Source organism: Metabacillus rhizolycopersici, from assembly GCF_020075705.1.
Map to the genome: position 1 here is coordinate 1 of NZ_JAIQUM010000035.1, position 54,667 is coordinate 54,667.

Consider the following 54,667-nt stretch of genomic DNA (forward strand, 5'->3'; position numbering starts at 1 on the left):
GGCGAACTGTTTAATGGACGGGATCGAGTCCCAAGGGCGCGAACGTTCTACCCCGGCTACCGTTATCATATATCGATATAAAAAATGGTCAACCAGAAATATTTTCTGGCTGACCTTATAATACGAAAGAGCGCGATTGTAGAGCAACGCAGGTAGAAAATGATCAACCTTTTTTATAAAACCCAAACTTAAATCTACTGGATAAGAATTCATTTTGATCAATCATTTTTCCAAAATGGATTCTTTTTATCTATCGTAAAATATGGGTTTTCGAGGTATTTTTGATTAAACTTTTTTTCAAAGCAACACCTGTTAATCCGCGAAAGTTTTTCTACCAGTTATAACTCAAACTCCCATTCTTCTTTTAGGAATAAATAAAGAGTTAAGAGTGCATTTTCTAATTCAGAAGCCTCTTTCCCTTCGATTTCAATTCCAATTTTCGGTAACAAAATTTCCGCCATTTTATTAGTTAATTGCACCCTCTCATCTTTAGGAAGCTGAAGTAGTCGATGGCTATACGTTTTGACTAAGTTCCATTCTTTTGCACCTAACGATCTAAATGCCCATTCTTCAATTTCTACATCATCTTTAGAAAGCCCTCTCCGTTCAATTTCCTTCTCAATAGCAGATAGCCTACTTTTTTTCTTTGTTTTTCTTTCATGAACGACAATTGTCCCTGCCACTAGATCTCCGATTCTTTTATTTTTAGGATGGAAAAAGATCATTAACATCCCTACTAAATAATTTGCTGGTAAAGAATCGATAATCCTTACTAAATTTCGAATAAAACTGGATAAAATCGTCAAACTGTGTCCATTTTCCTGAATAACTCTTATCCCAACCACGCGCTTCCCAATCGTTTTCCCACCAGAGAAATATTCAAGTACAAAAAAATAGCCCCAATTTAATAAAAACAGAACAATTAATGTGATTGCAATTGGGTATGACATGAATTCATCAGCTAGATAAAATAGGTCGTCAAAACCATATAAGACCAAACCTAAGCCAATGATGATGATTACATTCACTGTCATTAAAATGAGTTGATCAATGATAAAGGCGGCGGTCCTACTTCCTAGTCCTGCTGACTGAAACTGAAGAGAAACAAATTCAGGTGTTTTAATATCGACTTGTTCTTGATTCATCTAGGTCACTCATTTCATGGTTAATTTTTCCTGTAGGTATTTCTATTTTTCTTTGAAATTACTATAATAAAGAGTGAAAGTAATTACTTCAAAATTTAGTAGATATATCATCGATAAGCAGGTGTCATAATGAATGTAAAGCAATTTGTAAAGCAGCATCGTGAAGAGTGGAAACAGCTTGAACAATTGATAACCTCCTTACATAAAAAAAGACATTCTATGTCGGGGGGAGATATTGATCAATTTGACCGCCTCTATCAAAAAACGGCTCAACATCTTTCTTACAGCCAAACGTATTTTCCAAAAGAGGATGTCACCTCATACTTAAATGGGCTTGTTTCAAAAGCACATAATCTTTTGTATAAAGATCAAGTTTCAAGCCTAAAACAACTTCAGCACTTTTTCAGCAGCACATTTATCGGCTTATTTTTAGAGCAATGGAAGTTTGTACTAATCGCTTTGATCCTTTTTACTGTTGGTGCATTAGGTAGCTATTTTGCGATAATCAATGATTCTCTTCATCTCTATTCGATTCTACCTGCTGATATTGCCGGGGGAATTAATCCAGAGCAACTCGGAACAGGCGATGGTGCAGTTGATTCGCCGCTGATGTCAGCAACAATTATGACAAATAATATTCAAGTTGCAATTTTAGCATTTGCTGGTGGCGTTACATTTGGACTGGTAACCGTTTATTTATTAATTTATAATGGCATCATTATTGGTGCACTAGCCGCTTTATTTTGGCAACATGATATGGCCTATGAATTTTGGGCATATATCGTTCCTCATGGAATGATTGAGCTTACAGCCATTTTCATTGCAGGTGGCGCCGGGTTGTTAATGGGCTATAAGCTCTTTGTTCCAGGTCCGTATTCAAGAGGATTTCAATTAAAGCAACAAGCAAAGCGATCTGTCCAATTATTCCTTGGTACTGTCCCATTATTTGTGATCGCAGGTATTATTGAAGGCTTTATTACACCTGCCTCCATTTCACTTGAAGCTAAATATATTGTTGCATTCTTAACCGTTATTGGCTTACTTCTTTACATCGTTATTGGAAAGCTGTTATTGAAGGAACAAAAGCGCAAGCGCCTTGATCAGCCTCAGGCATAGCATAAGACGATCAGGAATAGAAGGTGTTTTTCACCTTCTATTCCTGATTGGCTTATGACCCAAGAGGGGCTAGGCGCTTACGCTTGCTGTCGTGCGCTTATCCACAGTTCAAGAATTTTATCATTTCCTAAACGACGAAGAGAGACTACAGGAGCCCTCGATTCATAACATCGATATAATGAGAAACAACTGTAATAGCAAGTTTCTCTTCACGGGCTTCTATCATCTGGAGGCCCTGGCTTTCCCATTTTGTTTTTTCTCGTTTTTTTATTAACATTTGTTGCTGGGCTATGCTTTTCATCATTGTGTTTTGTATATCAACAGGCTTCTCTTTTATTTTTCTTCGTAGCAGCTCATCTTCAATTCCAATCATTAAAAATAAATGGCGCTGTCTGAGTCGCTTTAAATACGTTAGCGCACTCTCTTCATGAAGAAATGTTCGGACATCGCTAAATAATAAGATAAGGCTTCGTTTCTTTTGCACCGTTTGTAAATAGGTGAAAACAGCAGCATAATTTGATTCGGCTGGATCGACCTTCAAGTTGTAAATCGCTTGGAGTATTGTTTGCAGATGAGCCATTTCCTTAGCCGGTGGTACATACGCTTTTACATCCCTTGAAAAAGCTAAAACAGATACATAATCGCCTTTTGGTAGAGCAGCTGCCGCAACCGTTAACGCCGCCTCTAATACATGCTCCAACCTATTCCCTTTAGTCAGCTCCGCTCCCATCATTCTTCCACAGTCAATTAAAATTGTTATATATTTCCCATGCTCTGGTTCATATTCATTCGTCATGACCTGTTGGAGCTTAGCTGTTTGACGCCAGTTAATCTTACGAGGATCATCCCCGACAACAAAACTTCTAATCTTCGTAAACTCTCCGCCACCACTTTGATGCTTTCTAATTTTTAATCCATCATATAATAAAAATTTCTGTGCATTTTCTAAATAATTCCTCGTCACTGTTAGATCTGGAATCACTTTTACCTCATCATGCAGCACAGCCGTTACTTGCTTTTCCCATAAACCTAAAACACTTTTATAGCGAAAATAAAGGTTATGAATCTCATACCTCCCTCTTATTTCGGCAGTGGTTTCGTATGTAGCGACGATCGTTTCTTCCTTTTGCATTTCACCATGAAAAGGAAAGTGGTTATGGAATGATTGGGAAATTCCGTCAATAAAACGAAAACTTAGCGAATGCCGTGATGAGTTTCTTATTTCAATCTGAACAGGGTACGAAAGTCCTCTTTCCATTTCACTTTGAATTTTCCGTTTAAAACTCAGCTGATGCTTATTTGGGGATTTCCGTAAATCTAGTAAACTCACTAACAAGACAACACTGTTTACAATGATGATAAAGGTCCAGGAAATATCCCAGACAGTCCTGATTAAAAGAACGATTGACACGAAAACAAAAATCCAAAGTAAGCGTTTTGTTGGTAAAACCCCTCTATCTTGGAACAGGAATCGCCCCCACAAGCTCTTCAATGATCTGGTCAACGGTTGCTCCCTCCAATTCTATATGTGGGGATAATTGAATACGATGCCTTAATCCAGGTTTCGCGACCATTTTTATATCATCAGGTGTCACATAATCCCGGCCAGATAAATACGCCCAAGCTTTCCCTGCTTTCCCGATCGATATCCCTGCACGAGTACTCGCACCAACACGAATAGCATCTGTTTCCCTCGTCTTTCGAACAAGTTTCATCATATAGTCTAGGACATTATCTCCTATAGTAACTTGCTCAATCTCTTTTTTGACAGCTATAAAGGTTTCAAGATCTAACACTGGTGTCACAGTTCGTTCATCATAACTGTTTTCAAGAACTTGTTTCAACACATCTTTCTCTTCTTCAAAAGAAGGGAAATCAATTGTTAGCTTAAATAAAAAACGATCCTGCTGGGCTTCTGGTAATGGATATGTGCCCTCGAATTCAATTGGGTTTTGGGTAGCTACCACAAAAAAGATATCAGATAATTGATAGGTTTCTCCTTGAATCGTGACTTGCTGTTCTTCCATTGCCTCTAAAAGTGCTGCTTGAGTCTTTGCTGGTGTACGGTTTATTTCATCTGCCAGTAAAATATTTGTAAAAATCGGCCCTTTTAGCGTTTGAAATGTACCATCCTTCATGTTGAAAATTGTACTTCCCGTAATATCACTTGGTAACAAATCAGGCGTAAACTGGATCCTCGTAAAGGTTCCTCCTACTAGATTAGCAAGAGATTTTACCATCTGAGTTTTCCCTGTCCCCGGGACTCCTTCTAACAAAACATGTCCTCCTGCTAAAATTGAAGATAATAGCAGTTTAAGATTTATCGTTTGTCCGATTATTCGTTGTTCATATTTCTCTAGTAGGGATGCCAATTGTGCGTTCATTATCCTCCACCTCTTTCCTAAGTTGATCTAATTTTTTTGACCAGGTTAAATATTCTTGCTTGGTTAGTCTCTCTTCTTTCAGTATCTTGGATAGACCTTCGAGGAAAGAACGAATCTCAGCCTCAGGCATGCCCTTCAACTTTTCTAAAAGGTACCTCTCAATATCTATCCATTCCTTACTATATGAAATTCCCCACCGCTCCTGTAAAAGTAGTTTGACATAATCAGCTTGAATATGAAGGGAATCTTGAAAACGACGGCTTCTTATATACCAAGCAGCTAATGCCTTAATTCTTTCATCACTAAAACGTACGGTATCTTCTCTTGGAATAACGATCATTCCGAATCTTTTTCCTTGATACCAAAGGAACAAACATGTGAGTATTGCACCTTGAATCAATACGAGGGAAAACCACTTTGGATATACATTTACCATCGAAGTTGCATCCTGCTGTCCATGAACATACTCATTAAAGAAAACAGTTTCTGGATTTACTTCTTTAATAAGAGTCAAGAGGATCGGGAGATGATCAGCCTCTAGAATATTTCCATTTGTCATCCATCCTGGTGTGTTTGCAACAATTAATTGTCCCTTCCCATAAGCTCGTTTTAATGCAACAGGATGCCCATTTTCGCTATGTAATAAGATTTCATCCTGAACATCTGTTTCAAAAAACACAACAGATTCTAGTTCAGAATTGTATTGCCTTCCATTTTTGTCAGCTAGTGTAAGTGGTACTGAAAACTCATCATTAAACATAATACGTAAATCAAACAAACCTCTAGGATTTTCTTTTAGTAAAAGGATCGTATTACCCGCTTCCATAAAAGTGATATACTCCGCTATTTCATCGGAATTTGGAGTGACGGATGGCTCTACCATGACTACTAATTGATTTTTGTCACTAGCTGGCAATAGATTTGGTGGTTGTGTCCATTTGTTAACGGAATCCATTTCTTTCTCTAAATACGAATAAAATGCTTTTACACCTGTAGGGAAAGGAGAATACGATACATAATCAGGGTACTTCTTTGGCTGCCCAACTTCTGCGAAATAACTGCTTACCATAATGATGAGCATAACGATGAGAAGCCACGTCCATTTCCCTTTAAAAAATGTTAATTTCTGCACAACGTATTTATTCCTCCTTTCCCTTTACTTTTTTGCGTGCTTCGAGATTCTGTTCGTAGCTTAACCATTTCATTGCATCGTTTTTGAACTGAATGTATTCCTCTTGTTGGACTATTCGTTCACCATATGTCACTTCATCAAAAATAAGCGCTAGACCATAAAATTGATTTGCCCATTGTTGATTTACTTTTTTGAGCTCGTCATAATACTCCCAGTTCGTCTTCCAAATCCGTGCGGTCAACCATTCCTTTTCATGAAAATAAAGGAGTAACGCTAAAAACATATGGCGTGTTGCTAGTGTGTACTCCTTCATCGTTTCACGATTCGTTGCTTCAGTCAGATGCATGTCGTACGTCCAATGCATTTCGTTCATTGTTTGAAGTGGTTTATTGTGATGTAACGGTTTCTTTCGTTTGTAATTACGAATAAGAAAAAAAGTGAGCAGGAGCAATAGGATCAACGTAACGGCAATGATGATGAATAAGACTGTCCCTGAGAAATCCCTTGAAATTTCAATGGTAGGAAACAACTGATCTAGCAAGTTAGCAAACCATTCTTCTAGCTGCTCCCACCATGTCTGAATCAAACCTTTTGATTCTTCTTGGTAAGCCTTGTATTCTCTACCATTTAGTATTTCCTCGAGCTCTCCTCTTGCCCGGTCCTCATTTAACATACAACTCCTCCTCATTCGCACTTGTCACCCAGTGAAGAGTCAGAGGTCAACATAGTTTTCATGTGCGAAGTCAATTCATCTTTTTTTTCTATGATCGATTGAAGCATCTGATACATTGCTAGATTTATAGAGTATAGTCTTCAATCATATCTTTTAAATCATCTGCATCATGTCTTATTTTCAAGTCAAAATACATCACCGCATAACCTACAGAGAAAATCATCGTTGTTAATAAAGTAACAAGATTCACAATCATTGTTACTAACACACTAGATCCTAAAAACATTGTAAACGATAGTTCAATCGCACCACTTATACTACTAATAATGAGTGTAAAAATAATATAAAGTCCAATTATGACCCATGTCCGTTTACGTGTTAGCCTCCAGCTTCTTAAGAAACCTGGTGTCCCTTCTTTAAGAGTAACAGAGCCAAAATAGAAGCTCCAACGGGTCATTAAATAGACGAAGCCAACTGCAAATCCCAGAAATAATATTACGCCCAACAAAATACTCAGAATCGGATTGCTTTCAAATCCAATAATCCCGACTAGGAACCCAATGATTGCTGGTATGAGTATGATCCCAAATACGATTAGACAAAACAAGATGGTACTACCAAACAACGGCCAAAATCTTGTAAATGCTTTTTTGATAACAGAACCAATTGTATATTCTTCGTTATTTCTAATATGGTTGACTGCAAGTAAAATTGCCGCTTGAGCTACGGGCAGTAATACAAGACTAGCAAATATAATAATTATGTAACCAATATCAATACCTATGTTACTCGAACCTGTATAAGCTGTCGTTTCAAGACGAGAGATTATTTCCTCATACCATACCCCTCCCGTTCCTGTTTCTCTAAAAAAACTCGTTCCTGATATAAGTAAGATAATAGCTTCTAAGAGATAAAGCGGTCCGATTAAAAATAAAAAAATCAAAAAAAAGTCTGAAAAGCGGTTTTTACTTAACCGAAAAGTATAATCAAGAATTTCTCCAAATCCCTTTGGTTTATTAAACTGTACATTCACTTCCATATTCCTCCCCTAAAATAATTTATAATTGTCAACATGAACTATTTTATCATTATTTTGGTATGTTCCAAACGAAAAATTGTAAATATTTACAATGCGTATTCATACAAATGACTTGCTCAGAAAGGTGTACGCCTGTGCTTAAATTAGATGAATATGTCACTCAGCGATTGTTTTCGCCATGGTAAGGATCTTTTTAGCGAGAGGCGTTAAGCTAAATCCTCCAACGATTGCTAAACGACAAAAAAGGAGGTTAGCCATTGAGCTAACCCCTCCCTCTAACTTTATGAACTTAGTAATATCTAATGCCTGTCCAATACTTTTTTTCAAATTCGGTGCTTTCTTAATAGATGGTAGATAGCAGTTTTCCCTGTTCTCCACTTTTTTTAGAGGAACCATTTTCTACAAATTGTTTATGCCATAGCATAAAGGTAATGATTGTCCATAGTTTACGACTATAATCATGTTTACCTAATGCGTGTTCATCTAAGAGGTGCTTCGCATAGGCTTTATTCAGTAAATTTTCTGTATGACTATTTTCTATTAATGAGACTGTCCAATCATAGAGTTCATGTTTTAACCAAATCCGAATTGGAACTGGGAAGCCCAATTTTTTTCGATTCACGACATGGGATGGAATAATATCTTTAAAAGCTTTCCTAAGCAGTGCCTTTGTAACTCCATTTTGAATTTTACTTGAAGCAGGAAGAGAAGCTGCTACCTTAAACACTTCTTTATCAAGGAATGGCACTCGTAACTCAAGTGAATGAGCCATCGTCATTCGATCTGCCTTCGTCAAAATATCTCCCTTTAGCCACGTATTCATGTCAATCGTCTGCATTTTTGAGACATCATCTAAATGATTGACTTGTTGGTAAATCTGATCTGTAATCGTTTTAAAGCTAGTGTCATAAGGATATGCTAAAACCTTTGATAGTTCTGGATCTTTAAATATATGCGCATTACCAATATAACGATTTTCTAACTTTGTACATCCTCGATAGATGAAGCTTTTACCTTTCATACCCTCTGGTAGTTTCCTAGATGAAGAGAGAAGTATTTTCTTCATCGCATGAGGAATATATTTCCACACCGCCAAATCATCTGGCTCTTTGTAAATATTATATCCAGCAAAAAGTTCATCTGATCCCTCACCTGATAGGACAACTGTTACTTGCTTCCTAGCTTCACGTGCAACAAAATATAACGGCACAGCAGCAGGGTCTGCAACAGGATCGTCTAAATGCCAAATAATTTTTGGGAGTTCATTTATAAACTCTTCTGGTTTAATCAAATAGCTATGATGGTTCGTACCAAGCATAGAAGCTGTTTTCTCCGCAACATCCACTTCACTGTAATTTTCATCCTCAAATCCAACTGAAAATGTTTTAAGTGTTGGAGATAATTGACTCGCAAGCGATACGATAATCGTAGAATCAATTCCTCCTGATAAAAAGGCACCGACTGGAACATCACTTCTCATATGCTTTTCGACCGACTCCGATAATGCTTCGCGGATATTCTTCATCTCCTGCTCTTCATTAGTCGAGCTACTCGGGCGAAATTCTGATTTCCAATAAGGAATGAATGTACATGTTTCCTCTTCTGCCTTTTTTATGAAATAACTACCTGGCGGAACTTTTCGAACGATTGTATCCATCGTTTTTGGTTCAGGTACATATTGAAATGCTAAATAGTGCTGTAGGGAATCTTTGTCAATTTGTATGTGATGAATAAACGGCAGAAGGGATTTTTTTTCTGATGCAAAAAAGATTCCATCTTGCCGATCTGCATAATAAAAAGGCTTTATTCCAAAATGATCACGAGCACCAAATAATGTTTTTTCGATTGTATCCCATATTAGAAAAGAAAACATTCCTCTAATTTTATAAACAACATCCTTGCCAATCGCAGCATATAAAGCAACTAATACTTCTGTATCACTACTTGTCTCACATGTAATCCCGAATGATTTTAGTGTTTCACGCAATTCTATATGATTATATATTTCTCCATTAAAAGTAATCATATAGCGACCATTCGCATAGCTATATGGTTGATGTCCGTTTTCTTTATCAATAATACTCAATCTTCGAAACGCCATCGACATATGTTGATCATGAAAATATCCTTCATCATCTGGCCCCCGATGAACAATTTCACCGTTTGCTTTCTTAAATAATTCCATTCTTTCGGGAGTTACTACTGTTTCCTCATGAAATAGACCTGCTATAAAACCACACATAATTACATCTCCACCCTTTAATAAATAACCTGTTCAAAGTAGTATTTTTCTATATAAGTATTTGTTTTTAAAAACACTTAAACAATCTATTGCTTATGAGACGTTGCTCACGTCGAAATTGTTGCAAACTATTTGGTTTATCGTATCCTATAACAAAAAAGAAGAGCCCAGGCCCCTTATTGAACGTCAATCGAAGTTTCAATATGGTCATGAACCTCTTCTCTTTCAACGTGAACAACTATTTTATACATACCCTCTTCTTCAAACTGATAATCAGATATGTATGTTCCTTTTGCGGTAGATTCCGCTGCATCTATGTAATGATGATGCTCTTCTCCATCCTTCCAAATTTCAAAGCGGACCATTGCTTGTGAGAATGGTTGATTGTTTTCTTGGACAGTTGCTGTTAGCTGTACTTTCGTTTTCGCTTGAATTCCTGTTAATTCGCCTAATGTAATGTTTACACTAGATGAATGATGATCTCCTTCTGCATGGTTTGCATGCCCGTGTTCACCGTCATGCTCTTCTCTAACCGTTGCTCCCGAATCAGCTTCTCCTACCAGAATCTCCATTTTCGGCATCGTATGATAGCTTTTTACATCTGTATGAGCGATTACCTGATACGTCCCATCTTCCTTAAAAGAATAATCAATTTTATATGTCCCTGTATCAACTAGCTTTGCTTCAACTTCTTCTGACTCTTCTCCTAATTTAATCTCGAACGTGACTTCTGCATCATCTACTAATTCTTCACCATAATAAACGTGTGCAGCTATTTGTACATCCTCATTTTTATTCACATGATCCTCTGCCATAATTTCCACTCGTGGTGCTTTAACCTCTTCTTCAGTCGTTTGAGGGCCTATCTGATTATTTGATTCTTGACAACCACTTAATATGAACATAAAAATCAAAAACGAATACGCTACCATCTTATTTTTCATTACATTCGGCCTCCAATTATTCACCCACTATAAGATATAACATAAAATAAGGATTTTCTGTAGTATTTATCCCATTTTTACCTTATTTTTCATTATTAGTTCACCTTTCTAAGAAATCAAAGAGAATATTAAAAGGCCTGATGCTTTAATTGAGGCATCAGACCTTTTTCTACTATTATTATTTATTTAACGCTTCTTTGCTTAACACGTCAGCTTTGTCAGTTCTTTCCCAAGAAAGATCAAGATCACTACGGCCAAAGTGTCCGTATGCAGCTGTTTGTTTGTAAATTGGGCGTCTTAAATCAAGCATTTTTATAATTCCTGCTGGACGAAGATCAAAATTGTTACGTACAACTTCAACTAATACATCTTCAGATACTTTACCTGTTCCAAATGTATCAACTGAAATCGATACAGGCTGTGCAACTCCGATTGCATATGCTAATTGAACTTCACATTTGTCAGCTAATCCAGAAGCTACGATGTTTTTCGCAACATAGCGTGCAGCATATGCAGCAGAACGGTCAACCTTTGTTGCATCCTTACCAGAGAATGCTCCACCACCGTGGCGTGCGTAACCGCCGTACGTATCAACGATAATTTTACGTCCTGTTAAACCTGCATCACCTTGAGGTCCTCCAATAACGAAACGGCCTGTTGGGTTAATGAAATATTTTGTATTTTCATCGATTAAGTCCGCAGGTACAACTGGGTTAATAACATGCTCTTTTAAATTACGTTGGATTTGTTCTAACGTAATTTCTGGGTGATGTTGAGTCGAAATAACGATTGTATCAATACGAACTGGTTTGTTGTTTTCATCATACTCAACTGTTACTTGTGTTTTACCGTCAGGGCGTAAGTAAGGAAGAATTTCTTCTTTACGAACTTCTGTTAAACGGCGTGAGAGTTTATGTGCTAGTGAAATTGGAAGTGGCATTAATTCCTTCGTTTCATTACAAGCAAATCCGAACATCAATCCTTGGTCACCTGCACCAATTGCTTCGATTTCTTCGTCTGACATTTGACCTTCTCGAGCTTCTAGCGCTTGGTCAACACCCATTGCAATGTCAGCTGATTGCTCATCAATCGCAGTTAGAACCGCACAAGTTTCCGCATCAAAACCATATTTAGCACGTGTATAACCGATTCCTTTTATTGTTTCACGAACGATTTTTGGAATATCAACATACGTGCTTGTTGTAATTTCTCCTGCAACAAGTACTAACCCTGTCGTAACAGACGTTTCACACGCCACACGTGCATTTGGATCTTTTGCGATAATCGCATCAAGGATTGAATCTGAAATTTGGTCACAAATCTTATCTGGATGGCCTTCTGTTACAGACTCAGAAGTAAAAAGACGTTTTTTAGTCATGGTATAAATCTTCCTCCTCATATTTATGTTCATTCTTTGATCCGGAACTCTTCCCTAAGTATGTTTACCTATAAGATAAAGCTGGCTTACCGCCTAAGTCCTTACGACGAAAGTTTAAAGATTTTTATACAATCATCCATGAATTAGGAAGTCTGATCGTACAAATAATCACGTTGGCATGTTTTGTAAACAGAAGTTTTTATGTACCTTTACCACATGCTTGTCCTGGTAAAACTCCAATGAGAAGATACTCTTTTCTGTTATCAAAAAAAACCTTTCCTAAATGAGGAAAGGTTTTGTAATTGTTCATCGCCTTTCGCTCTTATCGATCAAGGGCTTTCGCCTTGCATCAGGTTAGCACCTTTGCATCGGAAAATGTCACTTTAGATTACGCGCATCTTACATAGAGACTATCAATAGGTAGTTTTTACTTAGGTAAAAAACCGCTATATCATAGTATCTCAATCATTCATACGTAGTCGCCATTTTCCTTTGATAGCAGGTTGCTGGGTTTCATAGGGCCTGTCCCTCCACCAGCTCAGGATAAGAGAATCCGTTCAAGGAAATATCATAGCGTACTCGTAAATTGGTGTCAAGATAAAATAACGATAGCCATCTATCAGTTAGGTTTTTTTTTATCTGACGGCTAGTGCAAATCACCTACATATATACGGCAGTTATCCTCCACCTTCACTTCTTCGATTCATTAAAAGGATTAGAGATGGGAATATTACTGCTTAGATAATGCGGGATAAACATCCCGATTAAAGAACCTTTCTCTTTCTTCTTAAATAAACTTATATTATCGAACCTACACATTATTGTTCCCCATTTTTGAATTAAATTATAAATATTACTTCTATGATCCATACAAAGTATGTAACTTTTTTTATTTTTTTAACAATTAGTATGCTTTATTTTTATTAATGTGTTATACTATTAAAAACAAAGTCAGAATATTTAATTATTTAATTAAAACCTTTTGTTTATCATATCGAAAAGGATGGTATTGGGGATGAATATGACTGCGATGACAACTGAACTGACACAATTAATTAATGGGGAAAATGTAAGACATAACCTTTCTGTTGCTCAGCTTGTGGAAGAGGTGCTTGAGCGCAAAGAAGGGATTCTAACTTCAACTGGGGCCATTCGAGCAACTACAGGTGCTTATACTGGTAGATCACCGCAAGACAAATTTATTGTAAGAGAACGATCTGTTGAAAATAAAATTGATTGGGGAAGTGTTAACCAACCAATTTCAGAAGAAGCATTCAATAAACTTTATCTTAAGGTTATCTCTTACCTGAAGGAACGAGATGACATTTATATTTTCGATGGATTTGCCGGAGCAGATCCACGCTATCAATTACCTCTACAAGTAATCAATGAGTATGCGTGGCATAATTTATTTGCGGGGCAGCTTTTCATTAACGGAAGTGAAGACTCCATTTCAAATGAACAACCGTTTACCATTCTTAGTGCACCAAATTTTAAAGCAAACCCAGAGATTGATGGCACAAATTCCGAAACATTCATTATTATTTCGTTCGAGAAAAGAACAATATTAATTGGTGGTACTGAATATGCTGGTGAAATGAAAAAATCAATTTTTTCAGTTATGAACTTTTTGTTACCAGAAAACAATATTCTTCCTATGCATTGCTCTGCAAATGTTGGATTTGAAGGCGATGTTGCCTTATTTTTTGGATTATCAGGGACAGGAAAAACAACGTTATCAGCAGATCCAAATAGACGGCTAATTGGTGATGACGAGCATGGGTGGTCTACTTCTGGTGTCTTTAACATAGAAGGTGGTTGCTACGCAAAATGCATTAATTTATCTAAAGAAAAAGAGCCACAAATCTTCAGCGCAATTCGCTATGGTGCTGTTTTAGAGAATGTAGTTGTAGATGACGAAACACGTGAAGCTGATTATGATGATGCATTTTATACTGAAAATACACGTGCAGCCTATTCATTAGATGCAATCGATAAAGTGATCACACCGAGTATCGCAGGGCATCCGCAAACGATTGTATTTTTAACTGCAGATGCATTTGGAGTGCTCCCTCCAATCAGTAAATTATCAAAAGAACAAGCAATGTATCACTTTTTGAGCGGGTACACTAGTAAGCTCGCAGGAACTGAACGTGGAATAACAGCACCTGAAGCAACCTTTTCAACATGCTTCGGTTCACCATTTTTACCTTTAGAAGCAACACGATATGCGAATATGCTTGGTCAAAAGATTGATGAACATGGAGTCCAAGTATTTTTAGTCAATACCGGCTGGACCGGTGGTGAGTATGGTGTTGGAAATCGAATGAAATTGAAATATACAAGAGCAATGGTCCAAGCGGCAATTGAAGGAGATTTAGATTATATTGAAACATTGAAGGACGAAATTTTCGGACTAAACATTCCAATTCACGTTCCTGGTGTCCCTGATGATATTTTAAAACCGCATCTTACTTGGAACTCAAAAGAAGCTTATAATGTGAAAGCAAACGAACTGGCATCCAAGTTCAAGAACAACTTCAAAAAGTTCACACATGTTTCTCCTGAAATTGAGAAATTTGGAGGACCAATCAGTAAATAAGGAAATTATTTAAGGCTGTATGCATATGCATACAGCCTTTATTGTTTAGCGTACTATAACTGTGGATAAGCGCACTGCATCCAGCGTAAGCGTTCGGTCCCTCTTGGGTCTAAGCCACTTTTGAATTGAAGGCAAAAACACCTTCTATTCAAAAGCGTCTTATTTGCCCGAGGCTGATCAAGGCGCTTACTTTTGTTCTTTTACTTAGTTTTCTTTTAATTTGTCGAATTGAGCGCAAGTAAGCGATACGTGACAACTGTCTTATTTTCTGCGAGCTGGAGCTTTTCTACTATCGCTTTACCAACAATTTCTCCTTCGATTGTTTTTCTAACCTCTATAGGAATGTCAATTGGATAAATTCTGTACCCTTCCTTCGTTAACTGGAACATATTTTCTTCGATTCGTTGTTCATTTCCTTTTGTCACAATCATCGTATTAAATTCAACCGGCATGCCCATTAGAATCCCTCCTATTTTTTATAAGATAAATTTCCATTAGTATGGATTTTCTCAAGCCGCATTTGTCAGACTTCATTTCCTCTAGACGGTGAGACAGCCTATCTAGTTCATCATATCACCTTCGTACTAATTTAAAAGTCTGCTTATTGATTTTTCATCCACAAACAAAGTCTATGTAACGTCTCACGATTAACTTTAGGCGAAAAGTAATGAGTAAATTCCTTGAAGTACCAGCTTTCAACCCGTTTATTTAATTCCTTTAATCGTTTTTCTAGCCTGTACGCATGCTCAATCGAGACATTTTTATCCTTCACACCGTGTATAATTAATACAGGAGCATGCATTTTCTCTAATTCGTACAGTGGTGTTCGCCACTCATATCGTTCAGGGTATTTTGTCGGAGCACCTCCAATCACTCTTTTCAGCATTCTACGGAGATCCTCTCTTTCGATATAGGTTAAAAACATATCAGATACTCCACCCCAAGTGACAATCGAGCATACATCTTTAGATAGGATACCAGCCAATAACGCCATAACACCGCCTCTTGAAAACCCAAAAAGATGGACTCGATTAGGTTCAACTTTCGGATGCTGCTTTAATAATTCAATACTGGAAATGGCATCGTAACGATCATCGCCTGCAAAGTCTTCATTCCCTTCGCCACCCTGATTCCCGCGATAAAACGGTGCCATAACAACAAAGCCTTCTGAGGCGAATTGAACAATTCTTCCTACTCTAACCATCCCAACGTTCTTGATTCCACCGCGTAAATAGAGGAAACCATCATAGCTTCCAGCTGCAATCGGCTCTGCTAAGAGGCCTTTTACTTTTAAGCCATTTGACATATAGGTCACAACCCAAAGCTGAATAGTTGGATTTGGTGATGGATATTTTACTTTACTAAGTATTTTGCCGTTCATCGTACATTCCTCACTCTTTCAGTCTTAATTACATCTTTTATTAACATACCCTAAATTTTAATGTTACTAAATGAATCATAGGCATTCACACATTTTTTGAAGTTTCATAACCTATCATAAGTTCCCACTGTATCTCCAATCATCCTTAAACAAATCATACGTTTTCTTATCTATTTTATTAGAACAGCTTGATGTATCGCTAGTCCAAATAGCAAAGACGTTGTTTTTTATCTCCTATCGACCACTAGCAGAAACATCATGGAACGGAAAAAATTTAAGATACTTATCATCTAGGAGGTTTGCAACATGAAAAAATGGCTATTATTGTTTTGCCTTTCACTATTGCTTGTTTTACCACTTGCAGCATGCAACCAAAATCAACCTGAAAAAATTAAAGTTACCGAAGTTACCCACTCGATTTTTTACGCACCTTTCTATGTCGCACTAGAAGAGGGATTTTTTGAAGATGAGGGACTTACGGTTGAATTGACGACTGCATGGGGTGGAGATAAGGCGATGACTACCCTTCTTTCTGACGGAGCCGACATTGCGTTAGTAGGCTCTGAAACATCTATTTACGTCCAGTCACAAGGTTCTAGAGACCCTGTCATCAACTTTGCCCAACTCACACAAACGGATGGTACATTCCTTGTTAGTCGCGAAAAAATTGATAATTTTACATGGGACCAATTAAAGGGCAGTACGTTTTTAGGGCAACGTGTAGGTGGAATGCCACAAATGGTTGGTGAATTTGTCTTAAAACAACATGATATTGATCCACATGCCGATCTTAAGTTACTGCAAAATATTGATTTCGCCAATATTCCAAGTGCATTTGCTTCAGGTACTGGTGATTTTGTTCAATTATTTGAACCAACAGCAAGCATCTTTGAACAGGAAGGTACAGGTCATATTGTTGCATCTTTTGGATCTGAATCTGGTAAAGTTCCTTACACAACATTTATGAGCAAAGAAAGCTTTTTTAATGAGAACGAAAGCACAGCAAGAAAATTTACTGCAGCAATTTATAAGGCACAGCAATGGGTTGATGAAAAAAGTGCGCGTGAGATTGCTGAATCAATTGCTCCTCAATTTAACGATACAGACTTAAAACTGATCGAAACAGTTGTAGAACGCTACAAGGAACAAGGCTCTTTCGCAACTGATCCAATTTTAGATGTTGAGGAATGGGAAAATCTTCAAAATATTATGGATGAAGCTGGTGAGCTTCCACAACGGATTGATCATGAAACTCTTGTAAATACCACTTTTGCGGAGGATGTGGCAGGGAAGTAAGGAGGAACCATCATGTCATTATTAACTGTCGAGAATATTCACCATATCTATTTCACAAAAGACACAGCCACCATCGCCCTACAGAATGTTCACCTTTCGATCGAGGAAGGGGAATTTGTCTCCTTTCTCGGTCCAAGTGGCTGTGGAAAAACAACCCTATTGTCAATTATAGCTGGGCTCATTAAGCCTGTCGAAGGAACTGTAACTCTTAGTAATAAAATAATCACAAAGCCTGATTCAATAATCGGTTATATGCTACAACAGGATTATCTTTTCCCTTGGAAAACAATTGAAGATAACATTACATTAGGTCAAAAAATTATAGGCAAACAAACAAAAGAAATGAAACAAAACACGTTAGATCTTTTGCAAGAAATGGGTCTCGAAAATGTCGAAAAACAATATCCAAGTCAGTTATCAGGCGGGATGAGGCAAAGAGCAGCATTAGTTCGTACATTGGCTACAAATCCGAAAATCCTTTTACTTGATGAGCCTTTTTCAGCGTTAGACTATCAAACAAAGCTGAGGCTCGAAGACTTGGTTGTGCACACATTAAAGGAATACAAAAAAACGGCTTTACTTGTCACTCACGATATTGGTGAAGCAATTGCCATGAGTGATCGAATCTTTGTATTTTCTTCAAAACCAGGAAGGATCATCCGGACATATCGAGTACCTAAGGAATTAAGAGAATTAACACCGTTCAATGCTAGACAGCACCCATCGTATTCAACACTATTTCAAATCATATGGAAGGAGTTGGATCAGCTTGAAACAGAATGAAACGATTGACCTCCTTCATAAAAACTATAAGCGTGGACTTGAAATAGAAAAGAAATGGGTACGATTTTATCAAATTCTCATTTTTATTAGCTTTTTTGGATTATGGGAAATAGCAGAGCGGAGAGGATGGATTGATCCGTTATTATTTAGCTCACCATCAAAGATATGGAATCTATTTATTGTAAAACTACATGACGGCACCCTTTTATCACATATTGGGGTTACGCTTTTTGAGACAATTCTAGGGTTTATTTTGGGTACATTACTTGGGGTATTACTTGCTGCTATACTATGGTGGTCCGCACGATTTTCAAAAATAATCGATCCTTATCTTGTCGTTTTAAACGCAATGCCTAAAGTAGCACTAGGTCCAATTCTGATCGTTGCGTTAGGACCGGGTTTTGTATCAATTATTGCAATGGGGACGATCATTTCTGTGATCATTACAACAATAGTCGTGTACACTTCGTTTAAAGAGGTAGATTCTAATTATATTAAAGTTCTAAACACATTTGACGCCTCTAAATTGCAAATATTTAATGAAGCAGTACTACCAGCGTCATTTCCGACGATTGTTTCAACCTTGAAAGTGAATGTTGGATTGTCATGGGTAGGAGTGATTGTAGGAGAGTTTCTTGTTTCAGCCAGAGGTTTAGGCTATATGATTATTTATGGCTTTCAAGTATTTAATTTTACTTTGGTGCTATTAAGCCTTTTCATTATTGCCTTTTTTGCAACTATTATGTACCAGGGTGTGGGACTTTTAGAAAAACGCTTTATTAATAGCGGGAAAAGAGGGTGACAAAGACAATCCCTCGAAACTTGAGGGCTAATCTGTTGTCACCTCTTACTTTACATAGCCCATTTCTTTTTTATTTCTATAAGACTTCTTTGTAAGACATCATCTTTCATGATAAAGCTATATTGTTTATTTCTTTTCACACTGATTGGAATGTCTTCCATTAAGATTGGACCAAATGTTTCAAAATAAGTTTCCTGCTTAATTAGCTCACTAATTGTTGCGTAATAAATATTTTTAACAATCGTCTTCTCTTTACCCGTTACCTTGTATTGACCAATATATTCAATTGTCTTAATCCTACCGCCTGTTTCTTCCTTCACTTCTCTAATTGCTGCTTCTTTTGCTGTTTCATTTTCTTCGACTTTTCCTCCGGGAAACTCGTATCCACGATCTGAATGCTGTGTTAACAGCCATTTATCATGATAACGACAAACTACCCAAACATGCTTTGGATCCTTTGAAAAAGGATGATCTTCAAACGATAATTGTACTTCATTGTGATAATAATCAATAAACTGATACATAAACTAATCCCTCAATTTTTTACTTTCTATTCAAATCTTATCACAATGTTAATTTTCTGTATAAGGTTTATTCTTGTTCATCTATTTTTGTCATTAATCTTTGTGTACGAATATGTTCTCTTGTTTGCTCATCCCCAAGGTCATACAGCATTTCATAAATACGTTTGTTCGCATTGTCAACCTCATCGTTTTCACTGTCATAATGATATTCAATAAATGGCAATTGTGCACGATAAAAACCTTTCCAATCTGAGGAATAAACCTGATCAAAATAGTGACGAAGCTGAATTATTTCTTCATCTGTTGCTTCAATTTTAAAATTCCACGGAGAAACAGTACTTAATTCCGTAATCAGCCCATCACCAACTGAAATATAGTAAGTTTTCTTCGAATTCCCCATGATAACAACCCCTTCTTTCATTCTTTATTTATCTTTTACTCGGGCCATTGTATTTATTCAATTTGTAAAGCAGAGGAATGATTTTATAACTTAATGCCGAAAATAAAAAAAACTTCTTTTTTAGTCGCAATTGGAGGTCAAATGAGGATGAATCACGAATTTTTCACCAACCCGAAAATAAGTAAATTCCGAGCAGATGAAGAAGATGTTAATGCCTATGTACAATCGATGATACGTAACACAAATAAGCAAGAAATCCTTACATGGATCAATCACATGTCTGAACACGATTTACATTTGCTTATCTCCCCCTATATTACAGAAAAAATGACTGAGGAACTCGCTGAAAAGGAAAGTTGAGATACAAAAACAGGTGGAAATCATGATGATTTCCACCTGTTCGAATTTCTATTTGATTATTCATTTTCCTAAGAATGATTTTAACATCCAATTATGTTTCTCGAGGCCTTGATGAATAGCTAAAAGCATATCACCAGTTGTTTCATCGCCTACCTCCGCAGCAAGCTCCATACCTTCTTTTGATTCATTTACTAGCAAAGCGAAATCATCGTAGACACTTTGGACCATTTGCTCAGCTGTCAAAGACCCCTCTGCTTCTTGAATCGATGAAAGCTCAAGGCATTCTTTCATTGTCGCAACTGGTGCACCATCTAAAGCTAAGAGACGTTCTGCTAATTCATCAATATGGACCGCAGCTTCATTATAAAACTCTTCAAACTTTTCGTGTAATGTGAAAAAATTCCCGCCCTTAACAAACCAGTGATAATTATGTAATTTTACGTAGAGGACCGTCCAGTTGGCAACCTGTTTATTCACCGTGCTAATTAATTTTTCTGACATTGAAATTCCTCCTACTTTTTAAAATTTAATCTACACTTTTAGCTTGTACTAAAACTTCCAATATAATCTACATTTTTGCATGATAAAATGAGAGCTCTCTCAATGTAGTTTTGCTCCCCATTAAGAATGAGATAGTAGGAGAGGATACGGGAACATTCTATAAGATTTTTTCATTGAAGTTATTAACAGACTTAAGTATACTCTCAATATCGAGTAAGTGAGAGGGGATCATCATGACAAGAAAGATTGTATTACCACCGAAGAAGGAACGTCACAAGCTTTTCGGTTCCATCGAACCAGGATTAAAGCTGAAACCTACTGAAAAAGCCCAAATGCCAGATTTACAAAACACAAAAAGGGACTTCCTTTTTTCAATAGACGCAGTGGGTATTAGCAACGTAAAGTACCCAATTATTATTGAATCTGATTTGAATCCAAAACAACAAACAACCATTGCTAGTTTTAAAATGACGAGTAAAATCTCTCATGATTCTAAAGGAACAAATATGAGTAGATTTACGGAACAACTTGAAATATATCGTCAAAACGGTGGATTTATCCTTACAATTAAAAACCTATTTGACTTTACAAAAGAATTAGCCGAGCGCCTAAAGCAGCAAGATGCGAGCATTGAAGTAACCTTCCCATGGTTTTACGAACGGAAGGGTCCAAGCTCAGAATTGATTGGCCTAAATCACGCCGACGCTAAGATTTCAGTTTCATATGTGGACGGTGTCGGGTTTACAAGCTCCGCTTCCTTAACGTGCGGTGTGACAACCCTTTGCCCATGTTCAAAAGAAATAAGCGAATATAGTGCACATAATCAGCGTGGTTTTGTCACAATGAATGTTGAATTTACAGAGGATTATCATGAAAATAAAGATTGGAAAGTTGCTTTATTAGAAGCAGCAGAAACAAACGCTAGTGCAATGATTCATCCGGTTCTAAAACGCCCTGATGAAAAAATGGTTACTGAGACAGCATATGAAAATCCACGATTTGTTGAAGACATGGTAAGATTAGTAGCAGCCGATTTATATGAACTAGATTTTATTCAGGCATTTACAGTTGAATGCCGAAACGAAGAATCTATTCATTTACATGACGCGATTGCTAGTTTAAGCTTCCGGAAATAAGCAAAGTGAAAACGCCAATTTCAGCCTCTGGCAATAAGACCCACATGAAAAATGACAGTGCTCATTATGTGGTTTGCAAACTTGAGCGAGAAAACGGTCTTAAAATCCTATACATCTTGTAAGTAAACCAAAAAGTCGGCATTCCCTCATTTAGGGACACCGACTTTTTTATTATCCAAAAACTTTCGCTAATTCTGCTTTATCTTGTTCAAGCCAATAGCGCATTAAGCGTTTGGCCCCTTCTAAGTCATGAAGCTTTGCTTGACCGCATTGTTTTTCATTAGCAGCTGGAATCTCAGTTACTTCAACAGCAGCTTTTAATGTATCCTCTAATAGATCAATGATTTCGACTACCTCAGGCTTCCCACTCACGACTAGGTAATAGCCTGTTTGACAACCCATTGGCGAAATATCAATAATATCAAAATGATCATATTTTTCTGCATGTTCACGGATATTAAACGCTAATAAATGCTCAAGTGTATGAATTGTATCTGGTTTCATTGCTTGTTTATTTGGCTGGCAAAAACGAATATCAAACTTATTTACCTCACCATCGCTTCCAACCTTATGAACGCCACAATGACGCACATACGGAGCTTTTACAGCATTATGGTCTAAATCAAAGCTTTCAACTGAAGGCATTTTTCTCACTCCCAAAAGTAAAATTCTCATCATAATTGTAACATAATTATTGAAAATTCGTATTATTTTTAACTTTTAAAGTTGTACTAGGATTTAGACTATAAGGAATAGTGTGCGCATCACACTTCAAGGCACAAAAGCTTGGCAATGACTAAAAATCGAGTATACTAAAGGGAAATGATGGTTAGGAGACGTTACTTTTATGAAGCATTTGTTTATCTCGCTTATACGATTTTATCAAAAATTTATTTCTCCGCTTACTCCACCAACATGCAGATTTTATCCTACATGCTCACATTATGGATTAGAAGCATTTCAACGTTTTGGAGTAATAAAAGGGGGCTATTTAACAGGGAAGCGGCTTTTAAAGTGTCATCCCTTTCATCCTGGTGGATTTGATCCAGTACCAGAAAAAAGGGAAAATAAAAAAGGGATTTGAGTTGTCCCATATCCCTTTTTCCTTCAAATGTTATCCTTCATACCCGTTTACAATCACGTCTAGCTTACCAGTTGCAGGGTCAATGACAAAGCCATGTACAGGAATACCCTCAGCTAAAAGTGGATGGTTCTTGATTTGATTTACACTATCACGAACACTATCCTCTACTTTATCAAAGCCTTTAAGCCATTGATCTAAATCAATACCTGAGTATCTGACCGTCTCTAATGTTTCCTCAGTAATTCCTCTTTCCACTGCTTTTGAAAGAAATGAATCAGCATCTAATTTACTCATCCCACAATCATGGTGGCCTACAACACAAATTTCATCTGCTCCTAGCTCATAAACAGCAACCAAAAGACTTCTCATAATACTACCAAATGGATGTGCAACAATAGCACCAGCGCTTTTTACAATTTTCACATCACCATTACGAATATTCATTGCCTTTGGTAATAGTTCAACTAATCTCGTATCCATACATGATAAGATGACGAGCTTCTTATCAGGTAACTTCGATGTCTCAAACTGCTCAAATTCCTTATCAGCTACAAATTTTTCATTATATTTTAATATTTCAGTAACAATTCCCATATTCTATCTCCCATCGTAATTTTAATTTCTCTAATAATATCATAACTCTTGTTTTTTCACTATTTTTAAGTTAAAATTTCTGTTGATCAAATCGCAATGATTACTATTTTTTGTAGGAGGTATGCAATTTTAAGAATCTTTTGTTACATACTATGTTTGTTCAAGTATGTAACAAACCATTAGGCTAAGACACCTACGTTCCTAATCTATCTAGAAATACTTAGTCTATCGCCAAACCCCTGAAGCGAAAATACTTGTTTTCTTATATCACCATTTTAGATGGTTATTTCAGGTAGTAACATAAAACAGGTTCTCAAATCGGAATGATTAAGATATAATAAAATCAATTAATCGGAATCATACTGATTTACAAAAGGAGAAGAAAAATGAAGAAACGCGCATTACTTATAAGTATTTTTTTATTAATTGCAATTACATTAATTGCTTGCGGTGGAGAAAACACCTCCGAACAACCAACAAACGAGCAGGAAACTGCTGACAACAAATTAAAAGTATATACAACAATCTTTCCACTAGAGGATTTCACAAAGAAAATCGGCGGAGATTTGGTTGATGTTGAAAGCATCTTCCCACCCGGAGCAGACGCGCATACATATGAACCAACGACAAAAACAATGGTTGATATCGCTAAATCCAATGGTTTTATTTATTCCGGTGTTGGAATTGAAAGCTCTGTACAACAAATTGAGGAAGCATTAGTAAAAGAAAAGGTAGTATTTATTGACGCAGGAAAAGGTGTTGAACTTCTAACGAATAATCATGATGATGAGGCACCTGCTGATGAACATGCAGATCACGAGGACGATGCTCATACTGATGAACATGCAAATCATGAAGACGATACTCATACTGATGAACATGCAAATCATGAAGATGATGCTCATGCTGATGAACATGCAGGTCACGACCATGGTGACAACGATCCTCACGTATGGCTTGATCCAATCTTATCGATTACATTAGCCGAAAATATTAAAAATGCACTCGTTGAATTAAATCCTGACGGTAAAGAAACGTTCGAAGCAAACTTTCAACAGTTAAAAACACAATTGGAAGACTTAGATCAGTCATTCACAGACATCATTAGTAAATCAGATAAAAAGGAAATTCTCGTATCACATGCTGCATACGGTTATTGGGAAAAGAGATACGGTATTGAACAAATAAGTGTACTAGGCCTTTCCCCAACTGAAGAGCCATCACAAAAGGAATTACAAAATATTATTGAGACAGCAAAAGAACATAATTTACATTATATTATTTTCGAAGCAAATGTAAGCAGCAATGTTACTGATATTGTTCAAACGGAAATTGGTGCTGAGGCGCTGACATTGAGCAATCTAGAAACAGTAACCGATGAAGATTTGAAAAATAATGAAGATTATTTTAGTATTATGAAGAAAAACCTTGAAACATTGGAAACAGCTCTTTCAAACAAATAATTGAGATCTGTATTTTTCCACTTTTCCAATTTGGCAGTAATTCACCACCAACATAAGCAGCTACATTGCACCACATTGGACGTCACATATTATTGTGGCGTTTTTTTCTTGTAAAAAGGTATGAAACACGTATTAAATGGCAGACTAATGATGTATTTCATTTTTTCAAAGGAGGGCATAAAAATGGCACAAGACGTACTTTGTGAAGTAAACAACTGTTCCTATTGGGGGCAAGGTAATAAGTGCAAGGCTGAAGCAATTTATGTAATCAGTAACACTGGTAAAAAAGCTGGTAGCAGTGAAGAAACTGATTGCAAAACATTCGAACCAACCGACTTATAAGCCTTTCCCATTAGAACAACCACTGGAACGAGTAGCTGCAACTACTCGTTCCTTTTCTTTCTATTATTGATAATGATTTTCAATCTTATTCAATTATTTTACATATTTTTTATAATTTTTCACAAACTAGTCATAGGAAACCTAAAGGGGGAACTTATGATGAAGGAAAGCTTACTGAATTCCTTTCGTAATGATGTGAAAAATTCAGGTGCTGATTCATTTCCAATGTTTGTAGATTCCTTTACAAATATATGGGATTATGAATTTGGATCATTAGATGATCTGCCACATGATGTAGATGAACTTGTAGCTGACCGTGCAATTGAATATGGACTGATGGAGTAAGAACAAAAGCGGAAGCGCCTTGTAACGGTAAAAGTTGGTACCCCAACACAAAACTAAGTTTTTCAGTTAAAAAGGCTGACACTTTTTTGTGTCAGCCTTCCATAAAAATGATTACTTTCCTATCGCTCAACTTAGGCATTTGCTACTTTTGAAAGCTTTCGTTGTGCTCTTTTCTTTGCAAGTAACCCATGCTTAGGCGAGAATAAAAACGCAATTGCAAACAGGACACCTGTTACTGTCGCCATTGCACCTGCAATCGAAACATTTAAGAATGTAGCCACATAATAACCACTGATTGCAGAAAATACACCAATACCAGCACTAATAAATAACATCGATATCAGTTTATCTGTTAGCAAATAGGCCGTTGATGCAGGGACAATTAGCATGGCAACAACTAGTATCGCTCCAACACTATCAAATGAAGCAACAGTTGTTATCGAGAGCATTCCCATTTGTAAATAATGAATAAACAAAACTGGTATCCCAATTGCTACAGCCATCTCAGGATCAAATGAGCTAATCTTAAATTCTTTATAAAAGAAAATAATGATTAACAAATTAATGATAAATACGAAGGATAAAAGCCACACCGCTTTTGGCCCTAAATCCATTCCGTTCCATTCCATTGTATCCCAAGGTATAAAGGTGATTTCCCCCATTAATGCATGATCCACATCTAAGTGAATGTTTCCTGCAAAAACCGATAATAGAATAACACCAATTGCAAACAGGGATGTAAAGACAACACCGATAGCGGCATCTGCTTGAACACCTTTCCCACTCAGTACTTGGACAAGTAGTGCTGTTAAGAGTCCAACTACAACCGCGCCAATTAACATTGAAGGTCCTTCTAAACTGCGACTAACTAAGTAGCCACCTACAATCCCTAGCAGTACAGTATGAGAAATCGCATCTGCTAACATTGCCATCTTACGCAAGACTAAAAAACAACCGATCATTGCACATGTTATGCCAACCAACGATCCTGTTAGTATGATCCACGCATCATAAGTCATTGATCATCATCCCCTTTTCACCAAGATTAGATGATTTCGGCATTAACAACGGTTCGCGATCGTGATCATGTAATAAAGTTAAAAGCCGATCCTTCGTTTCATTCGATATCGAACCAAGATTGAGATCATCTTTTGTTCGAAGGTTTAAATTAGCAAAATCCATCTCGTGCATTAAGTACATTTCATACAATCGTTGTTGTAATACAAGCTCGTAACCAGCGTGAATTCCGTTTTCTGTTAAGATCCAAGTTCTATCACTTACTTTTTGAATGAATGCATTTTTTTGTAAAACATCATAAGCATAATGAAGTAGATTGATAGATACCTTTCTCTTTTGTAGAAGCTGAACTTCCGTTATTTCCCTGAGGTTTTCATCCACTGCAACATCATAAAAGCTTAACAAAATTTGTTCGACGGCAGTTTTCTTTCGTAACGACAGCTGTTTCAATGCCTTCGCTAGCATTCCTTTTTTAGGGGCAAAAATAAGGGAGACAAGGAACATAAAAGTTGCAGCTACGATGATAAGTGGACCTGTTGCCATCCCTTTGGTAATCGTACTGAGTAAGGTACCTAAAACACCTGAAACACCACCAATGAATCCTGATAAGATAATCATGTAACTTAGTTTATCTGTCCAATACCTTGCACTAATGGCAGGAGTGATGAGCATAGCCGCCATTAAGACAACCCCTACTGTTTGCAGTCCGATTACAACAGAGCAAACAATCAGTAACAATAACAAACCGTTTAAAAATTTTGCAGGAAGCCCAATCCCTTTTGCAAATTGAGGATCAAACGTTAATAATTTGAACTCCTTATAAAAAATAACGGTGATTACTAGTAAAATAAGGGCAATGATTGAAATTAACCTTACATCTGCAGCCACCATTGAAGCTGCCTGCCCAAAAATGAAATCATCTAATCCACTTTGGTTTCCCGCTCCATTGTGCTGAATATAGGTTAAGAGCACGATTCCAAAACCAAAAAACACTGAAATAATAATACCTAGCGCTGAATCTTCTTTGATACGAGAGTGATTGATAATCATTTGGATGAAAAAAGAAGAAACTAAGCCAGCGATTGCCGCTCCAATTAAAAACCAAATTAATGATTTTGATCCATATAGAAGGAAGGCGATACATACGCCCGGTAAGGCTGAATGTGCCATCGCATCACCAATTAAGCTTTGTTTTCGTAGCAATGTAAAACTACCAACCACCCCACTTACGATTCCAAGGAGCATTGTACCTAATAACACCCACTGTGTATTCGGATTTTGAAGTTGTAAAAAGATTGCTTCAAGCATGTCACTTCACTCCTACTTAATATCTTCTATTAAAACTGATTGATCCTGTAAAAACGTAAGCTTTCCGCCATACGTTTTTTGTAGGTTTTCAATTGTAAACATTTCTTTTGTCGGTCCAAATGCAATCTTCCGCATGTTTAAAAGGAGCACCCAGTCAAAATATTCCTCAACTGTTTGTAAATCATGGTGAACAACAAGCACCGTTTTTCCATTCGCTTTTAGTTCATTAAGTAAGGCGATGATTGCTTTCTCAGTTGCAGCATCGACACCCACAAACGGTTCATCCATAAAATACACATCTGCATCCTGAGCAAGTGCCCTTGCTAAGAAAACTCGCTGCTGTTGACCACCTGATAATTCGCTAATTTGGCGATTTCCATACTCAAGCATCCCTACTTTACCTAAACATTCCTTGGCAAATTCAATATCCTTTTTGCTAGGTCGTTTAAACCATCCAACATGGCCATACCTCCCCATTAACACAACGTCTAATGCATTCGTTGGAAAATCCCAATCAACAGAGCCACGTTGAGGAACATAACCTACTCGTTTACGCTGCTTATTATATGGCTCACCATATATCATTACTTCCCCAGAAGCTGCCGGAATTAATCCTAATATTCCTTTAATTAATGTTGATTTCCCGGCGCCATTTGGACCAATAATCCCAATCAAATTTCCTTCTGGGACTCGAAAGCTAACCTCCTGTAAGACAGGCTTATGGTGATACGCAATTGTTAAATTTTCTACTTGAACAGGAATCATTTATGAACACCAACCTTTTATGATGTTGTTACTATTTATAGAATTTTTTGAAAACACTATTGCTAATTATGCTCAATCTATCAATCTCTGAATTTTGTTCACCCTTAACCTCTTAAATCGTCTAAGAAACTCTATTTTAAAGATGAAACAATTGTATCGACGTTATGCTTAAACATTCCGATATAAGTGCCCTCGTCTGTTCCTTCCTCACCCATTGCATCTGAGTAGAGGTTCCCACCAATAACAACATTGTGATTTTGTTTCTTGGCGCCTTCTACAACTGCCTGAATCGATTTTCCAGATATACTGCTCTCAACAAATACTGCTTTAATATTACGCTTAACGATTGTATCAACCAGCGCTTGAACATCTTTTAATCCATATTCTGAATCTGTACTTAATCCTTGTAACCCCATTACTTCAAGTCCATATGCATTGCCGAAATAATTAAAAGCATCATGGGCAGTTACAAGTACTCGACTTTCTTCCGGAATCGTTGCTATTTGTTCTTTCGCGTACTGATCCATTTCTTCAAGCTCTTTTTTGTAATGTGACGCATTTTGTTTAAATTGTTCTTCATTCTCTGGTGAAAGCTTTGTCAATTCTTGTTCAACTGTATCTACCACATGGATCCAAGCTGGAATATCAAACCAAACATGTGGATCATGTGAGTTTGAACCCTCTACGGTTAACAATTGATCGGCAGGAATGGAATCAGCAACAGCAACAGTAGGCTTACCCTTTGACATTTTTTCAAAAATATCTTCCATCTTACCCTCTAAATGAACTCCGTTATAGAAAATGATTTCTGCATCATTCAATTTTTTTATATCGCCTTGTGAGGCACGATAAAGATGTGGGTCGATACCAGGTCCCATTAAAGAGATCACGTCAACTTTGTCTCCACCAACGTTTTTTACGACATCTGCAACCTGACCAGTTGTTGTTGTCACGACTATTTTTCCACTTTCATTATTAGTTGCTTGGTTACTGCCGCATGCTGCTAATAAGCACAGTCCTACTATTACAACCACACTTAAAATCCACTTTTTCATCATTTTCTCCTCCGTCTCACTCTAATTAAGTTTCCTTAACGCAACTTTTATTTGAAATTTTTTTAGACTCTCCCAACAAGATCGCCTACGTCTATTCTAGGGTATGCGCTACTATTTTAACCTGTTACATTTTTTATTAGCGACCCTAAAAAAGTTTCCCTAATACAAAACTAATGCATTATCCCACGTTTGTCAACTTTCTTTTCTCGACAAAAAAACCAGCCTAATCGGCTGGAAGTAAGGGATGAGCAGAAAGAGAAACTATTCATTACTTTTGTTTGTCTTTCATTTATCAGTATAATGGGAATCCAGGTTGCAAAACAAATTTGAAAATATACATTTCGCCCCCAAATTTACCATCATATTCAAAAATTCCTCCTACAAAAATGACTTTTCTTTAAAGCGAGATTCACTATTTCTACTTGGATTATGTTAATTTAAATAATCGTTACAGAATCACAATATTTTTCAATTACATCTCTTCGGACTTCAAAGCCAATGCCATTTCCAGAAGGTACTGTGATTTTTCCGTTCACCGTCTTTATTTCTGGAAATACGAGATCTTCGTCCCAATACCTAGACGATGAAGAAATATCACCTGGAATTGTAAAATTTGAAAGTGAGGCAAGTGCAATATTGTGTGCCCTTGAAATACCCGTTTCAAGCATTCCTCCACACCAAACGGGAATATGATGATTTTTACAAAGGTCATGGATTTTTTTAGATTCAGTTAAACCACCCACTCGTCCTGGTTTTATATTCATCACTCTACAGCTACCAAGTTCGATTGCCTTCCTTGCATCCTCACTTGTTACAATACTCTCATCTAAACATATCGGTGTAGCTAACTTCTGTTGAAGCTTTGCATGATCAACGATGTCATCTGCTGCTAGCGGCTGCTCGATCATCATTAATTCAAATTGATCTAAAGCTTTTAATCGATCGATATCCTTAAGTGAATAAGAAGAATTCGCATCAGCCATTAACGGTAAGTTTGGGAACTTTCTGCGAATTCCTTCGATTAGCTCGATATCCTGATGAGGAGAAATTTTCACTTTAAAACGTTTATATCCTTCTTCTACATACTGACTTATTTGCTCTGTCATTTTAGGTATCGAGGATATACCAACAACTACGCCACTTTCAATTTCTGTTTTGTCACCACCTAAAGCATGTGCTAAAGATTTATTCTGTTTTTTCGCAAATAAATCCCAGACCGCGCCTTCAAGTGAAGCTTTTGCCATAAAGTTTCGTTTCACATGCTTAAAAATTGATTGGAGTTGATCTGGATGGATAATTGACTCAGTTTTAACTAAAGGAATTAGGATATCCTTTAGTAAATGAAAAGACGTAGCTATCGTTTCTTCGGTATACCAAGGTGTAGAGAAAGCAACAACTTCCCCCCATCCACTAACCCCATCAACATCCGTCATTTCTACAAGAATACTATCTCGATCAGTTACGTGACCGATGCTTGATATAAAGGGGGACTTTAGCGTTTGAGTGATATGATACAACGTTACAGATTTAGTCTTTATCATTGCAACCTTCCTTTATTTACTCGTTCTTTTAATGCTCTCCGCAGTAGTTTATTTGCAGCATTTCGTGGAAGCTCATCTAAAAAAGTAATATCTTTAGGAACTTTATAAGTTGCCAACTGATTTTGACAGAATTCAATAATATCTGTTTTCATGAGTTGCTCATGTAACACAACAAATGCGTATGGGGACTGTCCCCATCTTTTGTCCTCTACACCGACTACCCCCGCATCTTTTATTTTTGGATGGGATAGTAATATTGATTCAATTTCGGCAGGATAGACATTTTCTCCACCAGAGATAATTAAATCTGAACGACGATCTAGAACATATAAAAAGCCTTGATCATCTATATAACCTTGATCACCAGTATGTAACCAACCGTCTTGGAGAGCTTTTTTCGTTTCATCGTCTCTCTTCCAATAGCCCTTTGTTATATTAGGCCCCTTAACTAAAATTTCTCCCTCTTCATTCGCAATACACTCTTTTCCATCTTTTACGATTTTAACCTGACAAGAAAACAATGGTTTTCCAGCCGATCCTAGCTTCGTCATGCTATGCTCTGGAGTTAATGTCACAATTTGTGAAGCAGTTTCCGTCATCCCAAAGGTTTGATAAACTGGGATCTTTCGATTTTGACATTCCTCAAGCACACTTTTCGGCACTGGTCCTCCTCCCGCTAGCATACATCGAAACGAATCAGGATATCGCTGCTTGTCTAGTTGATCTAACATCTGTTGAAGCATCGTCGTAACAACAGAGACAATCGTAACTTTATCATTCATAATCGCTTGATTCATTTTAGTTGCATTAAAGCGCTCATGTAAAACAATTCCCATTCCATAAATAACACTTCGCATGACGATTGATAAGCCACTTATATGAAAAAGTGGGACAGCTAGGAGCCAGCGATCTGTAGGTAGTAATCCTAAATTCAAAGCTGAACCGACCGCACTTGACCAGTGATTTCCAAATGTATGCATGACCCCTTTTGGATGACCCGTTGTACCAGATGTATACATAATTGTCGCCACTTGATTCGCCTGGAAATCTAGCTCATAAAGCTCGACATTCGCATTTTCTTGCGGCAACTCCTCATTTATAATGATATGTAGCGAATTCTTACCATTACTAATTTTCTCCTTAAGTTCCCCGTTGCAAATGACATGCACTACTTCCCCATCAAGAATTTGCCACATCAATTCTTGACGTGTCAGACGTAGGTTTAACATAATCGCAACTGCTCCGATTGACATCACAGCATGAATCGTTTCAATCATATCAATACTATTTTTCATTAAAATCGCAACATGCTCACCTTTGGTCACACCAGATAATGATAACTGTTGCGCACGAAATTGAACTCTTCTGTGAAGTTGATGAAAGGTCACCTGTTCAGACGTTGTTTTTACCGCAAGGCGATCTGGTGTTAGTTCTGCACGTTGCTTTAACCAGTTAGGCATTTGTTGATTCATTTTTACACCTCCAAATAAGAAAAGCGCAAGCACCTTGTCCAGCCTAAGGCAGACATCAGACGCACATGAATAGAAGGCGTTCTTTGCCTTCACAATTCATGTGTGACTTATGACCCCGAGGGGCTAGGCCGCTTGCGCTAGACACGAAAACTACGATCAAAAAACTTATACTCTTATCCTTAAATGAATAAAAACAGCTTGATGTGTACTAAACCATCAAGCTGTTTCACAAAATATTATCTCGCTTATTAAGGGAAACGAGGGAATTGTTTAAAGTCCGGATTACGCTTTTCTTTAAATGAGTCACGGCCCTCTTTTGCTTCATCTGTCGTGTAGTAAAGTAAAGTCGCATCTCCAGCAAATTGTTGGATTCCAGCAAGACCGTCTGTGTCAGCATTAAAGGCTGCTTTTAAGAAACGAATAGCCGTTGGGCTCTTCTCTAAAATTTCTTCACACCATTTCACTGTTTCTTCCTCTAATTGCTCAAGAGGAACAACTGTATTTACTAAGCCCATATCCAATGCTTCCTCAGCGCTGTATTGTCTACATAAGAACCAAATTTCACGCGCTTTTTTATGACCAACAATTCTAGCAAGGTAGCCAGAACCATAGCCAGCATCAAAGCTACCAACCTTAGGTCCAGTTTGTCCAAATACTGCATTGTCTGCGGCAATTGTTAAATCACAAACGATATGTAACACATGACCTCCACCAATTGCATAGCCAGCAACCATCGCAATAACAGGCTTTGGAATAACTCTAATTAAACGTTGTAAATCAAGAACATTTAAACGTGGAATTTGGTCTTCTCCAACATAACCACCATGTCCTCTAACCTTCTGATCTCCACCTGAACAAAATGCTTTGCCACCTTCACCAGTTAAGATGATGACACCAACGTTCTGATCATCACGTGCATAAGCAAATGCATCTATTAATTCCATTACTGTCTTTGGCGTAAATGCATTATGTACGTGTGGACGATTAATTGAAATTTTTGCAATTCCATTATATGTTGAATAAATAATCTCTTCGTACTTACGCTCTATAACCCATTCAATTGTCATACTAAAAAACCTCCTTATTTAAAATCTGATTTTAAGAACTCATTTACTATTTTACCAAAAATTCGAGGTTGTTCCACATGTATTGCATGGCCTGTACCATTTATTTCGTTTACGACAGATTTTGACAACAGCTGGTCCATACTTTTAGCTATATCACAAAATTTCTGATCTAATTCTCCACATAATAGAAGAACAGGCACGTTTAAATTAGGAAGTACATCCCACCATGCAGGTTGTGCCCCTGTCCCCATCCCAATTAAGCTATTCGCTAAACCAAGTGATGAGTTTTGTAATCTTAACTGTCTAATTACATTTCGTTGTTGAAACGGTAATCGAGCTTGCGTTGCAAATAGTGGAATACTCTCCCATTTATCAACAAAACGCTCCATGCCTCCGCTGATTATTTCATCGGCAAGCTTTTCATCTGCCTGTCTACGTTTTTCCCGTTCATCAGCTCGTTGTAATCCTGGGGAACTACTTTCTACTATTAATTTATTTATTCGATCCGGATAGATGCAAGCAAATGATAAAGCTAATCTTCCACCCATTGAGTAGCCGAGAACATTTGCCTTTTCGATCTTTAATTCATCGAAAATACAGACCAGGTCCTCTACTACTTCCTCCATTTTATACCTAGAAGGGTCTTCTGGACAATCGGTACCTCCATGACCAATAAGATCAATAAGTACGAGCTGATAGTTCGAAAACTCCTTTAAAAGATGTTTCCAGTTTAAAGAAGAGCCCGTAAAGCCATGAAGCAAAATAAGTGGTTCACCTTCTGAATAAATATCAACGTGATAATGGATACCTCTAATGATCATTGTTTCAACACTTTTCTTATTTCCTGGGAAACACAATCTAACATTTCTCGATGAATATTGACACGATTCTTTCGATCCGTCGGTACTTCGATGACATTTAAACCTTTACGTGATTCAATCGAACGAAACAATGTACGCATTTCTTCCCAGCTTTCGACTTTTTCATAGAATCCATTATACATGTCAACTACTTTTGAAAAGTCCAAACCAATTGGCGTTCCATACAATGTTTCAAAATGCTTTTCTTCTTTAGACTGTGGCAAAAATGAGAAAATACCGCCACCATCATTATTAATTAAAATAATTGTTAAATCGAGATTGTTCATTTTTGCTGCTAAAAGACCGTTTAAATCATGATAAAAAGATAAATCCCCAATTAATAGGAATGTCCGTTTTGGGGCATCGACACTAGCGCCAAGTGCAGTAGATACTACGCCATCTATTCCACTTGCTCCCCTATTTGCGAGGATGGTAATACCTTTGGTCGTTTGACTAAAAAATGTATCAACATCACGAATTGGCATACTATTCCCAACGATTAATGTACTTTGATCAGGCAAAAGTTTTTGAAGCTCTCGAACAATTTTCCCTTCAAACATCTCTGTCATTTGTTCCATCAAGCTGTCAACCATTCCTCGATACAATTCATTGCACTGAACCCATTTGTCGTAATAAGGAGAGGCTTCCCTTTTGCTAACTTTTCCTAACAACCGCTTGCAAAAAATTGTTTCATCACACGTGATCATATAAGCAGCGTTTAAAGTTGGGTCTCGGAAGCCGCCACCTTGATCAACGACAATTTGCATAATGTCAGGATTGTTTTTCAACAATAATGTCAATGGTTTTGAAACTGGCATCGCACCAAATCGAATGACAACATCTGGCTTTAGAGCTTCTACCAACACTGAGTCGGCTAAAATAGTATTATAGCTTTCAATGATGCCTTGTTTATTATGATCGCCAGCGCGCAATTGTGATAGCGGATCTGCTAAGACTGGGAACTTCAAATGCTCAGAAAGTCTTTGAACATGTTCTAAGAACCCAGGTACATGATGTTCTCCGCAAACGATTAATCCAGCTGATGCACCTTCAGCAAGTTGCACGATTGTATCCAGTTGATTGTCTGATAACACCGGACTTGTTGCTGCTATATGTACATATGTATCTCGGTTATCTTGTTTACTCCACAGGTTAGCTAAGTTTAAGTTAGGTACTAATGGTTCTCTCAATGGAAAATTCAAATGGACAACCCCAGCTGGACTTGTTAATGCTGTTCCAACTGCCCTTGCAGCAACTGTTCGAGCATACCGTAGCATCGTTGGTTGTTCTTCAGGTATCGCAAGGTCAACAAACCATTTTGCATAATGACCATACATATGAATCTGATCTATTGCTTGAGGTGCACCAACATCCCTCAATTCATGAGGCCGATCTGCTGTTAAAACTAGTAAAGGTACTCTAGCATAATGGGCCTCAACAACGGCAGGATAATAATTCGCCACAGCTGTCCCAGAGGTACATAGCAAGGCAACAGGCTTTTGCCCTGCCTTGGCAATCCCAAGTGCAAAAAAGCCTGCTGATCTTTCATCTACATTAATATAACAAGTAAGCTTAGGATGCTCTGCCATTAATATAGCTAATGGTGTAGAGCGCGATCCGGGACTTATGACCACTTTTTCAACACCAGAACGAACGAGCTCGTCGACAAAGCTTGCTACATACCGTGTAAATGAATCAGTTCTGTTCATTATTTAATCCTCCCAAAGCTGACAACATTGGTTTTAATTTAATCTTCGTTTCGAGGTATTCCGATTCTGGTTCAGACTCTGCTACAATACCACAGCCTGCGAATAAGGCAGCTTTATTTCCTTCAATTAATCCCGATCGAATCGCAACGACGAATTCTCCATTATCTTCATGATCTAACCAACCTATTGGTCCCCCGTACCAGCCTCGATGCATTGGCTCAAGCTCCCTTATTTTCTCAATCGCCTTCTCCTTTGGAAAACCACCTAATGCTGGAGTAGGGTGAAGTCTTTCAACCATTGAAAAGAGGGTATGACCTTCTCGCGCAAGCCCTTTTACAGGTGTGTAAAGATGTTGAATATTTTTTGTTTTTAATAAAGTTGGATCCATAGGCGACACTACTTCATCGCAAAATTGATCAAATGCTTCTTTAATCATTTTTACAACAATAGAATGCTCAATTAAATTTTTATCATCTTGTAAAAGTTGATCGCCTAGCTGTTGATCTTCATCATTGTCCTTCCCACTTTTTATTGATCCCGCGAGACAGGTTGAAAGAACATGATTTTCTTCTTTCTTTACTAATCTTTCTGGGGTTGCACCAATAAAGTACTGTCGACCATTTTCGAAACCAAAAATAAAGCTTGTTGGTTGTTCTCTTTGAAGGCGACCTACCACCTGATAAGGATTAATCGTGTTTGAAAATTCCAATCGAACTTCACGCGCTAATACGACCTTATCAATTTCTTTTGCACGAATATCAGACGTTGCTTTTTCCACAGCCTCTATCCACTCAGATGTTTTTAATTCAATTGAAGCGAATTCGTTACCTTTTTCACAATCCAATTGATAATTAGGTTTCATTTCAACAAATTGCTCAAAATGTTGAAGACACGTATCTAATTGGTCAAAAGGTGTGATTAATTTATTAATTGTCATATATGATTTCCCATTAATAATCGTTAACATGAGCGTTGGCATCACAAACTTTGCTTCAGAAAAACCCGCCCAAAGTTCAGAGTTTTCCTTCATTGGATCAAAGGAAAAACCACCAAATAAAATGGGGCCCGTGCCAACCTGTTTGAAAGTAGAAATCAGTTTTTTATTGAAGCGTTTCCATTCGTTTTCAATTTGCTGGAAACGTTCAGAAGTGTGTTGATTATTTTCTAGTATGAGTTCTTTTCCTATTCCAACCATCGTAAAATCAGCTTTTGGAGTAGACCAAAAAAAGCGTTCTCCTAAAGATAATTCTTCACCAGAAGCAAAGAAATGGAGGGGGTCAAGTGCATCCACTTCTTTAATGCGGCTAACGATCACTGATTGATTCGTTTGCTTTGCCTCTTCCAATGCATGCTCTATATTTTCTCTAATTGTTTCATCCAAAGTTGTAATCAAGTTTATCCCCCCGAAACCGAATATTGCTTTATTAAGATACACCTACCGTTTGTGGTGTATAAATAGTATGGATTTAATCACTAATATCTTATTATACACCTATTATATCTCTTATAGTACAAGATTAAAATGAAAACATCCTTAAACGATGTAGCATTTTAAAGGCATAATTGGCAATAAGAAGAAAAATTGGTGAAAAAATTTGAAACCCCGTCCTTTTCCACTTAATAAAAAAATTGAATGCATCATCGAAATCATGTTTTCTGTGTAATATTTTACAATCATGATTTCATTAAATCTGCTCATAATAGGTAGTGAATATTATTGTGACACTTCCATCAGAAGATTTCTACCGATGGATGCCCCACGTTATGATTTTTAGTGGGTTTTGAAGCGAGATATTACAGTAAGGAGCGTGGATGGTATGCTAGATTCACATCAAAAAGAGACCTTCCGTTCACAGCTAACAAAAATGAAGGAAGATATTGAACAACGGTTTGAAATGAATGGACATTTCGGTTTAGAGATTGGACATCCCCATGAATCAGTTGGTGAGCTATCTAGTTATGACAATCATCCAGGCGATGAAGCGACTGAATTATATGAGCGTGAAAAAGATGTCGCCCTAAATGAACATACAAGAGAAGAACTAACAGATATTGATCATGCTCTCCAAGCAATTGATAATGGAACCTATGGTAAATGTGAGGTGTGCGGGGTTGATATTCCACTTGATCGACTTGATGCACTCCCTACGGCTACTACGTGTAAAGAGCATTCACCTGAACAGCATGTCTCTCATAATCGACCTGTTGAAGAAGAGGTACTGATGCCACCTTTCGGAAAATTCGATTATGATGATGACCGGGCTGAAAATGTCGGTTTTGATGCAGAAGATGCTTATCAAATTGTTAACAATTTCGGTTCATCTGAAACACCATCAGATTTTGCTAATCCTCAAGAAAATTACAATGATGTTTTTATGGATTCAAGCGATCCCATTGGCTATGTTGAGGATTATGAAAACTTTATAGGTACTGACATTGAAGGGAAAGAAATCAAGGTGTACCCATCAAATCAGCATCAGAAATATGAAGACATGCTCGACGAAGAAGGATTGATGACAATCTTTGGTGATTTACCTGGATATGAAAAGGATCCTTATACAGAAGATAATGATTGATTTTTTTAAGGACTCCCTGATTATGAGGGAGTTTTTGATTTGTATGCTGATTCGTTTAGAAAGTACTATCGGAATTGCTGGACCTGAAGAAATAATTCATTACCGTCTCACCTCACAAATAAACTTCTATATGCTGTCATTACGCTGTATTATAGAAGTAGTACATTAAAAAGTTTTTTATATCACTACTTTAATCTACATAATTTGGAGGGGTCCTGTTGAACGCACATGAAATTGATTATGTCTTGCATGGAGACGATATGCAGTTTGTTGAAATTGAATTAGATCCAAATGAAAGTGTTGTTGCCGAAGCTGGTGGCATGATGATGATGGAAGATGGCATTGATATGGAAACAATCTTCGGTGATGGAGACAACAATCAAAAGGGCTTTTTAGGAAAGCTAGTTGGTGCCGGTAAACGAGTACTTACAGGTGAAAGCTTATTTATGACTGTTTTCACAAATAAAGGAGTTGGTAAAAAGCAAGTTTCCTTTGCTGCTCCATATCCTGGTAAAATTATACCTGTTGATTTAAGTGAACAAGGGGGTAAGGTCATTTGTCAAAAAGATGCCTTTTTATGTGCAGCAAAAGGTGTTTCGGTCGGCATTGACTTCCAAAGAAAACTCGGTACTGGATTTTTTGGTGGCGAAGGATTTATCATGCAAAAACTAGAGGGCGACGGCTTAGCTTTCTTACATGCAGGTGGAACAATTATTAGAAAAGACCTTCAGCCAGGTGAAAAACTGCGCATTGATACTGGATGTCTTGTCGCTTTAAGTAAAGAAGTAGATTATGATATCGAATTTGTTGGAAAAGTTAAAACAGCATTTTTCGGTGGCGAGGGCTTATTCTTTGCAACAGTTCGTGGACCTGGTTCAGTTTGGATTCAATCGCTGCCATTTAGCCGTTTAGCAGATCGTGTCATCGCAAGTGCTCCCTCTGCTGGTGGAGAAGGGCGTGGAGAAGGTAGCATACTTGGTGGATTAGGTAGATTATTAGACGGTGATCGTTAAAGAACAAAAGCGTAAGCGCCTTAATCAGCCTCGGGCAAATAAGCCGCTCTTGAATAGAAGGTGTTTTTTACCTTCAATTCAAGAGCGGCTAGGACGCTTGCGCTGGATGTCATGCGCTTATCCACAGTACAAGAATTTTATAGTTTCTTAAACGAAAAAATGGTGCTGACTCCAAAATTGGGTCAGCACCATTTTATTAACTTTATTGGGTATCCCTTATATACAGAATAGCGTTTAGTTTAATTAAGTCACGCCTTATATTCTTATCCCAACTGGTCCAATCTTCCATATTTCATCGGCATACTGCTGAATCGTTCTGTCGCTTGAAAAGTAACCGGAATGTGAAATGTTGATTAATGCTTGCTCAAGCCATTTATCGCGATTTTGATAGGCATTTCCAACCCTTTCCTGCACATCAATATATGATGCAAAATCGCGGAGAAGGAAGTACTGATCATTTTGAACGAGAAGTGAATCTGCAATCGATTCAAATTCACCTTCATCTTCTGAGAAGAAGCCGTTCGTTAATTGATCCACAACCTGACGTATTCTTAAATCGTGATGATAATATTCCATCGAACGATAACGACCGTTTTCCTCGTATCTTTGAACCTCCCCAGCTGTTAGTCCAAATGTAAAGATATTCTCCCTACCTACCTCTTCCATAATTTCTATATTTGCACCATCTAAAGTTCCGACGGTTAAAGCACCATTCATCATAAATTTCATGTTCCCTGTTCCTGACGCCTCTTTACTTGCAGTCGAGATTTGTTCGCTTACATCTGCTGCTGGAAAAATATCTTCTGCAAGGGAAACACGGTAATTCCCCATAAAAATAACCTTAATAACTTGAGAAACCCTTGGATCATTATTTACTTTATCTGCTAAAGAATGAATTAGTTTAATGACCTTTTTCGCATAATAATAAGTTGGTGATGCTTTTGCCCCGAAAATAAACGTACGGGGTTGGATCGAATAATTAGCGTCCTCTTTAATTCGATTGTATAAATACATAATGTGTAAAACATTTAATAATTGCCGTTTGTATGCATGTAACCTTTTTACTTGAACATCAAAAATTGAATCAATATCGACGATGATTCCATTTTTATCAGCAATTTCCTTCGCAAGAATCTCTTTTCTTTTTCTTTTGACTGCAGCGAAGCGCTCTTTTAATTCAGGGTGATAAATATGTCTCTTCAAATCAAGCAATTTCTCTGGCTGTCTTTTCCATTCATCACCAATTACCTCTGTGATTAATGAGGTTAACTCTGGATTTGCTTTTAATAACCAACGACGGTGGGTTATACCATTCGTCTTATTATTAAACTTCCATGGATAAATGTCATAAAAAGATTTCATTTCGCGATTTTTTAAGATGTCGGAATGAATTTTTGCCACGCCATTAATACTATTGCTCCCAACAATCGCAAGGTGAGCCATCTTGACTAATCCATGTGCAATAATAGCCATATGTTCAATGCGTTCCCACTCTCCAGGATAATGGTCCCACAACTCTGCACAAAAGCGCTCGTTAATCTCTTCAATAATCATATAGATTCTTGGTAAAAGTGGTTGAAATAAATAAATAGGCCATTTTTCCAATGCTTCGGATAAGATTGTATGATTTGTATAAGACAACGTATTTGTTGTAACTTCCCATGCTTCGTCCCATGTCAAACCTTCAATATCCATTAGTATTCTCATCAACTCTGGTACCGCCATAGCTGGATGTGTATCGTTAATATGAATCGCAACCGAATGATGAAGCTCTCTTAGGTTTTGATTTTCCTTTTTAAACGAAGCAATAATACTTTGTATGCTTGATGATACAAGAAAATACTGTTGCTTTAACCGCAATATTTTTCCTTCATCATGTGTATCGTCCGGATATAGATAGTCTGTAATTGCTTCTATTTCACGTTTATAGGATAAGGTATCCTGGTTCGGTCCGAGAGAAGATGGTTCTGCATTCCAAAGTCTTAGTGTATTAACCGTATCTACTTGATATCCTATTACAGGCATATCATAAGGAACAGCCAACACTTTCTGTGCCCCTACATGCTTAAAGGAGAGTGCATTGTTATCATAGCTCGTTTCCACTCTTCCCCAAAAAAATACTTTTATAGCTTCCTCCGGCTTTCGAACCTCCCAAACATTCCCATGTCTAAGCCATTGCTCAGGAAGTTCTACTTGATACCCATCAACAATCTTTTGATCAAACAGCCCATGTTTATAGCGAATTCCATATCCATGTCCTGGTAAGTTTAACGTTGCAAGTGAATCTATAAAGCAAGCAGCAAGACGGCCAAGTCCGCCATTACCTAATGCTGGGTCTGATTCACATTCTTCGATTTCACTTAATGAAATACCAAGATCATGTAACCCTTCCTCAACTACCTCTTTTATTTCTAAATTGAGCAAATTCTGACCAAGCAAGCGGCCTAGCAAAAATTCAATTGATAAATAATATACTTGCTTTTTGTTTTCTGACCTGTAAAGTTCATTCGTTTCAATCCATTTCGTGCTAATATATTCCCTTACCATATTCCCTAACGTATGGTATTGGTCACGAATTGTCGATTCCTCAATTCCTTTTCCACACAAACTTTCTAGTTTTTTAAGATAGCCTTTCTTAAATCGCTCTTTATTGGAGAACATGGCTTTTCACTCCTAGTCACCAAATCAGCATATAACTGATTATATTTCAAAGCGGATTGCGCCCAACTATAATCTTGTTGCATCGCGTTTCCAACAAGATCTTGCCAAACATCCTTCTGTTGATAAAATTCAATTGCACGATAAATCGTATGTAACATGTCATGTGCATTAAAGTTCTGGAATGAAAATCCATTCCCTTCTTCGGTATCTTCACGATAAGAAGAGACAGTATCGTTCAACCCACCCGTTTCCCTAACGATTGGGATTGTCCCGTATCTTAATGCAATCAGTTGGCCCAAGCCACATGGTTCAAACTTTGAAGGCATTAAGAACATGTCTGAACCTGCATAGATGCGATGCGCCAACGTCTCATCAAATCCTATGTAAGCTTTAAATTTATTTGGGTAAAGCCATTCCATATGTTTAAAGTAATCCTCAAATTCCTTTTCACCAGTTCCAAGAACAATCATTTGAATCTCTTTACTTAACGCTTCATCAAGAACACGCTTGACTAAGTCAAATCCCTTTTGCTTCGTTAATCTTGTGACCATAGAAATCAATGGGATATCTTCCTCGACAGGTAGCCCAAAAGCAGACTGTAGAGCCGCTTTATTTTTTGCTTTCTTACTGAGTGTTTTAACAGTAAATGGCTCTTCAATTTCCTTATCTGTTGCTGGGTTATATAATGTATCATCGATTCCGTTTACGATTCCAACAAGGGATGATTCTCTCGCCCGTAGGAGACCATCTAACCTTTCTCCATAATAGGCTGTTTGAATTTCATCCTTATATGTAGGACTAACAGTTGTGATCGAATCAGAAGCAACAATTGCCGCTTTCATAAAATTCACATGGCCATGGAATTCGACCTTCCAGAAATCCTCCACATCAATATTCAAGAGATCATGTAAAATATCGTATGGGAAGATCCCTTGAAATTGAAGATTGTGAATCGTAAAAACGGTCTTCATCTGTTTATAATAATCATCTTGTGCGTATTCCTCTTTCAGTAAGAAATTGATCATTCCTGCATGCCAATCATGTGAATGGATGATATCTGGCTGAAAGTCGATAGCCTTTAATGCATCTAATACACCTCTGCAAAAAAATGAAAATCGCTCGCCATCATCATAATGACCGTATAAGGAGTCGCGATAGAAATAATATTCATGATCGAGAAAATAATATGTGATCCCTTCATATTTGAGTGTTTCAATGCCACAATACTGCTGTCTCCAACCGACAGATACTGTAATTTCATCTACTTTTACCATCTTATCTCTGAATTTTTCTGCTATTAAACTGTATTTTGGTAGAATAACGCGAACATCATTTCCTAATCTATTTAGTTCTTTCGGTAATGCGCCCGCTACATCAGCTAAACCACCTGATTTCACGAACGGCACACATTCTGAAACAGCAAATAATACCTTCACGAGTTCATCAGCTCTCCTTGAATTGTTCTTTTTCTTAAAATAGATGGCATTGATTCAGTACCATTTATTTTGGAGGAATTTAATACCTTTACATCCTTATCAGCTATTACATTTTCTAGTACACACTGATCTCCAATTTGTGATTTTTGCATAATGACACTATTTTTAATCACTGTATCTTTTCCTATATGAACCCCTCTGAAAATAATACTATTCTCAACATAACCTTCAATCTTACAACCATTTGCAATTAAGGAATTCTTCACAACCGCATCTTTTCCATATTTAGTCGGTGGTTCATCTTTTGCCTTCGTTAAAATTGGTCTGTCTTTAAGAAAAATTCCATTCCAGATCGATGGATTCAGCATATCCATACTGTGCTTATAATAACTACTCATCGAATCGATGATTGCTACATAACCAGTGAACGAATACTCACAAATCGTAACATGGTTTCGTTTTTGTATGATTACATCAGTTAACGTCTGATAACCTGATTGCTCTTTCGTTTGAATAAGGTCAACTAATAGTTTTGTAGACATGATATACATTTGCAAGGACTTTCCATCCTTTGTTACTTCCGTAATATCACAACCATTTTTTAAATGTGATTGTAATACTTGTTTATAATCAATATTACAAACAGTATGGCTATTCGTAATCACCGCATATTCTTGTGTACTTCTTAAGAAGTAATCCATATGGTCTGAAAACTGACGGAATGACCCAAACTCATCGTACTCATTATGCAAGTGAGGAGACGGGAAAAAAAACAACCCATCTTTTTTTCGATTTAAGTCCCATTGTTTCCCTGAACCAAGATGGTCCATTAATGACCGATATTGATATTTAGGAAAAATAGCTACACTTTCAATCTCCGAATTCACCATATTTGAAAGGACAAAATCGATTACACGGTAGCGACTAGCAAAGGGAATAGCTGCCAATGAACGATGTAGTGTTAAATCTTCAATTTCCGATTTATAAGCTGTTGCATCAATAATACCTAGCATTCTCTGATTCAATTCATATCTCTCCTTTTATGGAAAAACAGTAAAAAGCACAATCATACTTTGACGATAACGATGTTCAACTGAAGATGAAAATCGTAGAAAAAGTGATTCTACGATTCAACAATCGCTAAAACATGCTAGCACTCTTACTATTTTCCCCTTACTTTATTAGCTTATTTGAAGCTTCTTGCCATTTATCCACAAGGGAATTACTTTATATTGCTATCAATAAGTGCTGCGATTTCCTCAATAACCTCTTCTGTTACAAGGAGAACTTCATCTGCATTTTTATCTGGGCAAATAATTGTTCCATTTGGAATTTCAATTCCACTTGGGACAATTGCATTCTCGATATGGACATTTTCTCCTATTATGGCATCTGGCATTAAGACAGAATTTTTTATAACAGAGTTCAGTCCCACCGTTACACCTTGGAATAATACAGAGTGATTCACTCTCCCCATAATCACACAACCATCATTCACTAATGAGTCTGTAACCTCAGCATCATCTGCAATAAACTGAGGAGGATGATTTGAATTAACAGTGTAAATCTTCCAATCTCTATCGTATAGATTCAATTGCGACTCATCATTTAGTAAATCCATATTCGCTTCCCAAAGACTTTTAACCGTACCAACGTCCTTCCAATAACCTTTGAATGGGTATGCAACAACATTTCGCTTTTCATCAAGCAATAAAGGAAGAATGTCTTTTCCAAAGTCATGACTTGAATAGGCATTGCGTTCGTCCATTTCTAAATATTCTTTTAAAATCGACCATTTAAAAATATAAATACCCATGGAAGCTAAATTATTTTTCGGTTTTGCAGGTTTTTCATCAAACTCAATCACCTGCATCTTTTCATTCGTATTCATAATTCCAAAACGACTTGCTTCATCCCAAGGGACTTCAACAACTGATATGGAAGCATCTGCATTTTTTTCGATATGGTAGTCTAGCATTTCGGAATAATCCATTTTATAAATATGATCACCTGATAAGACTAGTACATATTCTGGATCATATTGTTTAATGTAATTAATATTTTGATAAATAGCACTTGCTGTTCCCTTATACCATTTCATCTCAGAAGACTCCGTAAATGGAGGGAGAACCGTTACCCCACCATTCTTACGATCTAAATCCCATACACTCCCTATTCCAATATATGAATTTAAGACAAGGGGTTGATATTGGGTAAGAACTCCTACAGTATCAATACCCGAATTCGTGCAATTACTCAATGTAAAATCAATAATTCGATACTTGCCTCCAAATGGAACTGCTGGTTTTGCTAAATTTTTAGTAAGGGAACTTAATCTGCTTCCCTTACCCCCTGCTAATAACATTGCGACGCACTTTTTTCTTCCCATTTTTATTCTCCCCTCTTTTTTTTACTGCTCGTAACATGACAGTTCCATATGGTGGTATCGTCATAGACAGATGATATGGTCTACTATGATATTCACCTTCTATTGCCTTTAGATTCTTTTTATTGATTTGATTAGAACCACCAAATTCTGTTGCATCGCTATTTAAAATCTCTACATACTCTGTATCGATCGGTACTCCCACTTTGTAGTCATGATATACAACCGGTTTAAAATTACAAATAATAACGAGAAGCTCATTTTCCTTGCTGCCCTTACGAATAAACGAAAAGATGCTTTGATCGGTATTGTTAACATCGATCCATTCAAAGCCTTCCTCTACATGATCTAATTCATATAACGGTTTCTGCTTTTGATAGACTTCCATTAATGCTTTAAAATAATGGCGCATTTTGTTATGCATCTCATAGTCTTCTAGCATCCAATCAAGCTGCTCTAAATCCTTCCATTCATCAAACTGTCCAAACTCCCCCCCCATAAATAACAGCTTCTTGCCAGGATGGGCAATCATATATCCGTAAAGTAACCGTAATTGGGCAAACTTCTGCCAATAATCACCGGGCATTTTATTAACTAGAGACTTTTTACCATGAACAACTTCATCGTGAGAAAAAGGCAAAATGAAATTTTCAGAAAAAGCATAGATAAGGGAGAATGTTACTTTATGGTGGAGTGCGTTCCTATGTTCTGGAGGAGTCTCCATATAGGTAAGGATGTCGTTCATCCAACCCATATTCCACTTGTAGTTAAAGCCAAGTCCACCTGACGAGGTAGGAGCAGTTACCATCGGCCAATCAGTTGAATCTTCAGCAATCATAAGTATATCGGGATCTTTTGCAAAAACAGCTTCATTCAGCTTCTTTAAAAAGCTAACTGCATAAGGATTTTCTACTAACTCATCTGAATTCGGCCAGTAGATCATATTTGCAACAGCATCTACTCGAAAACCATCTACATGAAAATGTTCAATCCAGAAAATTGCATTTGAGATGAGAAAGCTTTGGACTTCTGGTTTACCAAGGTCAAAGTTCGCAGTTCCCCACTCTAAATTTTCACGATCTTTATAATTGTTATATTCATATGTTGGCTCACCATCAAACATGTAAAGCCCATGGGCGTCCTTACAAAAATGACCTGGTACCCAATCAAGGATGACACCGATATTTTCCTGATGACATGCATCAATAAATCCCATCAGTTCTTGAGGTGTACCAAAACGACTTGTTGCAGAAAAATAGCCCGTTCCTTGATATCCCCAAGAACGGTCATACGGATGTTCAATGATAGGAAGCAGCTCAATATGTGTAAATCCATGCTCTATAACATATGGTATTAGTTGTTCGGCTAACTCTTTATAGCTAAATAACTCACCATCTTCATTTAGTTTCCAAGATACTAAATGAACCTCATAAATTGACATTGGACGATCATATGGTTGCTTTAGTCGCTTTTTCCTCTTCCATTTTTGATCGTTCCACTTATATCCAGATATGTCATGGATAATTGATGCTGTATTCGGTCTGACCTCTGAAAAAAATGCATAAGGGTCAGCTTTCAGTACTGAGTGTCCATCTTGTTTAATGATTTCGTATTTGTACACCTCACCTGCAGCTAATTGAGGAATAAATAGATTCCAAATCCCCTCATCGTTTAACCTTTCCATCTGATGATGTAATCCATTCCATTCGTTAAAATCACCAACTACATTTACCTTTTTTGCATGTGGTGCCCATACACAGAAATTGGTTCCAACTACACCATCTTGTTCCTGAACATGCGCGCCTAAAAATCCATAGCTTTCAAAAGACTGTCCTTCATGGAATAAATGAATATCATAGTCTGTTGGACATACTAGAGTCACAAAAGTCACCCTTTCTTTAATTATCTCTGTAGTTAACATTCAAGATTTATATTTAAATCCCTTCATTGAAACCGCTACCAACATGCGACAGTAATCTACAATATCAAGACCTATCATTTAAAATATTATTCTTTTAAAACAAAGGAAAAAGGAAGAATTTTATAAATAGTGAACAAAAAGCCTATTAAACACTGAATATTTTTATCAATTATTTAAAATACGATAACATTATCTATAGAATGGAAACCGCATAAAATAAGAGAATCGTGGATGAACAGAGAATCACAAAATTATTCTGAAAAAATATATTATTCGACTTTTTGTAGGTTTTTGTTGAAAGCTTTTTTTTAAAAAAAGAAGGAATTTCTCTGATTATTTGCAGGAGGAAGAATTTAAGGACAATATAACTCCGTTTATTCACTTTTAATGATCAAGTTAGAATATTAATTTTATGCCGCATGATGGCTTTGATAAAAAGGCATTCCCTTATAGTAGTTTCTGCTTCCTTACATTTATTATCCACCTCGAAACTAGCAGTCATATCCCCACTAGTTCTGTTAAAAATCTCAATATTTTTTACAAAAACTTTACTTGACATCTAGCTGACACATTCAGCATTTAAACTAGCAATTGTTCGAGATAAACAAAAGCCAATACATTTCTTATCATAGGCAATTTCATTATGAAAAGGAGGAAAAAAGAAAATGCCAATTCTGACCTCATTTAATCCAGCAGGTCGTAAAGAGCTGAAGCATGCGATTTCAATTGCTGAATATCTCGTGTTACGTAGTAAGCTTCTTCACTTTATGAAAAGAGATTCAAACGCTGGAACGAATGGAAAATACTTTATTCGTTCAACCTATTTCGATAATTTTGATAATAAAATTTTGAACGAGAAAAAAGAAGGGTACTTAAATCGGGATAAATACCGTGTTCGTATTTATGGAAAAAGCGATGGTGTCATTAATCTAGAACGAAAAAGTAAGCGAAATAACTTAACATTCAAATCGAAATGCAGGATCACACGTGAAGAGTTTGAAAAAATGCGGATTGGTGACATTCTTTGGATGGAAGAAGACGAAAGAGCACTGTTACGAGATTTATTTTTTGAGATGCACTATTACCAAATCAAGCCTAAAACAGTGGTTGATTATGAACGGGAAGCATTGATGTACCCTTATGGCAACGTTCGTGTCACTTTCGATTTAAAGGTGCAAACAAGCCTACAAAATACAGATATGTTCAATAAACATCTACCAATGGTAGACGTATTAGAACCAAATTTAGTCATCTTAGAGGTTAAATATGATGAATACTTGCCAGATGTCATTAAACATTTACTTCATTTGTCAGACACAAGACAAGAGGCGTATTCTAAATATCAATTAAGTCGGATGTATGGATAAAAAACATAAGTAGTAGGAGAGAAAAAAATGGATACAACAACTAATTTTTCAGATATTTTTAAATCAAGCTTTTTAGAAACAAATATTTCATTTTCAGTAATTGATTCACTACTTGGACTAGGAGTAGCATTCCTAGTGGGGTTAATCATTTATGCGGTGTATAAGAAAACATTTAATGGTGTTATTTATTCCCATTCATTTAATATATCATTAATTATAATGACAATGGCAACAGCCTTAGTCATTATGGGTATTAGTCAAAACGTATTATTATCACTTGGTATGGTCGGAGCTCTATCCATCGTTCGTTTTCGTACGCCAATAAAAGACCCGATGGATTTAGTTTTCTTATTCTGGTCAGTCATTGCCGGTATTTTAAGTGGAGCAGGCTTTATATTATTAGCCATTATCGGGTCTGTCCTTATCGGCCTTGTCATTATTTTATTCGCAAACAAAATTAAAGTGGAAAACCCATATCTATTGGTAGTGAAATTAGAAAATAACATGATCGGCGAAGAAATTGAACGGATTATGAAGGATAAAACGAAAAAATTTGCTTTAAAATCAAAATCGATTATCCAAGATTCAGAAGTTGAAGTTACTTATGAAATTCGTGTAAAAGAAAATGATACACAAATTGCCTCAGAGATCTCAAACCTTCAAGGTGTGTATTCAGCTGTTATGTTAAGCTACGATGGAAACTTCACTGCATAAAGGAACGAAAGTAGATCTGAGATTTCAGATCTACTTTCATGTCAAATTAATAGAATGAACAAAGGGATGATAAATATAATGAGGAAAAGACGTAATCGACTCTTGCCACTATTGTTTGGTATAGCATTTATCATCAGTGGTTGCAGTAGCGAAACAGGATCAAGTAGTACGGAACCTACTGACCTTGCAAGTAAATTAGTAACTTATGATCATGATGATATGTATACAGATTGGCAGGACGAAAATGTAACATTTATTCATTTAAATAAAACAACGGCAACGGTAGATGAAAATGAAGGTGTCATTGTAGAAAATAAACAAATCTTTATTCGAACTACTGGAACATATGTTATTGACGGAGCTTTAAAGAATGGACAAATTATTGTCGATGCAGAAGATGCCGGCACAGTTCGAATTGTTTTAAATGGTGCAACAATTCACTCTTCAACAAGTGCACCCATTTATATAAAACAAGCGGATAAAACAGTTCTTTCTTTAGAAGAAAATACTGAAAATACCCTTTCTGATGCGACAGAATATGTTTATGCAGACGGAGAAACAGATGAGCCAGAAGCCGCCATCTTTAGTAAAGACGATTTAACGATCAACGGTACAGGTGCATTAGCTATATCCGGAAATTTCCAAGATGGGATTTCGAGTCGAGATGACTTAAAAATTACTGGCGGAAAGATCAAAGTCACATCAGTTGATGATGGGATCGTCGGGCGGGATTTATTCGCATTAAAGGAAGCTACAGTTTCAATAAAAGCAACTGGTGATGGAGTGAAAGCTTCCAATGATGAGGATGATTCAAAGGGAAATATCATGTTGGAAAGCGGCTCTTTATCCATTCAAGCAAAGGCTGATGGCATTCAAGCTGAGAAGACTGTTACTGTAGTCGACGGTGATTATTCTATTGTAGCTGGAGGTGGTAGTCCAGAAACGATCGAGAGCACGGAGGAATTTGTTGGTGCCTTTGGTCGTCCGGGAGATAAAATGACAAACAGGGCTGGTGCTAATGAGACAACAACTGAAGCAGAAAACACACCACAAACGCAAAATGACGTTACAGCGCCTGAAGGTAGCGCAGAGGAAATACCTGTAATGCCAAGAGGAGAAGAACCACCCGAAGGAATGACAGGTGAACCACCGAGCATGCCAGCGGAAACATCCGAGGAAACGGAGTCTGAAAATACGATCAGTACAAAAGGAATTAAGGCAGGGACAGAACTCACTATTGCTGGCGGAACATTTACCATCGACTCTCTTGAAGATGCGCTTCATAGTGATCAAAATCTTTCAATTTCTAGTGGGAAAATAACGATTTCGACTGGTGACGATGGAATTCATGGAGGTGCAGATGTAGCAATTAACGGTGGAACCATCGATATCCAAAAAAGCTTAGAAGGAATTGAAGGGATTAATGTAACAATTGCTGATGGCAACATCCATCTTCAAGCAGAGGATGATGGAGTCAATATCAATGGCGGTAGTAGTGACTTTGAAATGCCGGGAATGGGTAAGAATGCTTCAGGAACTTCTGAAAAAACAGCAACAGCTGATGAAGAGACAACTACTGAAGAAGAGACAACTACTGAAGACGGTCAATTATTTATCGAAGGTGGCTACTTATTAGTCAATGCAAATGGAGACGGACTAGATTCAAACACTTCAATAAAAATGACGGGTGGAACCGTACTTGTATATGGACCAACATCATCTGGAAATGGATCTCTTGATTACAATGAATCCTTCATTATTGAAGGTGGTATTTTAGTTGCATCTGGTAGTAGTGGTATGGTACAAGGCGTCTCAGAGGATTCAACACAAAAAGCCATGGTGATGACATTCCCTGAATTCCAAGAATCAGGAACAGCCGTTTATGTCGAAGATAGCAATGGTAAACAAGTCTTTGCGATTGCTCCAGAAAAACAATTCCAAACCATTTTAATTAGCACACCAGACCTTCAAAGTGAACAATCGTATACTCTCAACTCTGGTGGTGTCTTAACAGGAAAAAATACAGATGGTTTGTATGAATCAGCAGAATATAAGAAGGGTTCATTATCTGTAGATTATACATTATCAAATGTAATGACATACTTAGACGAATCCGGTGAAACAGATGGTCAAGCAAATGGGATGTTTGGTGGTCGTGGAAGAAATCCTTTTACCACTGATCAAAACAATGACCAAAGTATACAAACTGATACAGGACAAGGTAATGAATAACATAAAATGACAATTAGTGGGGATTTCTAAAATCCCCACTATTTAATATGGTTAAGGCATTTCACTAATTGTTTTTGCTTGCATATGAAGAGCTAAATAATCTGGACCGCCGGCCTTTGAATCTGTACCAGACATTTTAAATCCGTAGAATGGATGGTAGCCAACAATTGCTCCTGTACAATTTCGATTAAAATATAGGTTTCCTACATGAAATTCTTGCTTTGCACGTTCAATATGCTGTCTGTTAGTTGTAATAACAGCCCCTGTTAATCCATATTCAGCATTGTAGGCAATGTTGAGATCCTCATCGAAGTTCCTCGCCTTCGCAGACGCAACAACAGGGCTGAAAATTTCTTCCTGCATGAGTCGTGAGTTTGGATCTAGATCAGCAAAGATGGTTGGTTCAATAAAATATCCCTTTGAATCATCACCCTTCCCACCACTCACTAAGTGTCCTTCTTCCTCTCCAATTCGTATAGTCCATAATGAAGCTTGATCAATCACAGGACACCTATACGTGTTAGTATGTTCAGGATTGCCTCTTATTTTCTGTTCAGTTATTTCTACAACACGCTGAGGAACTTGATCATATACATCCTCGTGAACGACGGCCCGAGAGCCAGCAGAACATTTTTACCCGGCGAGGCCAAATACCGAAGCGAAGATGGATTGAGCAGCAAGCTCAAGATCACAGTCCTTATCAACATCAACAGTATCTTTTCCACTCATTTCAGCAATGACACGCTTTAAGTGCATTTGTCCTTTTTGAACCTTTGCCATACGTTCAAAAATGTGTGTATCAACCTCACGAGAACCAGTGAATGTAATGTTGCTCGTCAACTAAATAATCTCCGACGCCTTAATCAGCCTCAGGCTTATGACCTCGAGGGGCTAGGCACTGGAGCTGGACAATTCTCGAAGCCTAGACTTATAAATTCTGATATTACAAAAAAGCATTGCAAGTATGCAATGCTTTTTGATGACCCGTACGGGATTCGAACCCGTGTTACCGCCGTGAAAGGGCGGTGTCTTAACCGCTTGACCAACGGGCCAATATTCAACTAAATTATTATATGGCGGAGAAGGAGGGATTTGAACCCTCGCGCCGCTTACGCGACCTACACCCTTAGCAGGGGCGCCTCTTCAGCCTCTTGAGTACTTCCCCATATGGCTCCGCAGGTAGGACTCGAACCTACGACCGATCGGTTAACAGCCGATAGCTCTACCACTGAGCTACTGCGGAATAATGTTTAAAATGGTGGGCCTAAATGGACTCGAACCATCGACCTCACGCTTATCAGGCGTGCGCTCTAACCAGCTGAGCTATAGGCCCATTTTTTGGAGCGGGTGAAGGGAATCGAACCCTCATCATCAGCTTGGAAGGCTGAGGTTTTACCACTAAACTACACCCGCAAAGATAATATAAATGGGGCGACTGATGGGAATCGAACCCACGAATGTCGGAACCACAATCCGATGCGTTAACCACTTCGCCACAATCGCCACATTATGTCATTTAAAAGAAAATGGTGGCTCAGGACGGAATCGAACCGCCGACACATGGATTTTCAGTCCATTGCTCTACCAACTGAGCTACTGAGCCATAAATAGTTTTCGGCTTCCACTAAGCTTCAAATCTCTTCGTCAGCTCCTTCACTCACATCCTCACGTATTAACATACGCTCCGGTGTTCGTTCAGTCGCTTCCTCGACCTTTTCGCTTATCGAAATCCTTTTACTTGAGACAAGAATATTATAGATTATGTTTTATAAAGAATGGCGGTCCGGACGGGACTCGAACCCGCGACCTCCTGCGTGACAGGCAGGCATTCTAACCAACTGAACTACCGGACCATTTTGGTTGCGGGGACAGGATTTGAACCTGCGACCTTCGGGTTATGA

The 54,667-nt window shown here is 37.4% G+C and carries 48 protein-coding genes, 8 tRNA genes, 1 pseudogene and 1 riboswitch; of the genes and pseudogenes, 16 read left to right on the forward strand and 41 right to left on the reverse strand.

Annotated elements, in window-relative coordinates:
* Together K9V48_RS15220 and K9V48_RS15225 are read right to left on the reverse strand one after the other, a co-directional pair.
* Positions 1–222 (reverse strand): hypothetical protein (locus tag K9V48_RS15220; RefSeq protein WP_224139892.1); only part of this gene is annotated, 222 nt, incomplete at its 3' end.
* 116 nt (positions 223–338) lie between these two features.
* A complete protein-coding gene (locus tag K9V48_RS15225; protein ID WP_224139893.1) occupies positions 339–1,145 on the reverse strand; it encodes an RDD family protein in 807 nt (268 codons plus the stop codon).
* Between the two features lie 129 nt (positions 1,146–1,274).
* Here K9V48_RS15225 and K9V48_RS15230 point away from each other — a divergent pair, with 129 nt between their 5' ends.
* Positions 1,275–2,261: a stage II sporulation protein M gene (locus K9V48_RS15230; RefSeq protein ID WP_224139894.1), complete on the forward strand. Its 987-nt coding sequence runs from the start codon at positions 1,275–1,277 to the stop codon at positions 2,259–2,261.
* Between the two features lie 145 nt (positions 2,262–2,406).
* Here the strand turns inward: K9V48_RS15230 and K9V48_RS15235 are convergent, their stop codons facing one another.
* From K9V48_RS15235 to metK, 8 genes are all read right to left on the reverse strand, one after another.
* Positions 2,407–3,765 (reverse strand): DUF58 domain-containing protein, encoded by a 1,359-nt coding sequence (locus K9V48_RS15235; protein WP_224139895.1) that lies wholly within the window; start codon positions 3,763–3,765, stop codon positions 2,407–2,409.
* Entirely contained in the window at positions 3,716–4,645 is a 930-nt protein-coding gene (locus K9V48_RS15240; RefSeq protein ID WP_224139896.1) for an AAA family ATPase, read from the reverse strand. Before K9V48_RS15240 ends, K9V48_RS15235 begins: the two co-directional genes overlap by 50 nt.
* The gene (locus K9V48_RS15245; protein WP_224139897.1) at positions 4,608–5,777 is read right to left on the reverse strand and encodes a DUF4350 domain-containing protein; all 1,170 of its coding nucleotides are present in this window, start codon (positions 5,775–5,777) and stop codon (positions 4,608–4,610) included. The genes K9V48_RS15240 and K9V48_RS15245 overlap by 38 nt, the downstream gene beginning before the upstream one ends.
* A gap of 7 nt (positions 5,778–5,784) precedes the next feature.
* Positions 5,785–6,450 carry a DUF4129 domain-containing protein gene (locus K9V48_RS15250; RefSeq protein ID WP_224139898.1) on the reverse strand — a complete coding sequence of 222 codons (666 nt, stop codon included), beginning with the start codon at positions 6,448–6,450 and terminating at the stop codon, positions 5,785–5,787.
* Positions 6,451–6,574: 124 nt separating this feature from the next.
* Positions 6,575–7,483, reverse strand: coding sequence for a hypothetical protein (locus K9V48_RS15255; RefSeq protein WP_224139899.1), 909 nt, complete (start codon positions 7,481–7,483; stop codon positions 6,575–6,577).
* Positions 7,484–7,829: 346 nt separating this feature from the next.
* Positions 7,830–9,731 (reverse strand): asparagine synthase (glutamine-hydrolyzing), encoded by a 1,902-nt coding sequence (asnB, locus tag K9V48_RS15260; RefSeq protein WP_224139900.1) that lies wholly within the window; start codon positions 9,729–9,731, stop codon positions 7,830–7,832.
* Between the two features lie 176 nt (positions 9,732–9,907).
* Positions 9,908–10,675: a FixH family protein gene (locus K9V48_RS15265; RefSeq protein WP_224139901.1), complete on the reverse strand. Its 768-nt coding sequence runs from the start codon at positions 10,673–10,675 to the stop codon at positions 9,908–9,910.
* A gap of 178 nt (positions 10,676–10,853) precedes the next feature.
* Positions 10,854–12,053, reverse strand: a complete 1,200-nt coding sequence (gene metK, locus K9V48_RS15270; RefSeq protein ID WP_224139902.1) for a methionine adenosyltransferase — start codon at positions 12,051–12,053, stop codon at positions 10,854–10,856.
* Between the two features lie 319 nt (positions 12,054–12,372).
* A riboswitch (SAM riboswitch) is annotated at positions 12,373–12,603 on the reverse strand.
* Positions 12,604–13,068: 465 nt separating this feature from the next.
* Here metK and pckA point away from each other — a divergent pair.
* A complete protein-coding gene (gene pckA / locus K9V48_RS15275) occupies positions 13,069–14,655 on the forward strand; it encodes a phosphoenolpyruvate carboxykinase (ATP) (RefSeq protein ID WP_224139903.1) in 1,587 nt (528 codons plus the stop codon).
* Between the two features lie 215 nt (positions 14,656–14,870).
* Here pckA and K9V48_RS15280 read toward each other — a convergent pair whose 3' ends face one another.
* Positions 14,871–15,113, reverse strand: coding sequence for a DUF2584 domain-containing protein (locus K9V48_RS15280; RefSeq protein WP_224139904.1), 243 nt, complete (start codon positions 15,111–15,113; stop codon positions 14,871–14,873).
* A 143-nt stretch (positions 15,114–15,256) separates the two neighbouring features.
* Positions 15,257–16,036: an alpha/beta hydrolase family protein gene (locus K9V48_RS15285; RefSeq protein WP_224139905.1), complete on the reverse strand. Its 780-nt coding sequence runs from the start codon at positions 16,034–16,036 to the stop codon at positions 15,257–15,259.
* A 306-nt stretch (positions 16,037–16,342) separates the two neighbouring features.
* On the opposite strand from K9V48_RS15285, the gene K9V48_RS15290 reads away from it, so the two are divergent.
* Genes K9V48_RS15290 through K9V48_RS15300 form a run of 3 tightly spaced genes read left to right on the forward strand, consistent with a single transcriptional unit; the run spans position 16,343 to position 18,917 of the window.
* Positions 16,343–17,332 (forward strand): ABC transporter substrate-binding protein, encoded by a 990-nt coding sequence (locus K9V48_RS15290; protein WP_224139906.1) that lies wholly within the window; start codon positions 16,343–16,345, stop codon positions 17,330–17,332.
* Positions 17,333–17,344: 12 nt separating this feature from the next.
* Positions 17,345–18,115, forward strand: a complete 771-nt coding sequence (locus K9V48_RS15295; RefSeq protein ID WP_224139907.1) for an ABC transporter ATP-binding protein — start codon at positions 17,345–17,347, stop codon at positions 18,113–18,115.
* Positions 18,102–18,917, forward strand: coding sequence for an ABC transporter permease (locus tag K9V48_RS15300; protein ID WP_224139908.1), 816 nt, complete (start codon positions 18,102–18,104; stop codon positions 18,915–18,917). The genes K9V48_RS15295 and K9V48_RS15300 overlap by 14 nt, the downstream gene beginning before the upstream one ends.
* Positions 18,918–18,967: 50 nt before the next feature.
* Here the strand turns inward: K9V48_RS15300 and ytkD are convergent, their stop codons facing one another.
* Together ytkD and K9V48_RS15310 are read right to left on the reverse strand one after the other, a co-directional pair.
* Positions 18,968–19,441, reverse strand: coding sequence for an RNA deprotection pyrophosphohydrolase (gene ytkD / locus K9V48_RS15305; protein WP_224139909.1), 474 nt, complete (start codon positions 19,439–19,441; stop codon positions 18,968–18,970).
* A 67-nt stretch (positions 19,442–19,508) separates the two neighbouring features.
* On the reverse strand, positions 19,509–19,841 hold the full coding sequence (locus K9V48_RS15310; protein ID WP_224139910.1) for a hydrolase: 333 nt from the start codon (positions 19,839–19,841) through the stop codon (positions 19,509–19,511).
* Positions 19,842–19,988: 147 nt separating this feature from the next.
* Here K9V48_RS15310 and K9V48_RS15315 point away from each other — a divergent pair, with 147 nt between their 5' ends.
* Positions 19,989–20,201, forward strand: coding sequence for a hypothetical protein (locus tag K9V48_RS15315; protein ID WP_224139911.1), 213 nt, complete (start codon positions 19,989–19,991; stop codon positions 20,199–20,201).
* Positions 20,202–20,261: 60 nt separating this feature from the next.
* Here K9V48_RS15315 and K9V48_RS15320 read toward each other — a convergent pair whose 3' ends face one another.
* Entirely contained in the window at positions 20,262–20,702 is a 441-nt protein-coding gene (locus K9V48_RS15320; protein WP_224139912.1) for a Dps family protein, read from the reverse strand.
* A 233-nt stretch (positions 20,703–20,935) separates the two neighbouring features.
* Between K9V48_RS15320 and folE2 the strand changes: the two genes are divergently transcribed.
* Positions 20,936–21,838 (forward strand): GTP cyclohydrolase FolE2, encoded by a 903-nt coding sequence (folE2, locus tag K9V48_RS15325; RefSeq protein WP_224139913.1) that lies wholly within the window; start codon positions 20,936–20,938, stop codon positions 21,836–21,838.
* Between the two features lie 171 nt (positions 21,839–22,009).
* On the opposite strand, the gene K9V48_RS15330 is transcribed toward folE2, so the two are convergent.
* On the reverse strand, positions 22,010–22,483 hold the full coding sequence (locus tag K9V48_RS15330) for an S-ribosylhomocysteine lyase (protein WP_111618045.1): 474 nt from the start codon (positions 22,481–22,483) through the stop codon (positions 22,010–22,012).
* 202 nt (positions 22,484–22,685) lie between these two features.
* Between K9V48_RS15330 and yidD the strand changes: the two genes are divergently transcribed.
* The gene (yidD, locus tag K9V48_RS15335; RefSeq protein ID WP_224139914.1) at positions 22,686–22,922 is read left to right on the forward strand and encodes a membrane protein insertion efficiency factor YidD; all 237 of its coding nucleotides are present in this window, start codon (positions 22,686–22,688) and stop codon (positions 22,920–22,922) included.
* Positions 22,923–22,952: 30 nt separating this feature from the next.
* Here the strand turns inward: yidD and K9V48_RS15340 are convergent, their stop codons facing one another.
* Positions 22,953–23,516 carry a beta-class carbonic anhydrase gene (locus tag K9V48_RS15340; protein WP_224139915.1) on the reverse strand — a complete coding sequence of 188 codons (564 nt, stop codon included), beginning with the start codon at positions 23,514–23,516 and terminating at the stop codon, positions 22,953–22,955.
* 386 nt (positions 23,517–23,902) lie between these two features.
* Between K9V48_RS15340 and K9V48_RS15345 the strand changes: the two genes are divergently transcribed.
* The 3 genes from K9V48_RS15345 (at position 23,903) to K9V48_RS15355 (ending at position 25,666) form a co-directional block, all read left to right on the forward strand.
* The gene (locus K9V48_RS15345) at positions 23,903–24,979 is read left to right on the forward strand and encodes a metal ABC transporter solute-binding protein, Zn/Mn family (RefSeq protein WP_224139916.1); all 1,077 of its coding nucleotides are present in this window, start codon (positions 23,903–23,905) and stop codon (positions 24,977–24,979) included.
* Positions 24,980–25,162: 183 nt separating this feature from the next.
* Positions 25,163–25,321, forward strand: a complete 159-nt coding sequence (locus K9V48_RS15350) for a DUF1540 domain-containing protein (RefSeq protein WP_224139917.1) — start codon at positions 25,163–25,165, stop codon at positions 25,319–25,321.
* 159 nt (positions 25,322–25,480) lie between these two features.
* The gene (locus K9V48_RS15355) at positions 25,481–25,666 is read left to right on the forward strand and encodes a hypothetical protein (protein WP_224139918.1); all 186 of its coding nucleotides are present in this window, start codon (positions 25,481–25,483) and stop codon (positions 25,664–25,666) included.
* A gap of 131 nt (positions 25,667–25,797) precedes the next feature.
* On the opposite strand, the gene K9V48_RS15360 is transcribed toward K9V48_RS15355, so the two are convergent.
* From K9V48_RS15360 to K9V48_RS15405, 10 genes are all read right to left on the reverse strand, one after another.
* On the reverse strand, positions 25,798–26,685 hold the full coding sequence (locus K9V48_RS15360) for a metal ABC transporter permease (RefSeq protein WP_224139919.1): 888 nt from the start codon (positions 26,683–26,685) through the stop codon (positions 25,798–25,800).
* Positions 26,675–27,991 carry a metal ABC transporter permease gene (locus tag K9V48_RS15365; protein ID WP_224139920.1) on the reverse strand — a complete coding sequence of 439 codons (1,317 nt, stop codon included), beginning with the start codon at positions 27,989–27,991 and terminating at the stop codon, positions 26,675–26,677. Before K9V48_RS15365 ends, K9V48_RS15360 begins: the two co-directional genes overlap by 11 nt.
* A 12-nt stretch (positions 27,992–28,003) precedes the next feature.
* A complete protein-coding gene (locus K9V48_RS15370) occupies positions 28,004–28,756 on the reverse strand; it encodes a metal ABC transporter ATP-binding protein (RefSeq protein WP_224139921.1) in 753 nt (250 codons plus the stop codon).
* 131 nt (positions 28,757–28,887) lie between these two features.
* Positions 28,888–29,811, reverse strand: coding sequence for a metal ABC transporter solute-binding protein, Zn/Mn family (locus tag K9V48_RS15375; protein WP_224139922.1), 924 nt, complete (start codon positions 29,809–29,811; stop codon positions 28,888–28,890).
* Between the two features lie 437 nt (positions 29,812–30,248).
* The gene (gene menC, locus K9V48_RS15380; protein ID WP_224139923.1) at positions 30,249–31,352 is read right to left on the reverse strand and encodes an o-succinylbenzoate synthase; all 1,104 of its coding nucleotides are present in this window, start codon (positions 31,350–31,352) and stop codon (positions 30,249–30,251) included.
* Positions 31,349–32,824: an o-succinylbenzoate--CoA ligase gene (locus tag K9V48_RS15385; protein WP_224139924.1), complete on the reverse strand. Its 1,476-nt coding sequence runs from the start codon at positions 32,822–32,824 to the stop codon at positions 31,349–31,351. Before K9V48_RS15385 ends, menC begins: the two co-directional genes overlap by 4 nt.
* A gap of 248 nt (positions 32,825–33,072) precedes the next feature.
* The gene (gene menB, locus K9V48_RS15390; protein WP_224139925.1) at positions 33,073–33,891 is read right to left on the reverse strand and encodes a 1,4-dihydroxy-2-naphthoyl-CoA synthase; all 819 of its coding nucleotides are present in this window, start codon (positions 33,889–33,891) and stop codon (positions 33,073–33,075) included.
* 14 nt (positions 33,892–33,905) lie between these two features.
* The gene (gene menH, locus K9V48_RS15395; protein ID WP_224139926.1) at positions 33,906–34,712 is read right to left on the reverse strand and encodes a 2-succinyl-6-hydroxy-2,4-cyclohexadiene-1-carboxylate synthase; all 807 of its coding nucleotides are present in this window, start codon (positions 34,710–34,712) and stop codon (positions 33,906–33,908) included.
* Entirely contained in the window at positions 34,709–36,460 is a 1,752-nt protein-coding gene (menD, locus tag K9V48_RS15400) for a 2-succinyl-5-enolpyruvyl-6-hydroxy-3-cyclohexene-1-carboxylic-acid synthase (RefSeq protein WP_224139927.1), read from the reverse strand. Before menD ends, menH begins: the two co-directional genes overlap by 4 nt.
* On the reverse strand, positions 36,447–37,853 hold the full coding sequence (locus tag K9V48_RS15405; RefSeq protein WP_224139928.1) for an isochorismate synthase: 1,407 nt from the start codon (positions 37,851–37,853) through the stop codon (positions 36,447–36,449). The genes menD and K9V48_RS15405 overlap by 14 nt, the downstream gene beginning before the upstream one ends.
* Before the next feature lie 424 nt (positions 37,854–38,277).
* Here K9V48_RS15405 and K9V48_RS15410 point away from each other — a divergent pair, with 424 nt between their 5' ends.
* Together K9V48_RS15410 and K9V48_RS15415 are read left to right on the forward strand one after the other, a co-directional pair.
* Complete coding sequence (locus K9V48_RS15410) at positions 38,278–39,036, forward strand: yteA family sporulation protein (protein WP_224139929.1); 759 nt, start codon at positions 38,278–38,280, stop codon at positions 39,034–39,036.
* Positions 39,037–39,254: 218 nt separating this feature from the next.
* A complete protein-coding gene (locus K9V48_RS15415) occupies positions 39,255–40,049 on the forward strand; it encodes a TIGR00266 family protein (RefSeq protein ID WP_224139930.1) in 795 nt (264 codons plus the stop codon).
* Positions 40,050–40,304: 255 nt separating this feature from the next.
* Here K9V48_RS15415 and K9V48_RS15420 read toward each other — a convergent pair whose 3' ends face one another.
* The 5 genes from K9V48_RS15420 to glgB form a co-directional block, all read right to left on the reverse strand.
* A complete protein-coding gene (locus tag K9V48_RS15420; RefSeq protein WP_224139931.1) occupies positions 40,305–42,710 on the reverse strand; it encodes a glycogen/starch/alpha-glucan phosphorylase in 2,406 nt (801 codons plus the stop codon).
* Entirely contained in the window at positions 42,662–44,146 is a 1,485-nt protein-coding gene (glgA, locus tag K9V48_RS15425) for a glycogen synthase GlgA (RefSeq protein ID WP_224139932.1), read from the reverse strand. The genes K9V48_RS15420 and glgA overlap by 49 nt, the downstream gene beginning before the upstream one ends.
* Positions 44,143–45,159: a GlgC family sugar phosphate nucleotidyltransferase gene (locus K9V48_RS15430; protein ID WP_308012586.1), complete on the reverse strand. Its 1,017-nt coding sequence runs from the start codon at positions 45,157–45,159 to the stop codon at positions 44,143–44,145. Before K9V48_RS15430 ends, glgA begins: the two co-directional genes overlap by 4 nt.
* Before the next feature lie 209 nt (positions 45,160–45,368).
* Positions 45,369–46,535: a glucose-1-phosphate adenylyltransferase gene (locus K9V48_RS15435; RefSeq protein ID WP_224139934.1), complete on the reverse strand. Its 1,167-nt coding sequence runs from the start codon at positions 46,533–46,535 to the stop codon at positions 45,369–45,371.
* The gene (gene glgB, locus K9V48_RS15440; protein ID WP_224139935.1) at positions 46,492–48,414 is read right to left on the reverse strand and encodes a 1,4-alpha-glucan branching enzyme; all 1,923 of its coding nucleotides are present in this window, start codon (positions 48,412–48,414) and stop codon (positions 46,492–46,494) included. Before glgB ends, K9V48_RS15435 begins: the two co-directional genes overlap by 44 nt.
* 704 nt (positions 48,415–49,118) lie before the next feature.
* Here glgB and K9V48_RS15445 point away from each other — a divergent pair.
* The 3 genes from K9V48_RS15445 (at position 49,119) to K9V48_RS15455 (ending at position 52,766) form a co-directional block, all read left to right on the forward strand.
* Positions 49,119–49,820, forward strand: a complete 702-nt coding sequence (locus K9V48_RS15445) for a polyphosphate polymerase domain-containing protein (RefSeq protein WP_224139936.1) — start codon at positions 49,119–49,121, stop codon at positions 49,818–49,820.
* A gap of 27 nt (positions 49,821–49,847) precedes the next feature.
* Positions 49,848–50,534 carry a DUF4956 domain-containing protein gene (locus K9V48_RS15450; protein WP_224139937.1) on the forward strand — a complete coding sequence of 229 codons (687 nt, stop codon included), beginning with the start codon at positions 49,848–49,850 and terminating at the stop codon, positions 50,532–50,534.
* Positions 50,535–50,612: 78 nt separating this feature from the next.
* Positions 50,613–52,766: a carbohydrate-binding domain-containing protein gene (locus K9V48_RS15455; RefSeq protein WP_224139938.1), complete on the forward strand. Its 2,154-nt coding sequence runs from the start codon at positions 50,613–50,615 to the stop codon at positions 52,764–52,766.
* Between the two features lie 51 nt (positions 52,767–52,817).
* On the opposite strand, the pseudogene K9V48_RS15460 reads toward K9V48_RS15455, so the two are convergent.
* From K9V48_RS15460 to K9V48_RS15500, 9 genes and pseudogenes are all read right to left on the reverse strand, one after another.
* Positions 52,818–53,603: pseudogene (locus K9V48_RS15460) on the reverse strand (aldehyde dehydrogenase family protein); the annotation flags it as partial.
* A gap of 143 nt (positions 53,604–53,746) precedes the next feature.
* Positions 53,747–53,818 (reverse strand) — tRNA-Glu (locus K9V48_RS15465).
* Between the two features lie 22 nt (positions 53,819–53,840).
* A tRNA-Ser gene (locus K9V48_RS15470) sits at positions 53,841–53,931 on the reverse strand.
* A 3-nt stretch (positions 53,932–53,934) separates the two neighbouring features.
* Positions 53,935–54,009 (reverse strand) — tRNA-Asn (locus tag K9V48_RS15475).
* A gap of 13 nt (positions 54,010–54,022) precedes the next feature.
* Positions 54,023–54,099 (reverse strand) — tRNA-Ile (locus K9V48_RS15480).
* Between the two features lie 6 nt (positions 54,100–54,105).
* A tRNA-Gly gene (locus tag K9V48_RS15485) sits at positions 54,106–54,179 on the reverse strand.
* Between the two features lie 14 nt (positions 54,180–54,193).
* Positions 54,194–54,269 (reverse strand) — tRNA-His (locus tag K9V48_RS15490).
* 24 nt (positions 54,270–54,293) lie between these two features.
* Positions 54,294–54,369 (reverse strand) — tRNA-Phe (locus K9V48_RS15495).
* A 173-nt stretch (positions 54,370–54,542) separates the two neighbouring features.
* Positions 54,543–54,619 (reverse strand) — tRNA-Asp (locus K9V48_RS15500).
* Positions 54,620–54,667 lie beyond the last annotated feature (48 nt).

Coding starts and splice junctions, on each gene's coding strand:
- K9V48_RS15315 (WP_224139911.1), top strand. CDS start 19,989: ATGAATCACGAATTTTTCACCAACCCGAAAATAAGTAAATTCCGAGCA.
- K9V48_RS15310 (WP_224139910.1), bottom strand. CDS start 19,841: ATGGGGAATTCGAAGAAAACTTACTATATTTCAGTTGGTGATGGGCTG.
- metK (WP_224139902.1), bottom strand. CDS start 12,053: ATGACTAAAAAACGTCTTTTTACTTCTGAGTCTGTAACAGAAGGCCAT.
- K9V48_RS15420 (WP_224139931.1), bottom strand. CDS start 42,710: ATGTTCTCCAATAAAGAGCGATTTAAGAAAGGCTATCTTAAAAAACTA.
- ytkD (WP_224139909.1), bottom strand. CDS start 19,441: ATGTATCAGTTTATTGATTATTATCACAATGAAGTACAATTATCGTTT.
- menC (WP_224139923.1), bottom strand. CDS start 31,352: ATGATAAAGACTAAATCTGTAACGTTGTATCATATCACTCAAACGCTA.
- K9V48_RS15330 (WP_111618045.1), bottom strand. CDS start 22,483: ATGCCTTCAGTTGAAAGCTTTGATTTAGACCATAATGCTGTAAAAGCT.
- K9V48_RS15385 (WP_224139924.1), bottom strand. CDS start 32,824: ATGAATCAACAAATGCCTAACTGGTTAAAGCAACGTGCAGAACTAACA.
- K9V48_RS15365 (WP_224139920.1), bottom strand. CDS start 27,991: ATGCTTGAAGCAATCTTTTTACAACTTCAAAATCCGAATACACAGTGG.
- K9V48_RS15290 (WP_224139906.1), top strand. CDS start 16,343: ATGAAAAAATGGCTATTATTGTTTTGCCTTTCACTATTGCTTGTTTTA.
- menH (WP_224139926.1), bottom strand. CDS start 34,712: ATGATCATTAGAGGTATCCATTATCACGTTGATATTTATTCAGAAGGT.
- K9V48_RS15445 (WP_224139936.1), top strand. CDS start 49,119: ATGCCAATTCTGACCTCATTTAATCCAGCAGGTCGTAAAGAGCTGAAG.
- yidD (WP_224139914.1), top strand. CDS start 22,686: ATGAAGCATTTGTTTATCTCGCTTATACGATTTTATCAAAAATTTATT.
- K9V48_RS15355 (WP_224139918.1), top strand. CDS start 25,481: ATGAAGGAAAGCTTACTGAATTCCTTTCGTAATGATGTGAAAAATTCA.
- K9V48_RS15450 (WP_224139937.1), top strand. CDS start 49,848: ATGGATACAACAACTAATTTTTCAGATATTTTTAAATCAAGCTTTTTA.
- K9V48_RS15340 (WP_224139915.1), bottom strand. CDS start 23,516: ATGGGAATTGTTACTGAAATATTAAAATATAATGAAAAATTTGTAGCT.
- K9V48_RS15345 (WP_224139916.1), top strand. CDS start 23,903: ATGAAGAAACGCGCATTACTTATAAGTATTTTTTTATTAATTGCAATT.
- K9V48_RS15375 (WP_224139922.1), bottom strand. CDS start 29,811: ATGAAAAAGTGGATTTTAAGTGTGGTTGTAATAGTAGGACTGTGCTTA.
- K9V48_RS15250 (WP_224139898.1), bottom strand. CDS start 6,450: ATGTTAAATGAGGACCGGGCAAGAGGAGAGCTCGAGGAAATACTAAAT.
- K9V48_RS15295 (WP_224139907.1), top strand. CDS start 17,345: ATGTCATTATTAACTGTCGAGAATATTCACCATATCTATTTCACAAAA.
- asnB (WP_224139900.1), bottom strand. CDS start 9,731: ATGTGTGGTTTTATAGCAGGTCTATTTCATGAGGAAACAGTAGTAACT.
- K9V48_RS15285 (WP_224139905.1), bottom strand. CDS start 16,036: ATGAACGGCAAAATACTTAGTAAAGTAAAATATCCATCACCAAATCCA.
- K9V48_RS15410 (WP_224139929.1), top strand. CDS start 38,278: ATGCTAGATTCACATCAAAAAGAGACCTTCCGTTCACAGCTAACAAAA.
- menB (WP_224139925.1), bottom strand. CDS start 33,891: ATGACAATTGAATGGGTTATAGAGCGTAAGTACGAAGAGATTATTTAT.
- folE2 (WP_224139913.1), top strand. CDS start 20,936: ATGACAAGAAAGATTGTATTACCACCGAAGAAGGAACGTCACAAGCTT.
- K9V48_RS15370 (WP_224139921.1), bottom strand. CDS start 28,756: ATGATTCCTGTTCAAGTAGAAAATTTAACAATTGCGTATCACCATAAG.
- K9V48_RS15240 (WP_224139896.1), bottom strand. CDS start 4,645: ATGAACGCACAATTGGCATCCCTACTAGAGAAATATGAACAACGAATA.
- K9V48_RS15430 (WP_308012586.1), bottom strand. CDS start 45,159: ATGCTAGGTATTATTGATGCAACAGCTTATAAATCGGAAATTGAAGAT.
- K9V48_RS15280 (WP_224139904.1), bottom strand. CDS start 15,113: ATGGGCATGCCGGTTGAATTTAATACGATGATTGTGACAAAAGGAAAT.
- K9V48_RS15320 (WP_224139912.1), bottom strand. CDS start 20,702: ATGTCAGAAAAATTAATTAGCACGGTGAATAAACAGGTTGCCAACTGG.
- K9V48_RS15265 (WP_224139901.1), bottom strand. CDS start 10,675: ATGAAAAATAAGATGGTAGCGTATTCGTTTTTGATTTTTATGTTCATA.
- K9V48_RS15350 (WP_224139917.1), top strand. CDS start 25,163: ATGGCACAAGACGTACTTTGTGAAGTAAACAACTGTTCCTATTGGGGG.
- K9V48_RS15230 (WP_224139894.1), top strand. CDS start 1,275: ATGAATGTAAAGCAATTTGTAAAGCAGCATCGTGAAGAGTGGAAACAG.
- K9V48_RS15455 (WP_224139938.1), top strand. CDS start 50,613: ATGAGGAAAAGACGTAATCGACTCTTGCCACTATTGTTTGGTATAGCA.
- K9V48_RS15225 (WP_224139893.1), bottom strand. CDS start 1,145: ATGAATCAAGAACAAGTCGATATTAAAACACCTGAATTTGTTTCTCTT.
- K9V48_RS15360 (WP_224139919.1), bottom strand. CDS start 26,685: ATGACTTATGATGCGTGGATCATACTAACAGGATCGTTGGTTGGCATA.
- K9V48_RS15435 (WP_224139934.1), bottom strand. CDS start 46,535: ATGGGAAGAAAAAAGTGCGTCGCAATGTTATTAGCAGGGGGTAAGGGA.
- pckA (WP_224139903.1), top strand. CDS start 13,069: ATGAATATGACTGCGATGACAACTGAACTGACACAATTAATTAATGGG.
- menD (WP_224139927.1), bottom strand. CDS start 36,460: ATGAACAGAACTGATTCATTTACACGGTATGTAGCAAGCTTTGTCGAC.